The 52606-nt window shown below is 48.9% G+C and carries 74 protein-coding genes and 1 pseudogene (1 of these 75 only partly in view); 5 read left to right on the forward strand and 70 right to left on the reverse strand.

Annotated elements, in window-relative coordinates:
• Positions 1-48: 48 nt before the first annotated feature.
• The 7 genes from ACSTTG_RS05650 to ACSTTG_RS05680 form a co-directional block, all read right to left on the reverse strand.
• Positions 49-795: a nuclear transport factor 2 family protein gene (locus tag ACSTTG_RS05650; RefSeq protein ID WP_438458172.1), complete on the reverse strand. Its 747-nt coding sequence runs from the start codon at positions 793-795 to the stop codon at positions 49-51.
• A 286-nt stretch (positions 796-1081) separates the two neighbouring features.
• On the reverse strand, positions 1082-1549 hold the full coding sequence (locus ACSTTG_RS05655; protein ID WP_438474051.1) for an ASCH domain-containing protein: 468 nt from the start codon (positions 1547-1549) through the stop codon (positions 1082-1084).
• Between the two features lie 311 nt (positions 1550-1860).
• Positions 1861-2292: a GNAT family N-acetyltransferase gene (locus tag ACSTTG_RS05660; RefSeq protein WP_438458170.1), complete on the reverse strand. Its 432-nt coding sequence runs from the start codon at positions 2290-2292 to the stop codon at positions 1861-1863.
• A gap of 147 nt (positions 2293-2439) precedes the next feature.
• Positions 2440-2910 (reverse strand): GNAT family N-acetyltransferase, encoded by a 471-nt coding sequence (locus ACSTTG_RS05665; RefSeq protein ID WP_438474052.1) that lies wholly within the window; start codon positions 2908-2910, stop codon positions 2440-2442.
• Positions 2888-3295 (reverse strand): GFA family protein, encoded by a 408-nt coding sequence (locus tag ACSTTG_RS05670; RefSeq protein WP_438458168.1) that lies wholly within the window; start codon positions 3293-3295, stop codon positions 2888-2890. Before ACSTTG_RS05670 ends, ACSTTG_RS05665 begins: the two co-directional genes overlap by 23 nt.
• Positions 3296-3545: 250 nt before the next feature.
• Complete coding sequence (locus ACSTTG_RS05675; protein ID WP_438458167.1) at positions 3546-4052, reverse strand: hypothetical protein; 507 nt, start codon at positions 4050-4052, stop codon at positions 3546-3548.
• A gap of 33 nt (positions 4053-4085) precedes the next feature.
• Positions 4086-4307 carry a hypothetical protein gene (locus ACSTTG_RS05680; RefSeq protein ID WP_438474053.1) on the reverse strand — a complete coding sequence of 74 codons (222 nt, stop codon included), beginning with the start codon at positions 4305-4307 and terminating at the stop codon, positions 4086-4088.
• A 380-nt stretch (positions 4308-4687) separates the two neighbouring features.
• Here ACSTTG_RS05680 and ACSTTG_RS05685 point away from each other — a divergent pair, with 380 nt between their 5' ends.
• The 3 genes from ACSTTG_RS05685 to ACSTTG_RS05695 all read left to right on the forward strand — a co-directional run bounded on the left by ACSTTG_RS05685 (position 4688) and on the right by ACSTTG_RS05695 (position 7764).
• Positions 4688-6097 (forward strand): alkyl sulfatase dimerization domain-containing protein, encoded by a 1410-nt coding sequence (locus ACSTTG_RS05685; RefSeq protein ID WP_438458165.1) that lies wholly within the window; start codon positions 4688-4690, stop codon positions 6095-6097.
• Between the two features lie 162 nt (positions 6098-6259).
• Positions 6260-6763: a hypothetical protein gene (locus ACSTTG_RS05690; protein ID WP_438474054.1), complete on the forward strand. Its 504-nt coding sequence runs from the start codon at positions 6260-6262 to the stop codon at positions 6761-6763.
• A gap of 56 nt (positions 6764-6819) precedes the next feature.
• On the forward strand, positions 6820-7764 hold the full coding sequence (locus tag ACSTTG_RS05695) for a LysR family transcriptional regulator (RefSeq protein ID WP_438474055.1): 945 nt from the start codon (positions 6820-6822) through the stop codon (positions 7762-7764).
• Between the two features lie 79 nt (positions 7765-7843).
• Here the strand turns inward: ACSTTG_RS05695 and ACSTTG_RS05700 are convergent, their stop codons facing one another.
• Positions 7844-8875, reverse strand: coding sequence for an HlyD family secretion protein (locus ACSTTG_RS05700; protein WP_438458162.1), 1032 nt, complete (start codon positions 8873-8875; stop codon positions 7844-7846).
• Positions 8872-9183 (reverse strand): Mg2+ and Co2+ transporter, encoded by a 312-nt coding sequence (locus tag ACSTTG_RS05705; RefSeq protein ID WP_438458161.1) that lies wholly within the window; start codon positions 9181-9183, stop codon positions 8872-8874. Before ACSTTG_RS05705 ends, ACSTTG_RS05700 begins: the two co-directional genes overlap by 4 nt.
• 602 nt (positions 9184-9785) lie before the next feature.
• On the opposite strand from ACSTTG_RS05705, the pseudogene ACSTTG_RS05710 reads away from it, so the two are divergent.
• A pseudogene (locus tag ACSTTG_RS05710) lies at positions 9786-10622 on the forward strand (uracil-xanthine permease family protein); the annotation flags it as partial.
• A 65-nt stretch (positions 10623-10687) separates the two neighbouring features.
• Complete coding sequence (locus ACSTTG_RS05715) at positions 10688-10945, forward strand: hypothetical protein (protein WP_438474056.1); 258 nt, start codon at positions 10688-10690, stop codon at positions 10943-10945.
• 154 nt (positions 10946-11099) lie between these two features.
• Here the strand turns inward: ACSTTG_RS05715 and ACSTTG_RS05720 are convergent, their stop codons facing one another.
• The 61 genes from ACSTTG_RS05720 to ACSTTG_RS06020 form a co-directional block, all read right to left on the reverse strand.
• On the reverse strand, positions 11100-12155 hold the full coding sequence (locus ACSTTG_RS05720; RefSeq protein ID WP_438474058.1) for a hypothetical protein: 1056 nt from the start codon (positions 12153-12155) through the stop codon (positions 11100-11102).
• Positions 12156-12324: 169 nt separating this feature from the next.
• Positions 12325-13044 carry a hypothetical protein gene (locus ACSTTG_RS05725; RefSeq protein WP_438474059.1) on the reverse strand — a complete coding sequence of 240 codons (720 nt, stop codon included), beginning with the start codon at positions 13042-13044 and terminating at the stop codon, positions 12325-12327.
• 105 nt (positions 13045-13149) lie between these two features.
• The gene (locus ACSTTG_RS05730; protein WP_438474060.1) at positions 13150-13632 is read right to left on the reverse strand and encodes a hypothetical protein; all 483 of its coding nucleotides are present in this window, start codon (positions 13630-13632) and stop codon (positions 13150-13152) included.
• Between the two features lie 20 nt (positions 13633-13652).
• A complete protein-coding gene (locus ACSTTG_RS05735; protein WP_438474061.1) occupies positions 13653-13973 on the reverse strand; it encodes a hypothetical protein in 321 nt (106 codons plus the stop codon).
• A gap of 221 nt (positions 13974-14194) precedes the next feature.
• Positions 14195-14494 carry a hypothetical protein gene (locus ACSTTG_RS05740; RefSeq protein ID WP_438474062.1) on the reverse strand — a complete coding sequence of 100 codons (300 nt, stop codon included), beginning with the start codon at positions 14492-14494 and terminating at the stop codon, positions 14195-14197.
• Positions 14494-14754 (reverse strand): hypothetical protein, encoded by a 261-nt coding sequence (locus tag ACSTTG_RS05745; RefSeq protein WP_438474063.1) that lies wholly within the window; start codon positions 14752-14754, stop codon positions 14494-14496. The genes ACSTTG_RS05740 and ACSTTG_RS05745 overlap by 1 nt, the downstream gene beginning before the upstream one ends.
• Entirely contained in the window at positions 14754-15134 is a 381-nt protein-coding gene (locus ACSTTG_RS05750) for a hypothetical protein (protein ID WP_438474064.1), read from the reverse strand. Before ACSTTG_RS05750 ends, ACSTTG_RS05745 begins: the two co-directional genes overlap by 1 nt.
• Before the next feature lie 58 nt (positions 15135-15192).
• Positions 15193-15528 carry a hypothetical protein gene (locus tag ACSTTG_RS05755; protein ID WP_438474065.1) on the reverse strand — a complete coding sequence of 112 codons (336 nt, stop codon included), beginning with the start codon at positions 15526-15528 and terminating at the stop codon, positions 15193-15195.
• A gap of 53 nt (positions 15529-15581) precedes the next feature.
• Positions 15582-15734 carry a hypothetical protein gene (locus ACSTTG_RS05760; protein WP_438474066.1) on the reverse strand — a complete coding sequence of 51 codons (153 nt, stop codon included), beginning with the start codon at positions 15732-15734 and terminating at the stop codon, positions 15582-15584.
• Positions 15735-15864: 130 nt separating this feature from the next.
• Positions 15865-16824 (reverse strand): hypothetical protein, encoded by a 960-nt coding sequence (locus tag ACSTTG_RS05765; protein WP_438474067.1) that lies wholly within the window; start codon positions 16822-16824, stop codon positions 15865-15867.
• Between the two features lie 393 nt (positions 16825-17217).
• The gene (locus ACSTTG_RS05770) at positions 17218-17727 is read right to left on the reverse strand and encodes a hypothetical protein (protein ID WP_438474068.1); all 510 of its coding nucleotides are present in this window, start codon (positions 17725-17727) and stop codon (positions 17218-17220) included.
• A 58-nt stretch (positions 17728-17785) separates the two neighbouring features.
• The gene (locus ACSTTG_RS05775; protein WP_438474069.1) at positions 17786-18331 is read right to left on the reverse strand and encodes a hypothetical protein; all 546 of its coding nucleotides are present in this window, start codon (positions 18329-18331) and stop codon (positions 17786-17788) included.
• A gap of 12 nt (positions 18332-18343) precedes the next feature.
• Complete coding sequence (locus ACSTTG_RS05780) at positions 18344-18817, reverse strand: hypothetical protein (RefSeq protein WP_438474070.1); 474 nt, start codon at positions 18815-18817, stop codon at positions 18344-18346.
• 102 nt (positions 18818-18919) lie between these two features.
• Entirely contained in the window at positions 18920-19297 is a 378-nt protein-coding gene (locus tag ACSTTG_RS05785) for a hypothetical protein (RefSeq protein WP_438474071.1), read from the reverse strand.
• The gene (locus tag ACSTTG_RS05790; protein WP_438474072.1) at positions 19294-19881 is read right to left on the reverse strand and encodes a hypothetical protein; all 588 of its coding nucleotides are present in this window, start codon (positions 19879-19881) and stop codon (positions 19294-19296) included. Before ACSTTG_RS05790 ends, ACSTTG_RS05785 begins: the two co-directional genes overlap by 4 nt.
• A gap of 9 nt (positions 19882-19890) precedes the next feature.
• Positions 19891-20466 (reverse strand): hypothetical protein, encoded by a 576-nt coding sequence (locus ACSTTG_RS05795; protein ID WP_438474073.1) that lies wholly within the window; start codon positions 20464-20466, stop codon positions 19891-19893.
• A 46-nt stretch (positions 20467-20512) separates the two neighbouring features.
• Positions 20513-21094 (reverse strand): hypothetical protein, encoded by a 582-nt coding sequence (locus tag ACSTTG_RS05800; protein WP_438474074.1) that lies wholly within the window; start codon positions 21092-21094, stop codon positions 20513-20515.
• A 60-nt stretch (positions 21095-21154) separates the two neighbouring features.
• Positions 21155-21592, reverse strand: coding sequence for a hypothetical protein (locus ACSTTG_RS05805; protein ID WP_438474075.1), 438 nt, complete (start codon positions 21590-21592; stop codon positions 21155-21157).
• A 62-nt stretch (positions 21593-21654) separates the two neighbouring features.
• Complete coding sequence (locus ACSTTG_RS05810; protein ID WP_438474076.1) at positions 21655-21906, reverse strand: hypothetical protein; 252 nt, start codon at positions 21904-21906, stop codon at positions 21655-21657.
• 50 nt (positions 21907-21956) lie between these two features.
• On the reverse strand, positions 21957-22289 hold the full coding sequence (locus ACSTTG_RS05815) for a hypothetical protein (RefSeq protein ID WP_438474077.1): 333 nt from the start codon (positions 22287-22289) through the stop codon (positions 21957-21959).
• Positions 22290-22389: 100 nt separating this feature from the next.
• Positions 22390-23043 carry a YbjQ family protein gene (locus ACSTTG_RS05820; protein ID WP_438474078.1) on the reverse strand — a complete coding sequence of 218 codons (654 nt, stop codon included), beginning with the start codon at positions 23041-23043 and terminating at the stop codon, positions 22390-22392.
• 125 nt (positions 23044-23168) lie between these two features.
• On the reverse strand, positions 23169-23597 hold the full coding sequence (locus tag ACSTTG_RS05825; RefSeq protein ID WP_438474079.1) for a hypothetical protein: 429 nt from the start codon (positions 23595-23597) through the stop codon (positions 23169-23171).
• Positions 23598-23613: 16 nt separating this feature from the next.
• Complete coding sequence (locus tag ACSTTG_RS05830; protein WP_438474080.1) at positions 23614-23868, reverse strand: hypothetical protein; 255 nt, start codon at positions 23866-23868, stop codon at positions 23614-23616.
• 31 nt (positions 23869-23899) lie between these two features.
• Positions 23900-24286: a hypothetical protein gene (locus ACSTTG_RS05835; protein WP_438474081.1), complete on the reverse strand. Its 387-nt coding sequence runs from the start codon at positions 24284-24286 to the stop codon at positions 23900-23902.
• A 106-nt stretch (positions 24287-24392) separates the two neighbouring features.
• Positions 24393-24701: a hypothetical protein gene (locus ACSTTG_RS05840; protein ID WP_438474082.1), complete on the reverse strand. Its 309-nt coding sequence runs from the start codon at positions 24699-24701 to the stop codon at positions 24393-24395.
• A gap of 15 nt (positions 24702-24716) precedes the next feature.
• Positions 24717-25058, reverse strand: coding sequence for a hypothetical protein (locus ACSTTG_RS05845; protein WP_438474083.1), 342 nt, complete (start codon positions 25056-25058; stop codon positions 24717-24719).
• A 104-nt stretch (positions 25059-25162) separates the two neighbouring features.
• Entirely contained in the window at positions 25163-25666 is a 504-nt protein-coding gene (locus ACSTTG_RS05850) for a hypothetical protein (protein ID WP_438474084.1), read from the reverse strand.
• 105 nt (positions 25667-25771) lie between these two features.
• The gene (locus tag ACSTTG_RS05855; protein WP_438474086.1) at positions 25772-26491 is read right to left on the reverse strand and encodes a hypothetical protein; all 720 of its coding nucleotides are present in this window, start codon (positions 26489-26491) and stop codon (positions 25772-25774) included.
• A 27-nt stretch (positions 26492-26518) separates the two neighbouring features.
• Complete coding sequence (locus tag ACSTTG_RS05860) at positions 26519-27073, reverse strand: DnaJ domain-containing protein (protein ID WP_438474087.1); 555 nt, start codon at positions 27071-27073, stop codon at positions 26519-26521.
• Positions 27074-27184: 111 nt separating this feature from the next.
• Entirely contained in the window at positions 27185-27616 is a 432-nt protein-coding gene (locus ACSTTG_RS05865; RefSeq protein WP_438474088.1) for a hypothetical protein, read from the reverse strand.
• A 105-nt stretch (positions 27617-27721) separates the two neighbouring features.
• Entirely contained in the window at positions 27722-28084 is a 363-nt protein-coding gene (locus tag ACSTTG_RS05870; RefSeq protein WP_438474089.1) for a hypothetical protein, read from the reverse strand.
• Between the two features lie 5 nt (positions 28085-28089).
• On the reverse strand, positions 28090-28488 hold the full coding sequence (locus ACSTTG_RS05875) for a hypothetical protein (protein ID WP_438474090.1): 399 nt from the start codon (positions 28486-28488) through the stop codon (positions 28090-28092).
• Between the two features lie 358 nt (positions 28489-28846).
• Positions 28847-29230 carry a hypothetical protein gene (locus ACSTTG_RS05880; RefSeq protein ID WP_438474091.1) on the reverse strand — a complete coding sequence of 128 codons (384 nt, stop codon included), beginning with the start codon at positions 29228-29230 and terminating at the stop codon, positions 28847-28849.
• A 135-nt stretch (positions 29231-29365) separates the two neighbouring features.
• On the reverse strand, positions 29366-29542 hold the full coding sequence (locus tag ACSTTG_RS05885; protein ID WP_438474092.1) for a hypothetical protein: 177 nt from the start codon (positions 29540-29542) through the stop codon (positions 29366-29368).
• A gap of 111 nt (positions 29543-29653) precedes the next feature.
• Positions 29654-29899 (reverse strand): hypothetical protein, encoded by a 246-nt coding sequence (locus ACSTTG_RS05890; protein WP_438474093.1) that lies wholly within the window; start codon positions 29897-29899, stop codon positions 29654-29656.
• A 141-nt stretch (positions 29900-30040) separates the two neighbouring features.
• Positions 30041-30229, reverse strand: coding sequence for a hypothetical protein (locus tag ACSTTG_RS05895; protein WP_438474094.1), 189 nt, complete (start codon positions 30227-30229; stop codon positions 30041-30043).
• A gap of 44 nt (positions 30230-30273) precedes the next feature.
• Positions 30274-30471: a hypothetical protein gene (locus tag ACSTTG_RS05900; protein ID WP_438474095.1), complete on the reverse strand. Its 198-nt coding sequence runs from the start codon at positions 30469-30471 to the stop codon at positions 30274-30276.
• Between the two features lie 1321 nt (positions 30472-31792).
• Positions 31793-32056 (reverse strand): hypothetical protein, encoded by a 264-nt coding sequence (locus ACSTTG_RS05905; protein WP_438474096.1) that lies wholly within the window; start codon positions 32054-32056, stop codon positions 31793-31795.
• 119 nt (positions 32057-32175) lie between these two features.
• Positions 32176-32988: a hypothetical protein gene (locus ACSTTG_RS05910; RefSeq protein ID WP_438474097.1), complete on the reverse strand. Its 813-nt coding sequence runs from the start codon at positions 32986-32988 to the stop codon at positions 32176-32178.
• A 52-nt stretch (positions 32989-33040) separates the two neighbouring features.
• Complete coding sequence (locus ACSTTG_RS05915; protein ID WP_438474098.1) at positions 33041-33601, reverse strand: hypothetical protein; 561 nt, start codon at positions 33599-33601, stop codon at positions 33041-33043.
• A gap of 9 nt (positions 33602-33610) precedes the next feature.
• Positions 33611-36298 (reverse strand): hypothetical protein, encoded by a 2688-nt coding sequence (locus ACSTTG_RS05920; RefSeq protein WP_438474099.1) that lies wholly within the window; start codon positions 36296-36298, stop codon positions 33611-33613.
• Between the two features lie 989 nt (positions 36299-37287).
• Positions 37288-37836 carry a hypothetical protein gene (locus tag ACSTTG_RS05925; protein ID WP_438474100.1) on the reverse strand — a complete coding sequence of 183 codons (549 nt, stop codon included), beginning with the start codon at positions 37834-37836 and terminating at the stop codon, positions 37288-37290.
• Positions 37837-37889: 53 nt separating this feature from the next.
• Positions 37890-39236 carry a hypothetical protein gene (locus ACSTTG_RS05930; protein ID WP_438474102.1) on the reverse strand — a complete coding sequence of 449 codons (1347 nt, stop codon included), beginning with the start codon at positions 39234-39236 and terminating at the stop codon, positions 37890-37892.
• Positions 39233-39928, reverse strand: a complete 696-nt coding sequence (locus ACSTTG_RS05935) for a hypothetical protein (protein ID WP_438474103.1) — start codon at positions 39926-39928, stop codon at positions 39233-39235. The genes ACSTTG_RS05930 and ACSTTG_RS05935 overlap by 4 nt, the downstream gene beginning before the upstream one ends.
• A gap of 143 nt (positions 39929-40071) precedes the next feature.
• The gene (locus tag ACSTTG_RS05940) at positions 40072-40602 is read right to left on the reverse strand and encodes a hypothetical protein (protein WP_438474104.1); all 531 of its coding nucleotides are present in this window, start codon (positions 40600-40602) and stop codon (positions 40072-40074) included.
• A gap of 189 nt (positions 40603-40791) precedes the next feature.
• Positions 40792-41160 (reverse strand): hypothetical protein, encoded by a 369-nt coding sequence (locus ACSTTG_RS05945; RefSeq protein WP_438474105.1) that lies wholly within the window; start codon positions 41158-41160, stop codon positions 40792-40794.
• Between the two features lie 15 nt (positions 41161-41175).
• A complete protein-coding gene (locus ACSTTG_RS05950; RefSeq protein WP_438474106.1) occupies positions 41176-41466 on the reverse strand; it encodes a hypothetical protein in 291 nt (96 codons plus the stop codon).
• Positions 41467-41959: 493 nt separating this feature from the next.
• Entirely contained in the window at positions 41960-42508 is a 549-nt protein-coding gene (locus tag ACSTTG_RS05955) for a hypothetical protein (RefSeq protein WP_438474107.1), read from the reverse strand.
• A gap of 10 nt (positions 42509-42518) precedes the next feature.
• Positions 42519-42806 carry a hypothetical protein gene (locus ACSTTG_RS05960; protein ID WP_438474108.1) on the reverse strand — a complete coding sequence of 96 codons (288 nt, stop codon included), beginning with the start codon at positions 42804-42806 and terminating at the stop codon, positions 42519-42521.
• Positions 42807-42823: 17 nt separating this feature from the next.
• Positions 42824-43186 (reverse strand): hypothetical protein, encoded by a 363-nt coding sequence (locus ACSTTG_RS05965; RefSeq protein WP_438474109.1) that lies wholly within the window; start codon positions 43184-43186, stop codon positions 42824-42826.
• 309 nt (positions 43187-43495) lie between these two features.
• Positions 43496-44596: a hypothetical protein gene (locus ACSTTG_RS05970; RefSeq protein ID WP_438474110.1), complete on the reverse strand. Its 1101-nt coding sequence runs from the start codon at positions 44594-44596 to the stop codon at positions 43496-43498.
• Between the two features lie 261 nt (positions 44597-44857).
• Positions 44858-45670 (reverse strand): hypothetical protein, encoded by an 813-nt coding sequence (locus ACSTTG_RS05975; protein ID WP_438474111.1) that lies wholly within the window; start codon positions 45668-45670, stop codon positions 44858-44860.
• A 251-nt stretch (positions 45671-45921) separates the two neighbouring features.
• Entirely contained in the window at positions 45922-46857 is a 936-nt protein-coding gene (locus ACSTTG_RS05980) for a DNA-directed RNA polymerase (protein WP_438474474.1), read from the reverse strand.
• 28 nt (positions 46858-46885) lie between these two features.
• Positions 46886-47515: a GIY-YIG nuclease family protein gene (locus tag ACSTTG_RS05985; protein WP_438474113.1), complete on the reverse strand. Its 630-nt coding sequence runs from the start codon at positions 47513-47515 to the stop codon at positions 46886-46888.
• A gap of 325 nt (positions 47516-47840) precedes the next feature.
• Positions 47841-49274, reverse strand: a complete 1434-nt coding sequence (locus ACSTTG_RS05990; RefSeq protein ID WP_438474114.1) for a DNA-directed RNA polymerase — start codon at positions 49272-49274, stop codon at positions 47841-47843.
• 128 nt (positions 49275-49402) lie between these two features.
• On the reverse strand, positions 49403-50146 hold the full coding sequence (locus ACSTTG_RS05995; protein ID WP_438474115.1) for a hypothetical protein: 744 nt from the start codon (positions 50144-50146) through the stop codon (positions 49403-49405).
• Between the two features lie 55 nt (positions 50147-50201).
• A complete protein-coding gene (locus ACSTTG_RS06000; protein WP_438474116.1) occupies positions 50202-50567 on the reverse strand; it encodes a hypothetical protein in 366 nt (121 codons plus the stop codon).
• A 102-nt stretch (positions 50568-50669) separates the two neighbouring features.
• On the reverse strand, positions 50670-51176 hold the full coding sequence (locus ACSTTG_RS06005) for a hypothetical protein (RefSeq protein ID WP_438474117.1): 507 nt from the start codon (positions 51174-51176) through the stop codon (positions 50670-50672).
• A 332-nt stretch (positions 51177-51508) separates the two neighbouring features.
• Positions 51509-51994 carry a hypothetical protein gene (locus tag ACSTTG_RS06010; protein ID WP_438474118.1) on the reverse strand — a complete coding sequence of 162 codons (486 nt, stop codon included), beginning with the start codon at positions 51992-51994 and terminating at the stop codon, positions 51509-51511.
• 56 nt (positions 51995-52050) lie between these two features.
• Positions 52051-52560, reverse strand: coding sequence for a hypothetical protein (locus tag ACSTTG_RS06015; RefSeq protein ID WP_438474119.1), 510 nt, complete (start codon positions 52558-52560; stop codon positions 52051-52053).
• A gap of 35 nt (positions 52561-52595) precedes the next feature.
• Positions 52596-52606 carry the final stretch of a hypothetical protein gene (locus ACSTTG_RS06020; protein ID WP_438474120.1) on the reverse strand. Its footprint extends 349 nt past the window's final position, so the window shows 11 of its 360 coding nt (coding positions 350-360); its start codon lies beyond the right edge, outside the window — the gene reads right to left on this strand; it ends in the stop codon at positions 52596-52598.

Below are 52606 nucleotides of genomic sequence, written 5' to 3' on the forward strand. Positions count from 1 at the left end.
GCCAAATTTATTCAGCCACTACACTATTTCCTTATGGAATACCCTAATTTAAAACTTACCGCCATTTAGCCATTCAACTTTTGCCGGAACGGGCTCCTGATTAACCCAGACTTCAACAATTTTCCCTTCTTCAAGCCTGAAAATATCAAATCGTGCAATTTCTTGTTCTTGGTAGATGACGCGACTGTATGCGACAACGGTATTGCCCTGGCCGATAATTCTCACGATCTGATCATAGGCGCCCTGATAGTTTTCAATAGGCTCAATCTCTGAAGCCGCATGCATCACCAAAGCGCTACTATCTACAAATGACGTGAACTTCTCTCTCTGACCAAGAATCATGACATCACATATAAAGTTACGCACGATCTCCTTGTTATCCTCGGTGGCTTCAGGATTGGTAATTTCTGTAGATCCGTTTATTTGATCGACGTCTGAATTTTGGTTAGTTTCAAATGCGGCAATAACATCCCAGTGTTCGATAATCTTATCATCACTGTCCGTGTCAAATAGATCCGTTGTTACCCATTTAGCTTCACCATCGTTAATATCCTGAAAAGCCTGAACAAAGACATATTGCCCATCTACAACAGAACGGACGATACGAATGTCTCTAACCTTACAGCGCTCTATAAAGGGTTCAAAAAACTCGACGAAGCCGTCGATACCATTTCGAACACCAGTGCTATGTTGGGTATATCGTCTACCCGTATATTTAGTCACTGCCTGACGAACATGCCCATCACGTATACCTTCCAGATACAGTTTAGTTGCGTTTTCCAGTTTCTGACTCATGGGTATCTCCGGTTAAGGTCACAAATATTGTCACTAAAATATATATGCAAAGCGAAACGCCTGCATAAAACAGTAAGCATAACCCTGACATTTTGCGTTGAAGCTTTAGGTGATTAGCTATCCCTAACCTCTAAAATCAGTAAGGATGCTTTACTAAATAATGCTCGACATTGATCTGTAGATTATCCCTGGAGTTTACTTACTCAAATACTAGGTGGTATTCAAGCGCGTAGTCGTATGACTAATGATGCATCTTCCCTCTGCGATTGAACTCCTGTCGCTGTTTTTAATCAGGGTATACCTTCACAAAACGCTCGAGAACTAACTCAGAATCACCAGAGAAACTAACACCAATTTCTTGGGCATATTTCTCAAAGAAGTTAGTATGTGCAGAGCGCCACCACTCATAGCTACCATCCCCTTCTCCCTCCAAGGCAGCAAAATCACTGGTAACTTCATCGAATCGACAAACCGACACATCGATTAGTTTTACAATGCAAACGGGGTCTTGTGACCAATTTAGAATTACGGTGAGTTGGCCTACTTGTGGTAAAGGTTCATTCTCAACATCGTAGCCTGCCTTGAGAGAACAAGTTGCCTGCTTTTTTCCCTCATTAATTAAGCGTGCACACTCGTTAGCATTGTATTCATCTGCGCAAAAGTGCTCCGTCACAACCTGTGGCATCTGCGCGCGTTCTTCTTCACTTAAAGTGTCAAGATAGTGGTCCAAAAATCTCTGTTGCTCTATGTTCATTTGCTTCCCTACAACTTGGCATGTTTTAACTTACAACCGAATGATTGAGCCCAAATCGGAGGTAAGTTGTTCAAAGAAGTAATGGGATTAAAGTCAGAGCATTAGCTATGTCAAACCAAATCAGATAGTTAGGCAAAATATAACACGGGGGTTGCACCAATACCAATCCGACAGCTTTGACGCGGAAACGCCATTGAATACTCATCATCACATTGATTATCAGCCCTAGGCATAGACTGCATACGGAAACACCCAAAGTTATTAGCTTTGGGCGTTTCTTCTAACAAACTGGGTGACGACAAAACCGAGCTTTACAGTGTCATATGCAGAATTGGAAAAGGTTTCCCCATATCATCAAGTGGTGAGCGTGAAACGACTTTGAACCCCATGTGCTCATAAAAACCTATGGCTTGAGGATTTTGCTCGTTAACATCGACTTTGGTCGCGCCTAGCTGCTCTATCGCGTATTGCAGCAGCGCTTTGCCTACGCCGTGCCCTCTTGCTTCGTTTGAGATAAACAGCATTTCAATTTTTTCATCGTGGATGCCCACGAAACCAACAATTGAACCACTTTCATTTTTCACACATCTTAACGTAACAGCAGGAAAAGCCTGCTCAATGATGATCGGTTTAAAGAACTCAATATCCTCTTCTGTAATGAAGTCATGAGTCGCTCGGACGGAGTTTTCCCACACATCGAGCATTTCTGCGTAATGGTCAGGAAGCACATTTTCTACAATCATAGTGTTTTCTCTGAAGTTGACTGAAACTCATGTGCAGCCGCGCGGTGCGATCTTAACCTAGGTTAAGATGGTGCTCAAGGAGTACTCACAGTGTCCTTGACCATTCAAGCTTGAGTCCAATCGAGACTGGACGCGGCACATCTAAGTTCAAGTTGATTGCAGTGACATATGCATGAGAGCGACTGGCTCACCACATGGCTTACACCTCGATTCAATCTGATAAGGAACAAAACCCAGTTTGTTATAAAGCAGTATAGCGCGCGTGTTGAAATTAAATACCGATAACTTTGGTGTCGCTTGGTAATCATTGATGCAGAGGCTGGATAGATATTTTACCAATGCGCTGCCTACACCTTTTCCTGCATGCTCTCCACTGACGATAATATTACCAATGAACGCGCTATGTGAGGGGCGAACATTGTATAAGTTTCCAAACCCAACCACCGCGTCGTCAATTATGCAAACAGTCAGGTTAGAGCGCACCTTGGCAACTTGCCTAATTTGCGCCACGTCCCAAGGGAAAGTGGCGGATGGGCTTATCGTGTAGAGCTCTTCGGCAGTAGTAACCAGCTTTGCTACCTGTTCAAAATGGCACTCACTCGCAGCTTGAATTTTCACTCTCCACCTCATGCTCTATGTTCAACCAGTCATGTTTTCGTCCTTGGTAGAGCGATAACTTCGGCCTAGGGAAAGTCTGGTCTGCAAATAGTCCTACGGGAATCGTGATAAAGTTTGGCAACCCATCAAGCTCTAGGCTGACTACACTGCCACAGTTCATGCAAAAGCTTTGGGTGACGTTACCACCACTATCGCCACTGCGAGTGTATGACTTAGCATCACCTTTTATCTCAACGTCAGCCTTATCAAAACGGGCTTGCACACCAAATGCACTGCCAGTTCTTCTTTGACACTCTTCACAATGACACACACTTACCCGCACGGGCTCAGCTTTGGTGACGACTATGAGCTGACCGCACGAACATTTTGCGCTGCGATATGACATTCTCGTATTCCATCCAATCCATTGGGCGTATTCAAGCCAAGTCTATACATGGCTTTGCGATTGGGTTTAGATTAAAAAAATACTCACTAACTGTCATCAGAAATATTTTATCGCGGGTTTGAAGTAAAAATGCACCACGATCGAAGTGGTGCATTATTATATTTAAAGTATTAGCTAGGTGATGTGTTGCTTGCACACGCAAGGTCGGTGATAAAACGACCCTTACAGTCGCGCTAGCAAAGGCGAGCTATTATTCATTGGAGCCAGTATCAATAACAAAAAACGGCAAATCGAAGTCAGTTTCTTCGTTGTTAAGTACCGCTTCTTTGACTGTTCTTGTCGCCTGATTAGCCAGCTCATGATTGATGTTGAACGGCATGTCACTATTGTTGTTGCGCTCATCCCAGTCATAACAAAGCCCGTTGTAAACGCGTCCACACATGTTGTTGAAAAAGTATTGTAATAGTGCCTTCTCTTCCTTTGGATAGCCCGCACTTCTGACCATTTCAAGACGCAGCGCTTTGACTAAATTTTGTTGGCGTCGGTCAAGGTGATGCCATGCACTGATCAAATCAAACTCGCTTGGAATCATCATATAATCACCGCTCACAAACGCTTTAACGATATTCTCTGATCGGGAGCCACTGCCACGAAGAAATGCGCCCATGTGGGCTCTGGTCCAGCTATCATTAAAATCCACCGATGCGTTGTGAACCTTTGGGTCACGCTCTATCCATGTATTGAACACAATTTCCATCGTCATTCCCTAATTATTGTTCCTTAATTATTGTTATTGATGTCGATGCAGCTTTTCACGAATTGCCTCTACGATAAATGTCGAAAAGTCGCCCGTGATCTTGCCTTGTGCTCGCAGTGTTGCGTGCTGCTCAAAAAACAAGACGGGGACTTTCTTGAGGTTTTTTTGGCGAAACGAAGGCGCCTGCGCCTGTGGCTCCGCCCTGCCGAGGTCATCCTGATTACTGCTGCTCGATTCATCCATCTGGGCTGTCATTCTACTTTCCCTGTACTTGGTTTATATCCGTATAAATACCTGCGGGGTATCTTAAGAATCCCTCACCTCTTACGCAAGTGATTTCATTATCACTTAGCAAAAGTTGAGATCAACGCTAAAGAGTTCGATATTGCCTTGTTGGTACAATGTTATTGTCACAATGCTCCTCAACTAGAAGAGACTGTGAAAAACGTCAAAGTTTTACACCCAGAAACATATCCAGTTATTAAATATCTCCTATACAGTTCTGTCATTGAGTCTCGTTCTTGATGTGACTAGCATGAAATCAATTCGTCGTTGCAGCACTTTTCACCAGGTACTGGTGAGTATGCAGCGGTTATCACCATAATTATGCTAAATCTGAAGGAATTACGCTTAGTATGTTAAAACTATCTACTATCGCCGTTGCCGTGCTTTCTGTCTCTCTGCCGGTTGCCGCTTCATTTAACACGTCCCTATCTGTCGATGAAAAAACGGTTATCAGTGAAACCGGCGCAGTCATTGCCGAGAGCCTAAACGCTAAAGATGCCCAATACTCGGACGGTGCTTATGAAGTTGCGCCAGGCGTATGGTCAGTAACGGGCCTTGGCATGGACAATGTCAGCGTGGTGGAAACTGACAATGGCATCGTGGTTTTTGACGGCGGCCTAACCCAAGATTATGCGCGTAAAGCGATGTCTCTGCTACCAAAGCACGTTGCTGAAAAGCCAGTAAAAGGCTTTATCTATACTCACTGGCACTACATCATTGGTGCTGGCGTGTGGAACGTCAATGAAGACACCATTGTTGTCGCGCACAAAAATCATGAGTCAGAAATCACCAATTCTCTAGATCCTAACCATCCAATGGCAAAGGTGCGTCTGATCCGAAATCAAATCCAGCTTGGTGCTTACCTGCCAAAAGAAGGTCAAGACTCGCCGGCCAAGACAGGTTACGCGGTAGCAAACCTTGACGATATCAATACTTACATGCCACCAACTATGCTTGTGGGTGACGAAGAAACCAGTATCGTGATTGATGGTGTTGAGTTTATCACTCACGCTGCGCACTCAGACACGCTTGATGGGCTGGCGACCTACATTCCATCGAAGAAAGCCAGTGTCGATAACGTCTACTGGGCCCATGGTCTGTTTAACGCCTCAACCTTGCGCGGCGATCGCTGGCGTAATCTCGAGAATATGGAAATAGCAACCAACTGGCTGCTATCAAAAGACATCGAGCACAGCCTGAAAGTTCACGGCAAACCAGTTAGTGGTAAGGTGTTTAGAGCTCAGCTAACCGATCAAATCGACTCACTCAAAGCACTAGTTGCTGATACTGAGAAAGCCATTGGTCAGGGCCTAGCACCGGATGAGCTTCAATATCATGTAACACTGCCAGACTCACTTGCCAACTCACCTCACCTTGAAGAGAACTACGGTGAATACTCTTACCACGTGCGCCGCTACTACGGTGAGATTATGCACTGGTTTGGTAATGACTCTATCGAACTGCACCCACTGCCGCGTAATCTAGAGGCAGAGAAGATGGTTGCGGCAATGGGTGGCACTGAATCAGTGATCAAACTTGCCAAAGCTGCACAAGCTGACAACGATCACCAGTGGGCAGCGCAACTAGCCACCTACGCGATTCGCTCTGGCGACGAGTCAGCCAAGCAAGTGAAAGCGGACTCGTTGCGTGCAATGGCGCAAAAAGCCACTGCTGCAAACACGCGTAACTGGATGCTGACACACGCATTGGTACTCGAGGGTGAGATCGAGCTTCCACTCGTGCTGACCGGTGAGTACTAACCTGCTATTAAAATCCGTTACTTGATTAAACTGCAAAGCCGTGCGTTGCGCGGCTTTGTTGCTGTTGTTTGTCGCTACCAGCATTTGGCGTCTGTAAACACGCGGCTCCCCCTTAATTCGTAAGGGTCCCATTAACATCTGTAGTCGCTGATCGAATTAAATATGTTGAAGTACTCTCAAATTATATTACCGGCATTAGTCGCTTTGACCCTGAGCTCCGCGTCAATGGGCTGTGGATTTCATCTCAGTGGCGAAGATGGCGAACCCCTTCATCCTGGGTCAACGTATGTGATCTGGCGGACGATAACTGCGGAGAAAACTAAGCTGATTGAGCCAGTACCATCACTAGAGGGTGAAGCAGGATTTCGCCGGGCCTCTTGGTGGCTGACTCTCCTCGCCCGTCAACTCGAAGAGCTTGGCGTAGAGCAAACTGATATTTTGATCGCCGATGTGCCACTATGGAGCCGCTACGAGGCTTCGGGCTCGAGACTGATTCAGATTGACACTGGAGCACCGTCAGTGCCGTCATCCCCATTAGTTTTGACTACACTATCTGGACTTAACGCATTAATAACAGGACAAATTGACCTGATATCTGCACTTGAACAAGGCTTTGTGCAAGTACGCAACGATCCTGACGGAGCGTTATTGCCATTTATTCATTAGTGGATATTGGTTAACTTCCCCCTTGTGGGTCAATTACTTTCATTTAGGGTTTAAGCATGGATCTGCAACAATATGATCTAAACCTTCTAAAAACACTCTCTGTGCTACTTCAAGAGCAGAGTGTGTCAAAAGCCGCTGAGCGCCTTGGTACTAGCCAGCCTAGTGTAAGTCGTGCACTAAAAAAAATGCGTGACGAGTTTGAAGATCCCTTGTTCGCTCGCCACGCCACAGGCTTGACACTCACCCCACGCGGCGAAGAGCTCTCCCAGTCACTCCCGCATGTGATGAGTCAGATAGAGCAACTGTTTCAACGCCAGTCTTTTGAGCCGAGTTCTTGGAATGGCAGCTTTAAGCTCGCGGTAAACAACTCGTTAATCGATACCTTTGGTCACAAGATATGCTCGGCCATTCATACTCATAGCCCGGATGTTGAGTTTGAGCTGCATGTCTATGACAGCTCGACCCCATCTAAGATAGACCGAGGCGAAATTGACGCCGCGATTCACTACTTTCCTCTCGATATCTCTAAGACGTTTAGGCAAGTGATCATCGGTGAGGTGTCTTTTGGCTGTCTGTGTCGAGCTGGGCATCGTTATGCCGGACAATCTGTCCCAGTACAAACCTTAATGGAGGAGGATGTAGGTGGTTTGATTGTTGAAAACATCAATACTCACAAGATGACTGTCTCCGATTTTGTTGAGCCAGAGCAAGGCTTTAAGCCAAAGATGCGCAGCCGTCATCTTCAACCGTTGCTCAAAATGGCGCTCGAGTCTGATCTGATCATCGTCGCACCGCTGTGTGTCTATGACGAACTTGACCCAACACAGTTCGCCACCATCACAGTCGAGGAAATTCCCGCCGATTTTCCACATTTAACTCGGCAGTTGGCATTTATTCATAGCAATGCAGTCAGTCACTCGCAAAAATTCAACTGGCTAACTCATATTATGGACGACATATTCCCACCTAAGTTGGTTCGCAGTAACCGAGGTAGGAAATAAAAAACTAGATGGTTATAAAAAGGGGAGCTGACTGAGTCAGCTCCCCTAAAAACTTATTGGCTAATATTAATGTGCGTTCTTATAGTGCCTTGAGATAAGACTTAGCCGCAGTTAAGCGTAGCGTTGCTCCGCCAATAATATCGATAAAACCAAGGATCGGATGGGGCTTAGTCGCACTGATCCACGCTGAGCCTGTCGCGCCAATGGGCACGATTTCCATCGTTGCTTCATCCATCTCAAGCAGGACCGTACGGCCAATTGGTAAAGCTCCTCGCGCAATGTGTTGCGATACCGCCTGCTCTACGGGCAAGAGACTGCCCTGCGCTTCACCTGTCGCTCTGACAACGCTGTGGACGCGAGCACGAAATATCTGTCCCGGAAACGCATCTAGGTAGAATTCGCTAAATTGACCGACTTGAATGTTGGCATAAGTCTGATCTGGAACACGCATCTCAATAAATTTCTTGCCAGTATCCCACAGGTGCAAAGCACCTACTCGAGAACCATCGGCAATATAGACATGGGTCACCATGCCATCAAAGGGAGCGATAACCGTTAGACGCGAAAGATCAAATTCCAGACTCGCCTTTTGCGCTATTAATCCATTTTGCTTAGCCTCTAGCACACGCAGTTCAGCCTCAATCAGCTCAACCAAATCTTGTGATTCTTCCAACTCTTTCGCACTGACATGCTCGCTCATGCCAAGGTTGCGCTCTAAGTTCCGGGTCGCTTGAGCGCGTTTAACTAATTGCGCCTCAATCGTTCTCTCAAGCTCTACCATACCGGCATCGACCTGACGCAATGCCGCGGTGATTTTGTCATCCACCAAGGTATAGAGAACCTCGCCTTTGCTCACCTCGCTGTTGTGCTCAACAAACACCTGGTCAATTTGCTGACCTAGTGCAGGTGATAACACCGCGTGGGGTGCTTTGACCGTGGTCGAGTTGGTCATATCCAATGGCGAATAGAAACGATGACCAAAAAACAGCGCAAGCAGCAACAATAAGCCGATCGTCGTGGTTGCAAAGTAGTTTCTTGGGGTGCGCTTGAGGACATTAAATTTAAATAACAGCCAAACAATTAAGATATAGGGAAGCATTACCTCTTTCATGCGCTAGCTCCTTTAAACCATTGTTGAACTTTTTCCCAATCGGTAACAATAGCCAGCACCGCAAGCACCCATAACGGTTTGTAAAACAAGCCTAAGATACACATCCAAAACACCAGCTTTGCTTGTGCAAGCCCCTTCTCTTTTGCCAAATGCTTCGGAATCGAATGGATATACCAGAGCTTATTTAAGATCCACACCGCAAGAGCGATGGTGACGATCACAACAAACCACATAAACGCGACAGACTCTAGTAACCCATAGATGGAAGGTAGTTGGTCATAAACCAACTCGGTGGGGTGTATTTTCATGAACGCTCCTCAACTTGGCGCTTGGAAAAAGTACGAACAAATTTTGACCAGATCCTATCGTTACCCTTGTGACGCATACAGCGAGTTAGCTTATCTCTGGTATCAACCATGCTTATACCAACAACGGTTTTTCCCTGTAGAAAAATTATTGGCAATAAAAGCAGTGACTTCCGTTAGATTTACACGGGATTTGTAGATCATTGTCGACAGGAAAGATGAGGCGGAATTTTAGCGATTAAAAAAAACCATGGCGCACTGACTGTGCATTTAAGGTAAGTAGATTCACTAAATTACAAAATTATGATCTGAAGCACATGTTTTTCGTTTCGAGAAACGTTTTGTCTCTCGCAAACATTTTGTCTCGCAAGAACTTTACAGCCGAGCCGACTTTGAACGTACGACTACCCAAAAAGCTGCCCTATCGTACCAACAACAAAACGCGCGCTATCCTCAGCGTGATAGCACTAAGATTAGTTTGCGTTATGTCACATTTACTACTGATAAACTACCAATAAAAACAATAAGTTGATCCGGGCAAGCTTAGCTACATCACTCTCATGCTAGGCTTTCGCCGTTTATTTTGACCTATAGGGATATTAATCATGTTGAATGCTCTGCAAGGCGCGCAAATGCTATTTGTCGCCTTTGGCGCGCTAGTTCTGGTGCCTCTGTTAACCGGGCTCGATCCAAGTGTGGCACTGTTCGGTGCCGGTGTCGGTACACTGCTGTTTCAAGCGATTACTCGTCGTAGTGTGCCTATCTTCCTTGCCTCCTCTTTCGCCTTTATTGCACCCATCATGTTCGGCGTACAAACCTGGGGCATTCCTGCCACTATGGGTGGTCTAATGGCGGCGGGTTTGGTTTACGTTGCCTTGGGTGGCCTGATTAAACTGCGCGGCGTTGCAATAGTGCACCGGATCCTTCCCCCTGTTGTTGTTGGGCCGGTGATCATGGTGATTGGTCTTGGGCTAGCGCCTGTGGCTGTCAATATGGCACTTGGCAAAACCGGTGATGGTGCGGTGCAATTAGTTGACGCTAATGCCGCCCTATGGATTTCTGCCTTATCACTGATCACCACCATTGCTATCAGTGTCTTTGCCAAGGGTCTACTTAAGCTTTTGCCTATCTTTGGTGGTATCGCAGTGGGCTATGCGCTTAGCCTCGGTTTTGGTATTGTCGACTTTACCCCGGTGGCACAAGCCTCTTGGCTGGCACTGCCTAATTTCACCACCCCTGAATTTAACATCAACGCCATTCTGTTCATGATCCCAGTTGCGATTGCGCCTGCGGTCGAGCACGTGGGTGATATGTTGGCGATCTCAAACGTCACTGGCAAAGACTACCTTAAAAAGCCAGGCCTTCACCGCACTATTACCGGTGACGGTGTCGCAACGATTGCTGCTTCTATGGTGGGTGCGCCACCGAACACCACAGTATCCGCACAATAAAGCAACCATTTATAAACACGCCTAAGTTAATGTTTCTCTAAGGAAAGGGGGAACATATGCGACTACTTACCGACATCGAAGCAAAGCAAACACTGATAGACATATCCCACGGCGAACTGACCGAATCGGTCGTTGATGAACTGCTGTTTTTCTATGAGTACCACGGGCGTGATAATGGGCGGGTGTTGGTCATCCTACAGAATGCCATTGCGGGGCTGCTGCCTGTGGTGGGTCGGGTGTTCACGTTCGAACGTGGGGAGGTTGTGGGGTTGGTCCGTGAGGAGTTGGCCGGATGGAAAAAGGCGACTAGATAGCCGCCTTTTGTCTTCTCTTCCTGAGATACAACACAAATCCGATCTGTATTAGCTTGATGCTTAACCATATCATTGCGTCACCTCACAGAGAAGACTAGGACATGGTTATTGAAATCACAAGCAAAAAAAGGCGACCCATAGGCCGCCCAAGGTATTAGCATCCCCAGAGACCGTCACCGATTGGTTCGCCCTTAGAGAATTTTTCCAATGCCGTATCGTACCATCCCGCTAAACAGTCCTCTTTTGGAATGATGGACATAGCATTGTTGAAAATGCTGTATACTTCGGATGTGGTAAGCTTTCGACCTTCCTCAATGGATGACACCATAACATCCTCGAACGCCTTGAATGATGCCGCGTGTATCCATCTCAGTGTGTTGGTTCCCATGTACTCATCCAATTTCGATATCATGGTTCGCGTGGTTGGCTGTTTGCCAATTTTGGCTTTCCATTTAGATCTAATTGTTTTCGCCTTGAAACCGACACAACGCAGATTTAGCCTGTTGGCAAGCTCTATCTTGAGTTGTGTGTGATGCTCCATGTTCTTAAATGACACGTAAGTGTTAATAAGACCGTTTAGCATCGACCAAACAGATCGGCACATTTCCAAATCATCCACCCCTGACGCTTTAAGAGCGTTGACGTCTGCCATTGTAATCGATTCTACCCCATCATCGATCATGAGATAAAATTGATTTCTGGCTGCTCGTAGCTCTTCTAAAACTCGCATCGTGATAGTGTTGATTGCAACCCCGTCCGGTATACAACGAAACGCCACGGCGGTTATAAGCTCTTCGGGTATCACATATGCCGTGATTGGCTTTGTTTTTCCCTTGAACTTTTCCACCTCGTAAATGTGTTGCAGGTCTTTACCCTTTAGCACATTACACACTGGCATCGCGGGCGGGAATTCTTGACCTTCGGAGAAAGCGTTAAATTTAACGCTTTCTTTTTCGCTCTCAAAATCCGCCAAATGTCCGGTAAAGTTTAAGGGGGTAGGCTCAAACCCAGTATGCCTTTTAACATCAAAATAACTTATAGCAGTGAATGTTCTTAAGTTCTTTTTGATGTTTTCGTGCACGTCGTTAAACTCGCCGCCGTCATAATGCATTTTCACGCGGGCAAGATCATACGTTGTCGTGTAAATGATATTGCCCTCTTTGCTACGAATTAAACTGCCATAGCCCACAGATTGAAACTCATGAATCAATGTTTTCTTCTCCTATGATTTCATGATGATTCCGTTCATAACATCGACCGGACTAACGTCCAGTATATCCGGCCCCCTATAGAACCGCCCATAGGGGCGACCCGTTTCAATACCGATATACTACACCCGACCGCCCATACAGTCAAGCTTTACCGTAAAAGTTATTCTATTAGGCCGCACAATCGGCCTTCTCATCGTCATACAGATCCGACTCAAGCACCACGCGATCTTCGCCAAAATTCCACGTGTTAACCTGTGACTCGCTGATATAAGTCTTAGCCATAAACACCGCCTGTTCGCCCTGCATCACAAGCTCGCCTAGAGCCATGTCGCCGTCGTGAAGCAAAAGCGACGCATTGGTGTTGACGTTGGTTCCCTTCAGTACTTGATGGTTACTCATTAGAGCGCCAGCGCTGGCACCGATGAACTCGTTAATGGCCTTGGTCGCCCCGTTAATGTCGCTCGCCAAGTTACGCTCGATCACACGTTGGAAACAGTGCGGGTTGCGTAGCGGGTCCATGAAGCTAAGCGGGTAACGATCGAAAGTGATTTCTTGGGCCGTAAAGTCAATCGCTAGGGTCCAAGTGTCCACATTGCCGTTTACTGGGTTTAGCTTGGCGAATACGTGGATAAACACCGCCATGTTATCAGGGTCTTTCACTGTAACACCACAGTTATGAGCTACTTTGCTATGAATGGATACGAATTCATCTACCATCTTCAGGCGCTTTTTAACTGGCATCTTGCGAAAGTTGTTCGGCATCTTGTTCACCATTTTCTGTACGGTCGCTTTGTCTGCCGCTGACAGCTCGCGCCCTTCGTATTTCTTTAGTGGTTTGACAACTCGCTTAGCTAAACCAATCCAACCAGTTTTACCCATGTATACCATAATCTTATCTCTCTGTACTAGGTCGGGAACCGCCCCGCCTTCAATACCTATAAGATACAAAAAACCCCTCGCGATTGCAAGGGGTTTTACGGAAAAAATTACTATTTATTTTTGGATAGTGTCGCACTTCTGGCGAAACTCTGTGTATGCTTTGCCGAAACCGTCTAGTGAGTAGGTTAGCGCGTTTAGGTCTTTGTATTCGCCCTTTAGCTTGACCCGAACAGACATACCGTCTTTGAACTGCGGAACCGCTTGGTCCCCCAAGTACGCCGCCGCGTGAGTCTTATTGATACCGCTATCTGTCCAGATTACATCCGCACGAAACATCACATTGTCATCGACGCGAACCAACATATCGTTAGCGCCTTGAACACCCATAAACTTGGATTGCTGGACGCGTAGAAAGTCGCCGTTTGTCTGGCATGTTAGTGACAGGTATCCGTGATCATTTCCCGCGATATTTCGAGTAGAAATGTGATAGCTCGTGACCTTGTCGGTCATGTCATCGGTGTTATTTCCAAGTGTCCAAGCCGCGCTTGCGCTTGTTGCTGTGGCGAATAGTGCTAGTGCTAGTAATGTCTTTTTCATGGTGTGTTCTCCTCTCTAAGTTAGTAACGGCAATCAACGTCGACGATGTTCGACGCGGGGCCAATGTTATGTGTTTCGAATGCGTCAAGCTTGGTCACTTGACGCCCGTTACGGATCACTATTTCCGCCCCTTCTACGTTGGCGTGTGCCGTAACGACATACTCACCTAGGTGGTTAATGTCCATATCAACGTGACAGTATGGCGCAATGTCGGTTTTAACTACCGCAACCGCTTGGCGGTCGTCCTGTCTTGCTGCGTGCGCCTGTGGTGTTACTGCCGCCACCGCAAAGAAGGCGATAGCCGCGATTGTTGCCGATTTTACTAATGTACGCTCTTTCATATCTTAATACCTTATACCGTAAAGTTGCCTAGATACCCATCGCCAAAACGCTGTATGATACGATCAGGCTTAGTGCGATAGAGTGGCGTAATGTGTTTAGTGCTAGTGCTTTCATGGTGTGTAACCTCAATTCATTGGCGGGGCACCGCGCCCCGTTTCGTTGAGGTAGATATTACGACACCCTTTAAAGGATAGCAAGTATTTTTTCGAATAAATTTATCTTAAACGATCCAAGCTTGTGCGCGAGCGCTGACGAACACGCCACCGCCAAAGAAGTTGCGGCGCACGTCCATTGTAACGCCTGTGATGGCGTTATATCCACGAATGCGGGCGCTCTCTCGCAGTGAGTCTACTGCGTCTATCTGGAGCTGTTTAGCGTCGATTTTGTAGGTCTCATCGCCCAGCCAAGCGCGGATAGTTCCCATGATGGTAGGAAGGTGACCAAGGTCAGCGCGAACCACTTCGCCCGCTACCGCCTCGGGTGTTTCTCTTAGGATGTCGTCAGTTAGTACAATAGCCATTATTCGTAAAACCTCTCTTTTGGTTGTTCGCCCTCTTTGAGCGTGTCAGTGCATCGGTGAAGGTCGGCGAATCGGTCGTCTGACCATATCAAGTGCGCCATGTCCTCACCGAACTGATCCAGTGTGTAAGCCTCTGGTAGCTGAAACGTGAACGCGTTGCCGTTCCGTACAACGTCGGTGTCGTTGACGCCCATCTCTTCTAAGAGCATCAGGGCGCGGCCATTGTCGCCGCTAAACTCTGTCCAGAATGTTGCCTTCATTACAATGCGCCATCTAGGTTAGGCAAGCCGTTCACGGTACACTCGCGCGTGTGCTTCAATCGGGTCTCTTTCTGTTCGCCGATGTAGCGGTGTGTGACCTTCATTAGTCGCTTCACGCCTTCGTCGTCAATCTCGACCCATAGAGCGCGGTCAGCGGTGTACCAGTGCAATACTGTGGCAACATGCGCGCCTTTGATCTCTTCCCCAGTTGCGATCATCTCTCGGTCGTCAAACGAAAGTTGGAAGTCTCCACAGTCGGCCTTAACGTCAAGCACGTATGGTGTAGGTTCTGGCTGCACAGCCTCTTGGATGTATGGGGCCGCGAACACGCCGCCGATAAATGATACTGTCGCCGCCGCGATGATAGGTAGTGCTTTCATGGTATGTACCTCAAGTTGGTTAATGTTTAGTTGGTGGGCGTCCATGCCCGTTGGTGGCTTACTTGCTTAGCTCTTCGATAATGTGACTAGATACCGCTCGAATCACTCCGCTCTCTGACGGCAAATCGGAAAAATTAACCGAACCCGTGTCACCGTTCATAAAATCGACAACCACAAACAAACCGTTGTCTTGAACTGGCATCACGACTTTTGCTACATCGACGCCGTCACTCTTTAGAGTTTGTGCCATCACCGCGCCTACTGCGCCCGTCTCTAGTTGATTGATGCTGTTACCAAGTACAGTAGACGCAAAGTTATCTACCGCTACTAGATGTGGCAGTGCTTTAGTCACACGTGCCACGATTTCTTTTAAAATTTTACGCTGATTTTCCATTGGGAAACCTCAATTGTTAGTTAGTGATTGGCGGGCTGCCCCGCCGTGTGTTGTTAGCCGATCTGTTTGGTCAGTGCCTTGAGTCCGGCGTCCGTCAGGTAGTGGCTTTCCATGCTTGCTAGGTCCGCGTTTAGCGCCTTGTATGTGTTTCCGTCCGAGCCTTTGAATGTTCCATTCGCTTGCTTAGTTAGTTTCACTGTTTTCATGTTGCCACCTTATACCGTAAAAGTTATTGGTTATGGGTCTACTCTCCCTGACCACGTGATAAATAGTAACCGCATTCGTTTTTCATTGCAAGTATTTATTTCGTAAAAATACCTATTTACCTCGAAAGAGTTAGGCGGCTTTGTTTTGCATCAGGTCAGATACAAAGCTCAATAGCTCGTCAGTGTTGAACAGACCAAAGTCGCCTTGGGGATGGACGCCTACGACCAAGCACCCGCTAACCTCTTCATATCGTGCTAACTGTTCGTCAATGTGCTCTTGTGTCCAGTCCTTGCCCACCTTCACCTCAATGATGAGATCAAGCTCATCGACTAGCAGGTCAAATCTTATGTAACCCCCGCCATGCCCGATCTGATACTCTGCATCAACAAACAAGCCTAGTTGTGTAAGAGCGTGATACAAGGCGAATTGGTAGTAAGCCTCTGTGTGCTCATCATATCCCTTTGCCGCCAGAAACTCGACCGCGTTTAGCTCTAGTGCTATTTCGTGTAGCGTTTGTGCTTGTTTGGTTCGCTCTATTTCTCTGCGTTTTCTGCTATATGCTGCATTCTTGTTACGGTTTCGCGCCAATTTTTCCCTATTTTTCTCTCTATATTCCCTACCGTATTTAGCAAATTTTTCCTTGTTTTTCTGGTAGTATTCGCGCTTTCTTGTGGCGATAGATTCCTTGTTCGCTCCCCGCCTTTTATGGTAGTTTCTGCGCGCTTTCTCTGCGATAACTTCCTTGTTTTTGACGGCATATTCCCTTTGATAACCGGCCAATTTTTCCCTATTTTTCTCTCTATATTCCCGCTGATATTCCGCGATAACTTCCTTGTTTTTGTCGTAGTGTTCTTTCTTAAGATCCTTGATATGTCCCTTATTTTTCTCTCTATATTCCCGCTGATATTCTGTCACAGAAACCGCGTTTTCTTCTCGATGTTTTTTGTTGCTTTTAGACTTACACACCAAGCATTTATGATCTGTTGCGTATCTCTCATCAGTTCCGCAATTCTTACACGGCTTGCCAGTGCTAAAAGTCTTATCCCCGCGCGCTTTGGCGGCTGCTGCCATTTCTTTGATAGTTGTCATAAATCCCCCAAGTTCTGCGCGGGAACATCCCGCCGTTCAATACGTGTAATATAAAATTACTCACACAACTTTGCAAGTAATTTTACGGTAATTTTAACGAAAGAAGCCCCGACCATAAGATCGAGGCTATTCCGTGGTGCCAAATACTACCCGACTAGAAACCCGTTCGAACACACAACGGGTGAGGATCATCGGCGCAGCGTAACTCGCGACCATCGACCACCCAAACCCTGAGCCAGTGCGCCACTTCACTGTGACATTATCCACCTAAAAGGTTTGGTTGGTCGTTTTACCTGCGTTGTTTTTCCATAGGAGGTCAGCGAGGAAAAAGTCAACCCGCTTGACTACCACCGACGCATGACGCAGACCTACACGGGTCGGTGACGTTATTGTTTAAATAAATTCGTCTTCTCGTTCGACTTCTAGCGGCGATGCCATCATAGCCAAAGCAGCGCGACCAAATGCCGTTTCTAACGTTGGGTAAGCATGTGCTTGCCCTATCCCGTCGGCGCTACTTAACTTATCCAAAAGCCTGTTCAGCGCCGCCTTTGAAAACTTACTTGTAGCCTCGTCGCCGTACGCATTGCCAAAGAACAAAGCCAAAATGTTGCGCGTACCTCGATCCGTTTCTGCCGCCTTCACAAAGCTGTCAATGAACGATTCGCGAGTGCCGAAGTTCAACCGTTCCAGCAAGTAAGGGAACGCGCGACCAGTGAGACAAAGGCGACCGATTGAGTCGATAGTAGGTATCGAGTTTTGGATCGTGCTGATCGTCTTTCCGGTCTTCTCGCGTATCATCTGGTATGTCACATTGTGCAAACCATGTTCTAAAACCAGTTCAAAAACGTCCTGAAACAGTTCCTCTTTGCGTCGCTGCATCTCGGCTGCTGATACTCTAGCCATAATGATAAACCTCTCAAATAATATCAATAGGATAAGTTTACCATAAGCTAGCCGGATATCAAGAGGCGTTCATCCAGTCCTCTTCCTGAGACTCGCGCACCTCACCGCTTAGTGGGTTGGCTAGCATGGCGACCATTGCTTTGCCGTAGGCCGTTTCTAGGGTCTCTACAGCCTTGGTCTTGCCTACGCCCTTCACCTGTGCCAAGCGGGTAAGCATAGCCACGCGGATGTCGTTAGAGTAATGGCGGTCGGCGATACCGTAAATGTTATTGGCGAACATCAATAAACAGCCCCGACCAACTGCGTCAGTCTTCGCCATCTCAACGAATGAACCGATAAACGCCTCACCGCTGTCAAAGCTCAAACGATCCATTACATACGGTAGTGCGTATCCTTCCTGCTCATCGGTGCCGCTTAGTAACTGGCCCATTGCCCGTTTACTGCTCCCTATCGCGCCCTGTACGGTCGAAAGCGGTTTATCTATGCTATCCCCTATAGTTTTGAATTTCGCCTCGTGTAGACCCCTTACAGCCACGATTTCGAATGCGTTCTCGCGGATGTGTTGGCGGTTTAGTTCCGCCTGTTCTGCTGATACTCGTCCCATGGTGTTTGCTCCCTATTTGCTCATTAGCAGGTTGTGCGATTTGACGATAGTCGCGCGGATGTGACCAACAATGATCATGATAAGCGCTACCACTTCAGCCAGTGTCGCGAACCCAAAGCATACGTTGACAAAACCGCCGTCGGGTCTGTAGCTGTCTAGTTCATTGATACCAACGAATGCGGCGAAGATGCCTAGCACTAGTAGAATGTAACCGTAGATGTGACCTTGTGGTGCGGTCATGTGTCCGCGCGGTAAGCCGTTAGCCTGTTTGGCTGGCTGTGGCTGTACTTGGCTTAGGTCTACGTGTGTCGGTGCTGCTCCGCCACTGGCAAAACGTTCTAGCGCTTGTGCGCCGTTCTCCGCCAGTACTTCGCCTACAATCTCATAACCTTGGCTAACAAAGTGTTTGATGCGCTGAAGGTCTTCTTTTTTCGATACGTAGTTGTCGCGACCTGCTTTAGTCAGAATTACGTGTGCTTTGCTCATGGTGTTTTCTCTCTATTGGTTAATGGCTTGGGGCCTCTCCCCTGCCGACAAAATGAATTATAAGGATTCCTTTCCCTATTGCAAGTACTTTTTCGAATAAATTTACGCTTTATTTCGATAAGCTCTGACGCGCTTGTTTCTCTGCGCCTCTAGCTTGTCGCGGTTACGGTATCGATAACGCTTCAGGCACGCTACACACTGGCCAGATGAAACCATGCGCTCGCCGACGTGACCGTGGACACACGGCATCCCGTTGTTGTATCGGCTCAAGCCTTCAGCTCTTGCTTTCTCACGTGCTTGGGTGTTGCGCTCCCGCGCTGATAGGCGATGTTCCACCTTATCCGCCGTTCTGGTTCGGCGGCACTCTAAGCACGTATCGCCCTTCACATATCGATCCGAACGGTGCCCGCGTATACACGGCTTGCCTGTGTTATAGGTCAGCAAGCCTTTGGCCTTGGCCTCTTCTTTGCTGATGATCACGATAGCCCCTCTTGGTTGGTCGCCGCGCGGTACATGTCCTCTGATAGAGAAGACCCAACAACACCCACGAGGTCTTCGTGTTTCATGATGTGGGTGACCATCTCACGGTTAAGCTTGAACCACACAGACACAAACTTTCGCAATACCTCGCGGGTGTGCTTCCCGTCTACGATGTCGAGACCGTCATTTACATCAATCCCCTTGTCACCTATCACCTTTAACAACTCGCCGATGAGGGACGCGGGCGCAAGCTCTGGATTGTTATTCATGTGCTCGGGTACGCCGTTCTTTTGGCAGTGGGCGATGACTCCCGCCAACACACGGCCCGCCGATATTGAAGCGGTTCCCGCCAAGAAATACACACCTTCTTTGATAACACTCTCGACGTTGTACGGCTCCGCTGTTATCTCATGCTGGAATATGTAGTGTATGCGCTGGTCTGGCTCCGCTTCATTGTTCATTGGTACTACTGAACACTTGTGAAGCTTGAGGCCGTTCCCGCCTTCGATGGTATCAACGATCTCAACACGACCACCGACACGCACCCCGAAATATTCTATTAGCGATACAAATTGCTCTTTCATAGCTACCCCCTAGAAGTTCCACCCGATAGATCCCACAACCTCTTGGTTAACGGTGCGGTACATCACACCCAAGGTCAGACCGTTGTTGAAATGCGCGTTGTAGTTAGCCACCCCGCCCCAATCGGCACTCGTACCGTGGTCAAGGTAGAACTTGCCACCATCGCCTAGCAAGCCGTCGGCGTCCTTCCAGTTGGTGTATTCCTGCATCATGGCAACCTCGCCACCGATACCAAACGAATGATCCACTAGCTTGCCGCCGATGGTGTAGCTTGTACCAACGTACATATTCATCACGCTGCGCTCACCCTCGCCCGTTTTATAGACGTCTTCCCACTTGGTCCAATAGCTTTCCCCGTTCTCGCCCTTGCGTGGGTCGTCGAACGAAAAGCCAAAGCCTAGGAACACACCAAAGCTGTCTTCGCGCTTAGTGCCAACCTCAACGTTAAAGGTGTTCTCGGAGCCAAAGCCGAGAGTGATATATGAATCCGCGGGAGTTGTTGCCGCCTCGGCTGGCTTGATACATAGGGCCATCAAAATGATCACCGCTAGAAATGCGTAGGCGTATGATTGTTTCTCTTTTGACATGTGTATTACCTCTCTCAAGTTGGTGGGCGTCCATGCCCGTGTCGAATTAGTAGCCGATCAGCGCTTGTGCTGTGGTAGCTGCGTAGTTGTGGCGCAGGTTGTTTCGTGCCGTCTCTACATCAAACCCTGCCGAGTCCAGCAAGTAGCGTTTTTTGGTCTCGGCGTATACTGGGTTATCTGCGTTGGCTAGGTCCACGCGCGCCATGAATGCGTTCGACTCTTCGTCAGTCAGCATGTCTTTGGATGCTTCGAACACGATCAGTGCTGTGTGGAAGTCGAGCCCCGCAACGTCCATTTGCTCTAGGTCGCCACTGATGCATAGCAGCTTCACGATTGAGTCGAGTGACGTCTCGGTGTCCACTAGAATCTGATACATCATCTCTGTGCCCTTCTCCGCCACTGCGTTACCGATGGCCCAATCTACGCCTTTCTCCATTGCGAGTGCGTACACTTCGCGAATGCTGTTCATCTCGTTGATACCTTCAGCCACGCGAAGGTTTGCCGTGTTCATTGGCTCAAGAATGGTTGTTGAAAGCTCCGGCGTCATGTCATCGCTCATGATGATGCGCTCTAGAGCCTCTTTGATAAGTTCCGCGTTTGCCGCGACTGCGTTTGTATTTGCGTTCATGGTGTAAGTACCTCTCTGTTAGTTGGTTGAATGAATGGTGCCATCCTTGCCGTTAATGTGTTACTTGATCCAAGGCTTAGCTTTCGTGAAGTAAAGGACGAATGCCCCGAACATACCGAACAGACCCCAGATAACGAAAATCATGCTAGTGCCGATAGCGCCACCAATGACCACACCTGCGTTTGCTGCGCTTTCGTATGCTTGGCCAGCGTTGTCGTTGATCATCGCGCCCGCCATGGTTGTATACTTGAACCACCAAAACGCCATGATCGCGTGGAACGCAATGTAAACGCCTTTGTTGATCTGCGAGATGATGCCGCGCTTAGGCTTGTTCGAACCGATAAACATTTGCTTGGCCTCGTCCTCGCTTGATGCGGTCACCACGCTTTTACGTTTGTAACGGTTGTCCATCAGGTTGGCGATCTGCTCTAGGTTTTCGCCCGTGTCTTCTACTGCGATTACTGTTTGTGCTTTGGTGAAAATGATAAAGTTTTTCATGGTATGTACCTCTCTCAAGTTGGTTGAATGAATGGTGCCATCCGTGGCGCGGTGGTGGTCTGTTACAACACTTTGGCTACAATGTCGTGCTTACACTCGATGAACTGGATCTTTGACCCGTCAAACGCAAACACTAGCGTGTCGCCGTTTTTCTCTTCGATTGATCGTGTTGCTCCGAACATCGACACTTTGATAGCTTTCATTGCGACCGCCACTGACGAGGGTTTACCCTCCGCCGTATCAAATAAACGTTTCGCTAACTCCGCCAATGATTCGGTGCGTTTTTCTTCTAGACTGTGAACTTTTACTTCCATAGTGATATGTACCTCTCAAGTTAGTTTACGGTAAAAGTACCGCGTTATGGTTAAAAAAGTTGGTTCTGGTATGGGTCAAACTTCTTGACCCATGATCGTGAACCGTTGTTGTTTAGGTTTAGCGCCTCGCACAAGCGACGATACCAGACTGGGGAGATTCCTCCGTCAAAGTCCCAATCGTCTCGACCGTCTGTCATGGTAATGTGACCGGACAATGTAGGGAATCTCGCGCCTAGTTTCTCGCGCTTGATTTGTTGCGATACCTGCGCAGAGTGAGTAAAGCTGAACTGTTTGCAGTAAGCGACAAGGTCGTCAAACTCGTGGCGTTGCTTGTTGCCTTCGTTTGCCATCATTTGGATGTATTCGTCGTATGCGCTAGTCATTGCTTCATCTCTCTAGTTGGTGGTTAAGGGCTCATCCCCTAACCGATGAGCACATTGTAGTGGAGTCCGTTCCACATTGCAATAACTTTATTCGTAAAAGTTACTTTATTTTTACTGCTGTAGCCGTTACGGTGATAGCAGTCATGTTAGTTGCCGCATTGGTGCCGCTCATGGTTTCTACATCGAATACCACACCGATAAGCGCATCACACCCAAGGTCGTACGCTCGGACCTTCAGCTCGTCAAGCGCCTCTTGCTTGCTCTTCTCTAGACCTTTCATGAGTGTTTGGCTTTTACCGCCCACCAAATCGCGAACACTTGCCAGCGCATCACGGAATATGTTAACACCTTCGACCGTTGACACAGTGACAACACCGCCGATCTTCTCGACTTCGATCCCCATAGGCAACCCAGTGTTAAGGGTCATCATGTTTTTGATCTGGTCTTTGCGTGCTTGCTCCGCGTCGGCCTTTGCTTTGCGTTCCGCTTCGATTTCGCCTTGGCGTGGGTCTACGTAATCCCACATGTTCAGTGCGTTGGTGATTCCCTCACGTTTGAAAAAGTTCTTCAGTGCGGTCTCTGCGTCGCCGACAAACATTCCACCCTCTCGGGTAACCTCAACAAAGCCTTGCGCGATCTTGATGCCCACATCGTCGTGGTTGCCGTGCTCTACCGAGCGCTCGCCTTTGGTGTAGTCGTACTGATCAACCGCACCGTAAAAATTGTCTTTCTGTAGAATAACGAAAACTGCCATTGTGATATCTCTCTCTAAGTAAGTGGTTAAGGGCTCATCCCCTAACCGATGAGCACATTGTAGTGGAGTCCGTTCCACATTGCAATAACTTTATTCGTAAATTTGCCTAATATTATCCGAAAGGGTTAGAGAATTTCTTTCTCGGCAAATAGCTGTTTCAGATGTGGCAATGGTGACTTGTAGCTCACGCCGTCGATGGTGACGTATCCGTTTGCCTTCATTCGATCTTCAATGAAATTAACGCACTTGTAGCTGATGCCGACGCCCTTCACATCGCACAACTTTTCATCTACTGAGATGGTTTCTTTCCCCTTCAGGTAATCGTCGCTAATTCCCACGGTAATGTGTTCATCTTCCAATGATATTTTGAAACCATAGATGGACAGTGGCTTGCTTATACAGCCGTAAAAACCTGTGTCCTCGTCATACACCTTGCAGGTCATTTGCTGTGTTGACCACGGTAGGCCGTTTCGTAGGTTATCAGCCTGTGGTGTCTGTGATACCGCTGCCCCAATAGCAACGACGCCGATAATTGCAGTAAGTAGTTTTTTCATGGTGTTAATACCTCTCTTAGTTGGTTGAGCGCCACTGGTAAAGGCGTGCGCGTTGGTTTGGTAAGTTAAAAATTATAGAGCGGTCCTTGCTGTTATCTTCCATCATGAAACGGTCACTGTTCACGCCGACAAACCCAAGTTCGAACCCTTCCGCCTGTAGGCGCTCACATGTTTGGTTCAGGTCGTCTTGACTGGTCACCGCGAACTCAATCACGGTTAGCTGCTCGCGTGACAATGTGCCTTGTGTGCGGCGAATGCTTGAAAACATCATGGTGCTATCTCCCATTGGTTTACGGAAAAGTTTATTTTCCCAGAAAAGTTTCTACTTGGTTGTAATGCTCAAGGCGTACATTGTGAATGTTGCGCGCCTTGTTTTCACATCGTTCGATACGCTTGACCTCCGCGCTTGCGATGAACAGCTTGTGTAGCGTAGGATCAAGCTTAAAGATCAGTTTGGTAGAGCTGCGCTGAACGTCCGAATGGAGTGACGCGGTGCCAAGGTTGCGCAGTATGTAAGCGTCAACCGCCTCTTCTTCGACTAGAGCGCTATCAGCTCGCCATTCTTCCACACAAGCCGCTGCGGTTTCGTTCACTTGGTGATATTGTGCAATCTGATCTTCGCTTGGGTCAGCACAGCCAGTAAGAACAAGTGTTGAAGCGATAGCAGTAAGAGTAAGTAGCTTTTTCATGGTATGTCTCTCTAAGTAAGTGGTTAAGGGCTCATCCCCTAACCGATGAACACAGTATAGTGGAGTCATTTCCCTATTGCAAGTAATTTTTCCATAAAAATAACTATTATTTTTTGCCGTAAATCTCGGCGCGTAGTGCGTCGCTCGCTTGGGTGAACTCGTCGCCCGCTTCGGTGGTCGCTAGCTTAGTGAGTATGCGGATCTGTTCCGCTGTCGTTCGCCCTTCCGGTACGCGTAGAACGAACTCGGTAAACTTAACCGCCGTTAGACTGCCGTCGATCTCGGTGCCTATGTATACCTCGTAGGTCTCTGGGTCGGTCTCGCTCGCCTTGGCGAAAATCTCGATACGTGTCGAATTGCCGTCGTGAAACTCTACCGCCTGAAAAACTGGAAATTGAACCTTAGAAACTTGCATGTGAAAACCTCTCAATTAATGGACGACGCGCTCGCCGTCCTCAGCCATAACCACTTTACCGCCTTCGACAAGCTCACCACCCAATACCTCGGCCACGGCTAGCGCCATCTCGACCACTTCGGGGGAATCGGGATCGGCATACTCAACCATAGGAAAGCCCGCACCTTTCAAGGCGTCATAGATAGCGCCCGCTCGCTCGTCCTCGTCCTCTTCCCAACAAACCACGGCTAGCTCTCCGTCTTCCACGTCAATACTGATCGTAGAGCCGTCAATCAACACTTCGCTAGTATCTAGGCGCGGAGTAGCATCAGCACCAAGGAAGTTAGCAACACGTAGTACAAGATCCGAATAAGACATAAACACCTCTCTATAGAAGACGGGAACCGCCCCGCCCTTCGATAACCAGTATATTACGGGAGTCCGTTCAGATAGTCAATACTTTTTCCGTAAAAATTATTTTATTAAGCCGCCTTCAATAGGTCGGTTACACGGTGGCAGTTCTTAGCAACCCAACCCGCGTATTTCTTCCAAGCACCGCCGCGAACGTTCCACGTTAGTTCGTCGCTGTTATGGTCGATTAGCTCTTGCTCGATCATCTTGGCGGCGTTACGTGGGCGACCGCCCATCATGGTGTACGGGTCGGCTACAATGAACAGCTCAACTTTTGACCCTGCCGCCAGTGCGTCTTGCACTTGGTTAAACTTATGGTGGTCGAAGTAGTCGACACCGTTCACGGTCTTGATCATGCGGTCCTGCATGTTGTACATGTATTCGCCCGCGTAGCGTGGTTGGCCGTCAACAACGATGATGTAGCAGTTGCGCTCTGCTTGGCGTACAACGTCGGTCACTAGCTCAAGTGCTGCTGTCCACTCGCCGTCCTGCTTGCGTCGCTTATACTCACATGGTGCTGCCGTGAAGAAGTCAGCAACTTTTACAAACTCAAAACCGTCGAACAACATAATCATTTCTCTCTATCTAGTGGTTGGGGCCTCTCCCCTCCCGACACAAAGAAGTATACAAAAACCCCTCGCTAATAGCAAGGGGTTTTACGGAAAAAATTACTATTATTTTTAAGCGTAAACGGCCAGCACCGCCAAAGTACCAATGACGCCCACGGCCAACGCAACCCAATTCATCATGGCGGCGGTCGATACTAGCGACCCCTCGAACTCCTCACGGCTGCGACCCTTCAGTGGGTGGATCTGGTAGTAGCCAACCTTGCGCCCTTCCTTCACGCCCCTGTGGCTGTGTGGTAGGCGGTATTGAATGTAATTCTTGTTGTCGTGCGCCAGCTTCAGACCGCGCCCAGTGCGTGATGCGCTGCTCATCATTGAACGCTTAGCCATGCCATACGCGCCAGCCTCGGCGTGAAAGTATTCGATGCGCTCAACGTTCCCGCTCTGGCGATACACCACCAGCGCGTAACCCGTGTCGGTGATGTCTACCTTGTGGGTACTGTTCTTGAGTAGCTTGGCGCTGCGCTCTGCGTGGTAGCGGTCGCGCGCCTCTTTGGTCTGCTGCTGCTCTTCGGCGGTCTTAACAAATCCGGCCACGTCCTTTAGGCGCTGCCCAGCACCATCGATATAAGCTTGGCCAGTAGCTTGGCAAAAGTCCGCCTGCACATCTTCCCATAGCTTAACCATCATGTGGCGCTTATGGATAGCTCCGCTGATCTTGTTCTTGGCGAACTCGGTTCCCATATCCTCAAGGCGTTGGATCGCCCCGTCCACTAGCGCTAGGTTTTCACTGTGTAGCGCTTGGAAGTCGTTCAGGTCTAGTTGCTTGTTCATGGTCATGTCTCTCTGTTAGTGGGCGACCTAGGCCGCCAGTTTCAGACACATGTCGTGTATTTGCTTTAGTGCCTTGAACTTCTCCGCGTCGCCGCCCTTGTCTGGGTGGTGGATGTTGGCTAGCTTTCTGTAAGCTCGCTTAACCTCGCGCTTGGTCGCCGTTGGCTCTAGGCCGAGGCTAGAAAATAGGTCGTCGTTTGCTGCGTCTAGTCTCGCCATTTCGTCATAAGCTTGCTGTTTCGCGCGCTCCGCGTCTTCGCGGTGTTGACGTGTCCAGTCGTAGAAGCTTTCGCGCTCTTGCTGCTTGCGCTTCTCCGCTTCTCTGTCCATGTGGGCTGAATGCTCGTCCCACGCTTCAAGCTCGACCATTCCCATGTTAGTGCTGAATGATTGATCCATCAGCTCTGCGTTATCTTCTAGGCCGTAGCTGACGAACTCCGCGTGCGTCTCTTTAGCTACTGCCCACGCGATTCTCATCGACTCAGCGAAGTAGTCCGCTTTCTTGCCGCCCCAAATCTCTGCGCCGATAGTCGCAAGGTTCCAAGCCGCTTTGGTGATAGATAGTGTCTTAAGTAAGTTCATGTTGTGTACCTCTCTGTGTTGGTTAGTGGCTTGGGGCGTCTCCCCTGCCGATGTGTGTATATTATCACCATCGACGGGGATAGCAAGTATTTTTTCCGTATTTTTTATTATTTATTTCACCAGAGTGCTTTTCACTAGCTCACCCTTGTATTTCACATCGCCGTGCTTGTCTACGTGGATGTTGTTGTAAGCGTTCTTGGTCGGTTCGATGTCGTCGTGTGCGTATAGCTTCATTGATACCACAGCGCCCGCCTTGTCGAACACTACCACCAATAGGTGATCATAACGGCCTGTCTTGTTGCCCATGCTGATAGTCTCGCCCTTGCCCGTTAGTGTCTTGCTCTTCACCTCAACACGGCCAAACTCTGGCGATAGCACATCGTATCCGGTTGTGCGCGCTGCTGCCTTCTCGCCGTTCAGCTCAACCGCCGCTAGCTCTTCAGCAAGTTCACCACGTAGAGCTGACATAGCACCTTCACCCGCGCCCGCTGCTTTAAGGATTTCGATTGCTTGGATAAGTGCTTGTGCTTTAGTGTTCAACATGGCTGTGTCTCTCTTGGTTTCGGTTAGGACCCTTTGCCCTAACCACAAAACCTATTATAAGGATCTATCCGCGGATAGCAAGCACTTTTACCGTAATTTTTATTATTATTTTCGCACGGTCATTTTGACCTTCAGCTGATAGCCCGCCCCGCCCCATGGTTGCGGCTCAAATGTGAATTGGTAGCCTTCGATCTCAATGGTGAACACTCCCACGCATTCAACCAGTTGATCTACTGCCCATTGTTCCGCCCAATCCGTATCAATCCATATCGGCCAGTGATAGCCCTCGGTGATCATCATGCGCGCTCGGTGCTCGCCGTCCCATGTATCCCAAAACCTTAGATCGCTTGAGGCTTGCGTGAATGCCTTCAGTGCATCACCGCCCGTGCGTTTCACTTTTGATACATGCGCTCTAAATGCTTTGTTAGCTTGGCGGCACAGCACCGCCGCGTCTTCATGTGCTCTCATGGTGTTTACTCCTCATCCTCAAATGTCCAACATGTCGGACAGATACCCGTCATGATACCTTCATCAGTGTCAAGCACTCTGCTACAGCGTATACAGCGATCCGGCTCTTCATAGTCGCGCCAGTCGACCACGCTCATGATCTTAATTTCTGGCTGATAGCGTACTCTCACTAGGTCGTCACCGTCGCTATCCTCCGCTGTCCAAATGAGCGTTAAGCCGTTGCGCTTGGATAGGTAGACCTTTTCGGGCTTGCTAAAGTCAAAGCCTAGACCCGTGATGATGTTCTCCGCGCTGCGAGACTCGATACCGTCCCAAATGTGGCGCGGGGTTGGTGCGCTGTCGCTGCTCACATGGTCAGGACCAAAGTCGCGCGCGTGCTTTCCGGTTGGTGTGAATGTTGTCATGCTGATGTCTCTCTATCTAGTGGTTGATGTTGGTTGAGCGCGGGGCTAGTTCCTTCATTCGCCCCTGTATGGCTGCTTCCTGCGCCTACTTGCTCTGTTGTGTTGCCTTTGTTGCCATCCCCACTCATTGCCCGTTTTATTCTCTTTCGAGTTGGCCGCCTTATTGTGGTTCATCTCAAGGGTTGGTTTGCTAGCTTCGGTATGGTGTATCCTGTATCCGCTTCGGTGGTGTTCCGGCTTCGTTTCTGTCCAGCTGGTCCCGCTTGCTCCGTTTCCCCTCTTGATGCGTCCATTATAGCAAGATGGCCGAAACCGTCAAGCATTTTTTTCGTAAAAATACCTATTATTTTCACTTTTTTTAGTTGTTGCCGTTGAAGAATAGGTGGCCCGTGATAGCTTCAGCACATAGACCAGCTTGTGACCAAGCGCGAATCCCTACAGTGCTGTGCATGTGGCCGTAACCGTTGTCATACTCTTGACAGCTTACAGAAGCTTCGAAACCCATCACGCCGCGAGTGTAGTACCAGTTGGTGATTACCGCGCCGAACATACTTGCGCATCTAATAGCTTGTTGCTTAGTCATCTTAACCAATTCGAAACCGAAATTTTCCATTTCTAGAGCCTTGCCGAACTGCTCAACGCCCATGTAGTCTTCGATCATCACTTCGCCAGTCTTGCGGCTGATCTCTGCGTAATAAACTGTGTTGTCTTCGACTTTGTTGATTTTAACTAGTATTTTCATGGCTTCGGTTCTCTTGGTTAGTTGCTTTGGGTTCATCCCTTAGCTGATGTAATCATTATAGCGATCTGGTCGAAGATAGCAAGCACTTTTTCCGTATTTTTTATTATTTATTTCGCGTTGCCCCACCGTGGTGGTTTAGTCTTCTTGGTTCACAACTTCGATGTTCATCACTGTGTTACCTAGTAGGCCGTGAGTGTCAATGATTGCGTTAAGCTGGCTCTGCTTCTTCTCTTTGTTACCGCCGATTCTGTATGTCTCAGTGATGCGAGTTAGGTCAGCTTTGATGATGCGAATTTCGTATGTGTTAATCATGTCGTGTCTCACTTTTGGTCTTTGGTGGTTCGGGGCTCATCCCCTAACCGATGAATACATTGTACATTATTCATCGGGGATAGCAAGCACTTTTTCCGTATTTTTTATTATTTATTTTCTCTTCAATGTTGGTAGTGGTTTGATGGTGTTGCCCACCTTGTGGATCTGGTAGGTGTTTTCCCAGTCTCGGTTATTGGAATATGTGCGCTCAATCTCCCAACCCATCGCAGGGCTGCATAGGTGAAGGATCAGTTTGCGACCCTGTTCGCATTCGCGTTTACCTGATAGATACACCGTATCATTGTTGGCAGTCCAGATCTTGCGCATTACTTCGATTTGGGTTTTGTTAAGGTTCATGTCGTGTCTCACTTTTAAGTTTTGGTGGCTTGGGGCTCATCCCCTAACCGATGAACACATTGTATCAAACTGGCCGAAGATAGCAAGCGCTTTTTCCGTATTTTTTACTATTTATTTCACTAGAGTGGTTATCGTTTTGGGCTAATCTTCTAGCAGTTCAGGAAAAAGCGCCGCTAGTGTAACGATGGCATTTTCAGTCGCGTGTTCGATTGATGGACATTCGATGTTTTCCTCAACCATCGCCAGAATCCAACCCCCTGTCGGCATTGTCACAAATGCATCTTTTGCCGCTTTTGTGATTGCTGTTTCAAGTACGTCATAGTTTAGCATCGATTAACCCCTGTCTGTTGGTTGGGGCTTTCGCCCCGTTGATATTAGTTTGAGAAATGAGCGCGTAGTTCGATTTGTTCGCGGCGCTCTGCGATGTATAAATCACGTAGTCTTTTAAGGCTTGCGATTTCTTTTTCGCTGTTTGGTTCGTCAGCTAGCCACGCAATGTCGCCCGTGATTTCTGCGATCTTCATTCCTAGCTCTTCGATTACGATGTCGTGTGATTCTGCTACGTGGTTCATGTTGTCGCCTTAAGTGTTCGGGTTAGTGTCGTTTAATGTGTGTTTCTTGCCTAGGTCTTTATAATAGGCGATCCGCCCCTATATAGCAAGCACTTTTTCGATAAATTTTACTATTATTTTCCTATTCACTTTTATGCATGGCCAATCACCGAAAAACGCCCTGTAAGCCATTCTAAGGCGATCTCACTTTTGCGAGTATCGCTAAAACGCCCTGTAAGCCATTCTAAGCGGTTTTAGTCTTCACCCATGCCATTGTATTGCTGATCGTTTTATTCACCAATACGCACTTTCGCCGCATAAGTATTCACGTAAAGTTGGCACGCTGTTTGCTATGGTTTTCCGTATAGTTGACGGGTTGTGGTGGTGGGCCTAGGCGGTGCGCGCCATGACTTGTTTCTCATCCTTGATACACCCTACCACCCTATGGCATATGGTATCACCTATGAGATTGCCCTATCTCATTATCAATACACCATGGTGGGCTAACCCATCATCACCCATTGTCTTATCCATAGGACATAGCCCCATCTCATTGGCGAGACAAAACAAAGATGACATCTCATCCCACATCGCTAACACATCATTTCATCGATTCTCTTCTATGAGATTCCCTATACTCAACACTGAGACAATACACATACACCCTATACAATGTAGCATAGGTGATGCACATACATTCTCATCTATAAGAAAGCACACACCCCACTGACTAGTTTCACATTTGACACAGAAATACCCATACCCCAACTGACTAGTTCTATGGTGGGTAGCCTATACCCTACAGCCCTAGCCTATCCCCTAGGCTATAGCATGGTGGGCTACCCCACATACATAGAGCACATACTATGCATTGTATTAGCATATCTATTCATATCATTAGTAAGACAATGAATGAATCAATGATGAGAATGCCATGGTGGTGAGTATGTATTCAATGATAGTGAATGAAATATATCATATATGCATTGGTGGCGCTTAAGTATTCGTTGGTGGGGTATGGGGGGGTATCTGGGAAATGAGGCGATTAGCTGATGAACCCCGCCGAACAGAATTTTATGCAAAGATCGATTGGTAACGGAGACGTCACGTAACTATCGCCAAAATCCACCAGCTTTCACCCCATTTTATTCTCTTTGGTAATCAATGACTTAAAATAAATGGGGGTATAGCACTTTTTACGTAACGATCGGCCCCAAAAAATCCTCTCTGTAAGCCACGTAACGGCGTCAGAAAAAAAAGGCGATACAAACACCTTAGTAGATGTCTGTATCGCCGTTATAGTGCGTTCTGGGGCGTCTCTGGCCATGTTATAGCCCTTGGGCTAGCCTTCTAGCTGTTGATATGTGTCATATACCGCCATCAGTCCGATCACTTCAAACGTTAGTTGTTTTTGTCTGCTCGGATCGGTCGTCTCGTCTAAAGAAACTAGACGATCATTCATTTCTAGAATCAAGCTAGCCTCTAGCTCGTCATAGTAAACACCAAAGTCGCAGTTTTCGATTTCGGCTGTCTTTACCGCATCCCGCACCGCGTCTACTGCTTTGGTGAAAAGTTGTTTTTGTATTTCGCTTAAATAAACGTTCATGTTCTTTCTCTTATAGAAAAGGCGCTATTCAGCGCCCGTGTGTTTGTGTATGGATCGCCTAGAGCGAACCTTATCTAAGTTGTTGAATTGCCTCGAAACGGGATTTTCCGTATCGGTGCTTAAAACCTAGCCAATTCATCGGCTAGCTGTGCTATCTTCTTCTGCCCGAACGTGTAAGCCTCTCGCCCATGGACGTTGATAACTCGCTGTAGTAGCGTGGCCGCCATGTCCTTGTTGTACCCTATCTTGACTAGGTACTCAGTGAGGCGCTTTTTCTGTACTCGTTGGTTACTGGTCAATGGGGTGCTGTCTTCCTCCATGATATCAATAGCGCGGTCGCCGTTTGACTTGATGTTCAGTTCTAGCCACCGGAAGTCACCCGACATTGGGCGGGCGTGCCCCACATGCTCTGCGATATGGTCATAGATAATCACCGCCGCCTCGATAGCACGATCGGGGGATAGTGACGCAAGGCCATGACCTAAGATGTCATTTAGCACTGACTCGACTTTATACGCCACGTCTTCGCCCATCTCGTCTGCGATGTCTAGCAGGTCGTCAACTCGCCCTTCCAAGTCGTTAAGCTCACCGGAGTTGGTCACGGCTAAAAGCTCGTTGTAGTCGAGCGGGCCATAACCAATGTCATTATCCTGTAGTGACTTGTTTAGCTGCTTCAGGTACATCACGATGCTGTCGACTGGTAGCGTGTTCATGCCTGCGCATTCATCATGCGAGAACGCACGCCAGAAAATGAAGTTGTAGATCTTCGACTTCATCTGGTCGACTCGGTCGCTGATCATGTCTTCCTTATCCCACACGCGCTGCTGTTTCTCGTCGCTTTGCTTGGCTAGCGGTGTGTGGTTTCGCTTTGCTCGCTTGAGCGTGCGACGGTCTGACTCGTTTACGTATAGGTCAATGGTTTCAGTTTTCATGTTGGGTTTACCTCCTCTAATAGAAAAGGGGCATTGCTGCCCCTGACTTGTTTTATCGCCACTTGCCCTTTACTGGCTTGGACGGTGACTTGAATAGCTTGCCGCTTGCCTTGGTCACGCTGTTCTGTATCTCACGGTCGAAAATACTCACCTGTTTGTCGGCGGTGTACTTCGATGCGTCAGACATAAAGTTGCGTGCTGTGATAGGTCGCCAGTTCTTCCGACCAACCTCAAGCATGAACGGGTAACGGAAAGGCAAGTTTCCTTTTCTTCGACTGAGTGACAATCCGACGTTGAACGCAGGATCGAGCGTTGAATAAATGGCGTAGTTGGCGCGGGCACCATTGACGCGATATCCGCGGGCGGAGAACTTACCACCCGTTGATCTCAGCATGGAGCGACCGAACCCACGGCGGTGTGACACACCACCATAAGCTCGATCCTTACTGCTGACTGGCATCCCCATTTTCGCGCGGGCCATGGTTGGCTGGAAAGCCTTATAACCCGCGTTCAAGAATGCCGCCCGTTTCCAGTTGGAACCCTTTTTGTCCGCCAGTTTGTTTAGCGAGTCCATGGTAGATTTGATACCACTCGCCGACATGACTAGTTTCATTGGGTCCCCTTAGCGTCTCCGTGTAGAAGGGCGTTCTTTTTCCGCCTTCTTAACAGCGCCTGCTATCACCTTGCGTTGCTTCATCAACTGAGCAGCGAACACGTCTTCGTTAACGATGGCACCGCTCGGAAGGTTAACAGGGGCGCTAATGATGGTGTCGCCGCCCTTGACTGGCGCGTCATTCTTAACGCTGTCTTTGACTTCGCTATCCATGCGGGGTTGCATGCGCTGATCGCTATCACCGAACGCACTCCCCGACATAAATCGCTCGGGGTTGTCTAGGAAAGAGGTTAGCTTTTTGTTAGCCTCGGGTGCCACCACTCGCTCTCCGGCCTTCAAATAGAAAGACTTGTTGTCATACTCTGCCGGAACCTCATCAACACCACCGTGGAAAGCACCGGAGTTAAACGTTACTGCCGCAACTTTGGCTACTTCAGAAACTGCTTTAACCTGTGCCGCAATACCCGCCGCGATCTTCATCGTGTTGGTGCCCGTAGAGCTTGCGTAACCGTCTTGGTATGCCGTCGCCGCGTTCAACGTAGCAAGGGCAATCGCCGCACCTTGTTGAACAGCAAACAACGCCTTGACACCATCGCCCGACTCTTCGTTAGCTTCAATGCCCATTCCAGCGATGTCACCCAGCACCTGTTTCTCAAGCTCCACGCGACCACTCGAATAAGCCTTGTCCAAGTTCTCTTTAGCCTTCAAGAACTCCTCGTGTGTGATTAGCTCGCGCGTGTAAAGCTCGTTGAGGTGGGCCAGCTCTTGGTCAAATCGTGCTTGATCCTTCTCTGCTTGGCTCATGCCGTACTGTTCGTAGGTTGCCGCCAGTGCGTCAAGATGCTGACTCAGCAAAGCTTGTTCCGCATCGTCTTCGCTCTTGCGTAGCTCGGCTCGCTGTAGCTCGTGCTTTTTCTCAAGCTCGGTTAGCTGCTGCTGATAGTTGTCGGCGTCTTGGTACTTAACTCGGTATGATTCAAGCTCTGCCGCTTGGGTTGCCGCCAAACGTTCGCGGTCATTCTCGATCTGAGAAATGGCTAGGGCTTGGTTTTGTGATATCAGTTGTTGCAGTGAGTTGTCAGCATCGCTATTAAGCTTCGCCGCTTCAGATAGGCCGTAAAGCTCACTAGCGAGTTTTTCAACTGCTGCTCGCTGCTCGTCGGTCGCGTCGGTGCCTAGTCGAGACACAGCGTTATGGACCGCCAACGCCTCGCCTGACATGCCCACGGCATCGATCTGCGCTTGCAGGTTTTTGACCATGCTATCGTAACCATTGCCAAGCTCGTTAACTGCGGACAGTTCTTTCTCGCGCTGACCCGCTAACAGATAGTTAGACTCTGTTAGGTCATGGCGTGCGTTGATCTCGCCTAAGATCTTGTCTTGCATCTCTTGCGAGTGCTCCGCACCAACGCCAGTAAGATAGTTGAATATGTCTTGCTGGCGGTTAGCTTCGATCATGGCTAGTGTGTTGTCTTCCACCTTCTCGGTGTAGCCGAGCACTTGATAGGTTGTGGTGTCTGCTGTTTCACCAACGCCCGCGATGATGCGTTCAAGCTCTTTCTTGTACTTGGCCGCGCTTTCCGACGTGCGTTGCGCCTCGCGAATCTGGGTCGATAGTTCTAGCAACTTGGGCGCTGATGATCCCGCTTTGGTTCCCATCGTTACGATGTCTTCTGCTAGCGCGTCAATATCACCATCGAGGTTGAATTGCTTGTACGAGTCGAACAGTTCCTTAGCCTGATCTTTGCTGACGCCAAGAGTCTTGCCTAGCTTGGTCATCTGCTTTTCGGTCTCTGCCGCGTATCTTTCCGCGCTCACCTGTCCGTCGTTGGTGGCGTAGTTGATAGCCGCTATCGTCTCGGTAAATACGCTGCTGTATTCTTTGATAGCTTCGCGACTTGCCGCCAATGCCTTATCCACTTCGACTTGTGACTGTGCAAGCTTGAGCTGTGCGTATTTGGCATCAGTCTCTAGTAGCTCTAGCATGTCGGCGTTAAGCCCTTTGATAGAACCGCGCGACACGTCAAACGACCCGCTTAGGATGTCAATCGACTCTTTGAGTGAGTCAGATGCCGTCTTAGTGGATTCGATATTGACGATCAGTGGAGCAACCGCCGCACCAATACCGACAAACACACCTGCGAGCGCCCCTACTGGGCCAAGTGCGCCAAGTAGCTGTGGACCTTGCTGTGACAGGATTCTCATCGCGTCGGTGCCTAGCTCCGCCTGTACCGCTACATCCTGTAGTTGATAGGAAACGTTCTGGATCTTCTGACCGCTTGAGCCAGAAAACAGACCATTTTTACCCAGTGCCGCGTTACCTGCTCGACCGATACTTTTAGCCGCTCGGTCGTAGATTCGTTCGATGTCTGTAACGATGGCTTTTTCTGCGTTAGCGTTCGCCTTCTTTTCCCGCAATTGTTGCTGTGCGAGCTTCAGAGAGGCGCGGGCGATCTTCTCTTGCTCTTTGTTGCCGCTCTCAATGGCAGACGTCAACGCCGCTTGTGCGGTCGCCACCGCGCCTTGAGACTTAACGATCTGGTCGTTGTATGAGTCAATGTTCTGTGCGGCGGATTTATAGGACTTTTCGATCTCGTCGAATGAGCGGCCCATATCCTGTGCCACTTTGGATACTGCTTGACGTAGCTCTGTATCTTCTGCGGCAAGCGATATGAGGACCCCGTTATTAGTAGCCATATTTATGGCCTCCTTACATGTAAGTTTTTACTTTGCGCCCGTCGGCGCGTGAATGGTGTTTCCCAAGACCAAAAAAAGCGCCCGCCCTGCAAACCTCTTAGTGGGTTCTTGCGATGGCGGGCGCTATCAGTCTGTTGAATGTTGGGCATGTGCCCTAAAGTCGTTTTTTGCGCTGCTCAGCCTTGCGGTCGTTGAACCACTGCCCGCGCCTACGCTTTTGTAGTCGTCTCATAATGTCCTCTCGATTTCTGGTAGGTGGCGAATATACACCCACCACCGACCATTATCAAATATTTTTACGGAAAAGTTTATTAGCAATCGCCCGAGCAAAACGGACAGCCGCACCATGGGCACCCTATTTCCTGATCTAGTACTCGCACGGTGTAAACTATCATGCGCGCCCCTTGCGTTTGGTTCTTTTCCTCATGTGGCAAACTGGGCACACTCTATGACGGATAAGTATCTTCGGTAGTGCCCGCGCGTGATGCCCCTTAGAGCACACCAGATTTACTTGTGTGTTGCGGCCTCGATATTCGTAGTCATTGGCAAGTTTGCATCCTGCGTCGATGATGGCTTGCACTAGTTTAAGCTCGTCGATTGTCTGTGTTTCTTTTGATAAGTGCATGGTGTATGTTCCTCCTCACAAAATGGATATAAAAACGACGACCAATAGGCCGCCGCGCGTGTGTCGCTTATTTGAAATACACCATACGGATGTACTTTAAATAAGCCCCACCCTTTCGGGTGGGTACTTAGACTCATGAAACTTAATTAACTAAAGGTTAATCACATAGTGATTTTCGCCCACGCCTCACGGCGGTAGCCCTACGCCTCACGGCGTTGGTGTTTTAGCAAGCATGAGCACCACCCGCCAAGGTTTCGCTAGTTGCCAATGCCATCACCTAACAGGTTAATGGTTATGGTTCGCTTGAGGTGGAACCGTTGACCTATCCATGGCCCGCCACTAATGGCGAACAACAATGAATTACTTAGAACCCCATTTGGGACTCAAGGCGTTGGTTTTCGATGATGCTATGATCTACAGTCACATCATTACCGAGGTCGATACCGCATCGAACGGCTTCGGCTACTAGCTGCTTATCGCGCTTAAACATCGTAGGATTGTCGTTCAACATGCGATATAGTTCACTCTTACGGGCGCGAGCTTTGCGTAGCTTGTCGCGCTCTTGTTGTTGCTCGCGTGCCGCGTCTTTCTTTCTGCGCGCCTCGCCAGAAACAGCCAAGCGGTATTTATTGCGGTCGAAGTTGATAAACTCGATCACTCGCTCGCCACCATCGACACGGCGAGATGTTGCGACCACATGACCTTTGTATTGAATCTCTGTGTATTCGGTCTTGATGTGAATAGGCTTTGCGCCTAGGCGTGTTACGTCCGGCTTATACTCTTCTGTTTTCGAGTATCCGGTGACCGTGAAAACTGAGTTATCATCATTCAACAGGTCGTCGAATAGTCGCTCGTCACTAGTCTTCTGACCACTGACGCGCTTTAAAAATCGTGTAAATAAGTTGTTACTCATTGTTCTGTTATCCTCTTAAAAAGGTGGGGCGGATAGCCACCCCACGTGCGTTATTAAGCTACTTCGTACATACCCATACGGATAGCAGTGTTATCAGCTAGTAGCATTTTCTTGTGCTTGTGGTAACGGATCTGCACCGCACCATCTTTACGGAATGGGTCGGCTGTTAGCCAGTCTTTGCCGTCGCTAAAGTTGATAGCTTTCGCTAGGTCGCCGATGAAGAATAGCGGGTGTGTACCGCTTGTGATCTCTTCGCCTTGGCTGTCGCTAAGCTTGCCGTCAAGCTCTAGTTGAACCATGTCTTCCATCAGCACAACTTCACAGTCATCAAGCAACTGCACCATCTCTTCGCCTTTGGCGACTGTGCGGATCACAAGTGGTGCCGCGTCTGTCATGCTGCCGCTGTTTGATAGGTGGCGGATCGCGTCCATGGTAGCAGGGCTACAGTAGAACTTTTTGCCGCTTGATAGCTTGACTAGGCGGTTTACTTCGCGGATGTGCGTGCGCATAGCTTCACTATCTGTGTATTGTGACGCAGACACTGCGCGCAATGACTCTACATCACGCTCATGGTCGTTCTTGACCGCTTCGGTCGGGTATACTCGGCCACCTGCTCGGGATTCGCCGATTCCACGCCACACGTTATCTGAGCCGTCACCATACATCAGCATGTTGACATACCATGACGCGATCTCTTGCATGATTGACTCTAGTAGGTCATCTAGTAGCGCCGCGCCACCAGCCGCCGTTGCGGTGTCGGTGATCACTTCGCGAGTAACGTCAACTTTCGCATAAGCCGTGCCAGTGTCCGCCACTTTCTCGGCGTATTCCGGCGTATCGGTTTCGTCGAACTCGTCACCATCAATGTTCTCTTCCCACTTCGCGATCTGTGCTGGGGTTAGGCGGTGTAGTTGACGGCGCTCAATGATTGCATTGTCAAATGTTGGGATGTCCGCGATACCTTCGTTAAGGTTCACCGCGTAGCTGATAGCGCCAGTTAGGAACTCGTCAAGAGATAGACCAAAGCCGTTAGTGCTGCCCAAGCCCGCTTTGACTTTGAGCGAGTCAAACGCCGCCTTGGTGGTCAGTGATGCTTTGTCACTGCCCTTGACCATCATGTCGATGTTGTTGCCAAGCTCGCTTACTTCGATAGAGTCAAAGCTGTTCTTATACTGCCAAAGACCATCTTTCTGCTCACCTACGATGATCAGACCTTTAGTGTCGATACCGACCGCGCTTTTAGTTTCTTCGCCCGCGCCTTTACGTAGTTGGTTTTCGGTAGCTTGGCCGATTAGTCGACCTAGTTCAGCCTTTACGTCTTCGACGATAGCTGCTGCGTTCTTAACGCCTTGCTGTTCGAGATAGCCAAGTACCATCTCATTAGTGTTATATTCGATCATTGTTGATCTCCTTCTTCGTTAGTTTTTGGGTCGTCAATAACGACCATGCCAAGCTCGACCGGATCGACCTTGACTAATACGGTTGGGTTTAGGTTTGTTTGAACGCTAGGGAATTGAATGTTGCTCATCAAGAAACCCCAATTCTTTTGGCTACCGATACGTGATGTCTTTGACTGTGTTTCGGGGAATACATCGCAATAACGGATCGGTGCGCCGTTGTAGTTACTGCCAGCGTGATAGAGCAGGCGGTAACGCGCACAATGTGCTGGTGTTAGCTTTCCAGTGAATGAAAGCAGTTCTATCATTTCAGCGACACAATCACTTGCCGTGATGCGTTCTACTGCGTCAATGCGTGCTTTCTCTGCCTTGGCCTTTGCTGCTGCGTCGGCTTTGGCCTTCGCTTTCTCTGCTTTGGCTTTGGCCTTCTCGCGCTTGACCTTAGCCGCAGCGTCAGCTTTAGCTTTAGCCTTTGCTCGCTTAGCAGCTTCTACTTTGCGCTTGGCGTGCTCATCGCGGCGCTCGGCTAGTGGGGTCTCTTTCTGGCCTGCTACGGCTTCGATACCACTACCGCCCGCTTTCGCGTAGTGCTTAGGTAACGGGTTTTCGTCAATGCCGCTTTTGATCACGGGCATACCCGGCACAGCTTGAAAGCCGCCATCACCTGCTACGCTTTTAGGTTTTTGTTTTGGCATAATGCCTCCGATAGTTTGAATAAATGTCTTTGCAAAAACATTGGCTGTTAGGGTCAGCCGGTCCCCACACCGCCCCGCGTGGCACACTTAGGGTTATGATGTGGGCTTAACTAAAGGCACTTGTAAAATGCCCTTGATTAAGCTCAGAGAGTTGAAATGATGATGTCCGCTACTTCTTCAGTGCGTTTCAGAATACCGTGGAGGTTGTTATCAACGGCCATGGTGTATTGTGATAGCTCAATAGAGTCGAAGCTGACTGCTCTCACCGAGTTCGCCCTTTCCATCCCCATGTAGTATTGACAGAGTTCGTTGGGGTCATTGAGTCCAGTGACGTCCAATATCTTGCCCTCGACCATCACACCGCTATGTACCGTGTTGCCTTTGTGGTCGTTAAGTGCGACCATCTTGGAGGCGTTAAGCTTGTTGGCAATGACTTGGGTGAGTATGTGGCAGAAGCCGTGCAGGTATAGAACTGACTCAGAGAATGGCACGCCTAGACTAGCGTATCGCCCCATCGCCACAACCTTTGGATGCTTCAACATTGCTGGGTCAGCATGTTGCATGATGGTGTATTGCTCGGGACTTCGTTTACCCTCAGACAATACGGCCATCTCTTCTTTGAGAGGTAACCACGTGCGGGTGAACATTTTCACTTGAGCACTACGGGTTAGCACTTTTGGCCTCAATGGTATGGCCTCCTTATGTTGGTTATTTTTTAAGTTCCGCAACTTGTGCTTCAAGCTCAGCGATGCGGGCGCGTAGTTCTACGATGGTCTTGGCGCTACCTTCTTTCACCCTCGTGACCTTTCTTTCTTCGCGAACAATCTGCGTAGTTCGTTTTGGTGTCGGTCCGCTCATAATGCTTATTTGCCTTTTACAATCTCTTGAGCCATATGTGCGACTAACTCGGGATCGTGCTCATATGTGCCTCGCGATTGCGCTAATAGTATTTCTACCGCGCGCGAGAAACTTTCGGTGTTGAGCGTGTGCCCCAAATGGAGAATGATTGAATTGTAAAGTTCACGTTTTGCCGAACCGCTCTCTTGGGTTTCTTGATATGCGGCGGCGAATCTGCCCAACTCTTCGTATAACTTAGATTCTTTAGTAGCCGTGAGTTTTTTGTCACGTTCTTTGGACACTAGTTTGAGTTTGAGTTGTTCGTTTTCAGCTTGAAGTTGTTCGGCTTTCGCCGCTAGAGCCTTAAGCTCTTTTAGTGTTTGTTTCTTAGCCATTATGTTGGCTCCTTATTAGTTGGTTGTTGGGGTTGCTATGAATTGAACGTCATCAATAAACTCATATCGATCGGCGTCAATGTCATAAGATGCGGCAAACACCCCCATTGGGGTTGTCAAGTGCACTAGACGTGGCCCACCCATTTGCTTAGATGTGACGTTTTCGATCTCGCCGTTCATGGCCAGTAGCACGAAATGGTGCTCTAGCAGACCTTTTGGGTCTTTGCCTTTACGGTTTGCCTTAGCGCCCATCATGCGAAAATCTCTCGCCTGTTTTCGCGAAAGCAGTTCTGTTAAGTTGATCATGTGTTGTCTCCGTGAATGACGTTGAATAAAAGGACGGCACCGCCGCCGCGTTAGCGGGCGAGGATTTGGCGAGTGCCGTCAAAGAGTGCCCGTTTTCGATCTGGTCGGGCTGCCGGAAAGTGAGCTTGTGCTCATCTTGATCGTGAGGTCATAGCGTAGCCTTGGCGGGTTCTACGATATGATGTTGAATAAATAGACCCGTACGCCTACCGTGGGTCTAGACGGCTATAGGAAGGGATGAGAGGCCCCTCTAGGCTTGGACGCGAATAGTTGCCCTGATGCGCGTCACATCGTATCGTCGCCGAAGACATGGGCATTGTGTCGACTGACAGTTTTCAAAACAGTCGACGCAATTCAAATAAACAGGCGATGTTGTCCACCGGATCACCCAACCGGATAGGAAACGGGCTGTCTATACCCGAAGGACACAAGGCGGGGTGCCTTGTCACCGAGACAATGAGGGGTCTCGGCGTTTGGCTCTAAACCAAATTAGTTAATCTTTGTTTGGTTTCGCAAACAAGCTTCGCTCATTTAGGTTGATCATGTGATGCGAAAGCGTCCAATTGCCATCCCAATCACTGCGGCACAGCTCGACATTAGCCCCACGAAATGCGCTAGATACAAGAAACGGCACGCCGTCAACGTACTTGACCGTTACTAGTTCGAACTCGCCCTTCATGGACATGTCGATCAACGCCTTTGCTAGCCCATTTGTATGGCGGTTGCGGATCTTGTTGAAGGACTTTCGGTCTAGCTCATCGCCACCGCTGCGCGCTTCTGCCACGTCTGCTAGCATCTCTTTGCGCGCCGCCACTGCCATGTCCTTGGCCACTGGACCGAAAAACTTAAATAGTTTGGTCGAGCCGTAGAATGGTTTGATAATCTCGGGCTCGGGCTTGGGTTCTACCTTCTTCGGTGCTGGCTTTGGCGTTACCTTCTTCGGTTTCTTAGGCTTGCTGCTCTTAACCTTGATGGTTTCTGGCTTTGCTGATGCTAGCGCCAAAGCCATGGCGCTGTTTTCATTTCCGTCAGTGTGATACATGTGCTCACCCTTACAGATACGTGTCGTTAAGGGCAATCTTGCTCACGTAGCGACCACCGATCTTTTTGCGCGTGACGTAGATAGACGCCATCGCCCCGCCAACGTTAAACTGATGCGTTGACAGGTTGCCCGACTCTTGTAGTTGGATGTACAGCCCGCGCACTTTGGTTTGTAGTGGCGCACATGCTCGCGCTACGGCTGGCCCGTAGGTTTGTTCTGTTTCTTTGATGAAATCAGACCATAGGGCGTCGCACTCATCGCCGAGTGCATTTACTAGGTTGCTGTATACTTCGCTCATTGGTTGTTACTCCTCTTTTAGTTGTTAAGACCTAACATGAAACGGTCAAGGTCGCTTTGGGCGTTCTCATCGCCAAGCACGATATCAAGAACCGACTTTAAGACGCGCTCTACCTGCTCGGGTGTGTTACGTTCGTCTATCTCGATGAACGTCACCACTTCAGGGCTATCATGGATACCCACGCCCACATCTAGGCCGTACAAAATACATAGGCCGCCAATGTGACGTGCTGTCGCTTCTGCACCGTTCGACATGAAGCCGCCCCACACACTAAAGTCAATGCGGTTGCGGTCTGCGATAGTCTCGGCGTATTCGATACCGATACCTTTATTTTCTAGGCGGGGTTTTAGTTCTGCCGCCAGTTGTTCGTATTTGTTCACTGATTTATCTCCTCTTAGAATCACGGCAAAACGCCGCCCAACGGTATAACTAGAAAAATCTTAGGTATACCATCTAGGGGCGACTTAATAAGATGAGATGTAAGTTATTGAAATATAAGCTATACGACGAAACGCCTTTTAGCCTAGAACGATGAGTAACCCGCCAGAAAGCTAAAACGCTCTATTTGGCGCTGTATGGCTCTGTGCGGGGCGTTAGCGTTTAACTGGTACCATTTATCATGTGATGGTGCTTTCGTTGAATGTAGGCACGTTTACGGGCTTATTTTCCGTATGTATGTCTAGTTGGTACTATACAAATATCGGGGTATTCTTAAATTCGCTTAAGCCTTCCCCTATGCTCATCACCCTTTCAAACTCGTTGGTGGCGTTTAAGTTACCTACTCGGGTAAACTCGTTCCAGAAATTGATGCAAAAACGGTTATACTCCAATGCGGTCATTTTTTCGGTAAAGATTATTTGATCATTAGCAACCGTTCCGTTTTTCTTTAACCTGATCATTTCTTGATCATCTGGGTCGACAAACAACGTCACCTTACAGTCATTGGAATGCGCGCCGTCAGTCATAACTAGGTTTTTGACCTCATACGCCCACACATATTCAAACTGACCGATCATAGTGTTGTTTTCGATCATTTCCCTTGCCGCTATCTTAACGCTGTCGGGCAACATCTTGGCGATGGTCTTTCGGGTGGCTTTTTTCCTACTCCCGTGAAGAGATTTAAACTCTATTTGTTCTTGCTCTTTTTGTGCGTCACGTTTCGCCTTTCTTTCTTGTCTAGCGAACATGTTTTGTTCTTTTCGGTTGGCGTCATGAATTGCCACGCTAACACTTAAGTGATGATCTAGGGTTTCAGAAAAACCTTGAAACGAACTCTGTAGTTTGTGTAATGGTGCGCCTGCGCCGTTGTTTATGATAGATGAATGGTATTGCTCAACATACGCCCTCACGATCTCGTGTTGGAATTTGCTTTTATCAGCGTATGAGTTGATCGTCACGGTGTTGTTATCGTTAACCAACTTGGCGTTGAATAGGCACACTCGGATCAAAACTTTGGCGTATTCGCTGCGGCTCCTAAAGTCGCCTATGTCTTCCATGGGTTCCCTGCCAGTGGAAACCCTGTAGTTGTTCTGTGTCGTGAATGCGGTTCGCTCTAGGCCCTCTAATGTATGTATAGATTCGTTAAACTGAACGGTAAACCCGCCTTGATACACTTCATCTAGGGCAGTGATATATTCCCTGATAAGATCCGGTATTGGTCTATGCGATGTTACCGATTCTATTACTATGTTTACTAGGGTCGCTACGGTGATTCTTTTGTCATACAAATCACTGTTAATGTATTGCTGTTCTAGGTCTGACAGTAGACCTTTATCAATGTTGATATTCAATGTTGTTATCTCCTCTTGGTTGTTTCAAAAATTGATCCGTGTCGGCTCCGCCTCCCGACACGTTGTCAAACTCGCTCCGCTCGCCTCGCTCCGCTCGACGCCTTCGGCGATAGTTTCATTTTCCAGTTATTCATGTGTGTTTTTTGGGAACGACCCGAAGACGAGCGGAGCGAGTCGAAGGGGCGTGAGCACGGAGCGAATGCGATACATGAAAACCGTTTTCATAATCTCTTAAGTTAAATATTATGAAAACGATCCGTGTTATCCATAGTGAACGGCGCGAGACTGTGCCAGCTCTTTACGTCCTTTCTTGACGGGTATTTTCTTACCCTTACCTTTGCCGACTATTCCGGTTTTAAACTCGGCATTGATCGGGGTCTCGTGCTGCTTCACATCAAAGGCGATCATCGCATCACCAAAGAACACCGCGAGCGTACCGTCAAACTTTCCGGCTCCGGTCTGTATCCAGTAACCACAAGTATCAGGGATCGGAGTCTTCCCGCCTTTTTTGATGAGCTTCAGCACCGAGCTAAACATTTTGCCATTGACTTGTTTAGCTTCTTTGTCGGTTGGTCGGTCTCTGCGCTTCGTCGTCACCCCTTCCCCGTTGATAGCCTCGGTGAAGTGGGCAAGGATCATCATGCGCTTTTTAACTTGGTCTATGTCGTCAAGTTGCGCAGTCTTGTGTGCGAACTGTCGAGCGTTGCATGTATCCGCGTTCAGGTTGGCCAGAACGTCCAGATCAAGCAATTCGATAGCGGTGCCTGCCTCTATCCCCGCAATGGTCGCCTTTGGCTTAAACTCAATGTGAAAACGGTGCGGCGTCTTGGTATTGGTTGGGTTGTCGTATACGGTGCATTCTGCGTCGAATGCCCGAGCATCGATAGCCTTCTCATTGATGTGTAATAACTTCATTGGTTCTATTTCCCCTGTCTCTTTGTCCGGTTCGTTGAATAGGTTCCCCCGCGTTGTAAAGTCGATATATGCCGAATGCAGCAAGCCCGTGATCACGTATTCTCGCGTGTGCGTGCTCTTCATCCAGTTATCGCGTACTGGCGTATCGTTTTCTCGCATTCTTTTGTCCCCTCGCGGTGGAAAGCCCTTTGCGGGCCTCGACATCGACACCTGTCGGTATGGCATCGCACTTGTTCAGCGCGGTTAGTTTCAATATCTGCTCGATCTCGTCGTGGCTATAACCATCATTGGCTAGTCGCCGTTTGAGTGAGCGCCTTTGCTTACTGTTCACAGTTTTTTACTCCTCTTGTTAACGCCCCTCCGTGGGCTGAAAATGCTATCCATTTACCACTTAGGGGCGACTTAATGGATCAGGCGAAAAAGAAGTCTGACCCAACCACCTCTCGGCTATCTAGATCCCCAAGCGTAAAGAACTCTGAATACTGCGGCACTAACCCGAAGTGCTCGCCCGCCTCTTCCATTTGCTCGCACCACTCATCGTAAAGCCGTTGTGGGTGGTTCACGCTGTACATGTCCGCCCATACTTCCTTCGCTGACTGTAGGATGTATGGTGCGTCGTCAGCATGGCCGCCAAAGCTATCGTGACACATGGCAAAGCTACGCACGCCGTATTCATCCGCCGCCCTGTTAACCGTCAGCGATAAGTGAGACCCATCAAAGCTGTGTATCAGGTTAGGGCTTGCTGACTGGCGAGACTTGCGCCCGTTAATGTCGTTCGTTGGCTCGTTAAAGTTAAGCCTCACAGTGTCGCCACGGCGTAGCGTTGCCTGTACCCGCTTGGTTTTGAACTTGGGTTCTCGCTGAACACACTTAAACCCGTTGGGTGTGGTCCAGTGAAACGGGCGGTTAACCGAGCTAAAAGCATCAGACACCGCTTGAACCCATTTCATAAACGATGTCGCGCCCTGTAGGTGGTTGCCCATCACATCCCAAAGCTGTTCGCCCATCCAGTTGGCAGATCCGAAACCATCGGCAAAACGGTCATCGCCTTTCTTATCAAAGATAAAGTCTCTGATACCTTCCTTGATACCGTATAAGGTCGCGCCATACGCCAAGGTCATCACCGGAGTTTTGGCAAGCTTGCGTTCCATCAGCCCCGACTTGATCCACTCGGTTGCTATCGCGTCGTCCATGCTTTCTAGCAGTTGGATAGAATGGTCAAGCACGTATTGATATACGTCGCCGCGTTCCTCGGTTCGTATCAGCCCGACGTGAGGCGCTACCCTGTGATCGCGCGTCAGTGCCGTTAGATGCTGTACGCCGTTGCATAACCAAATGTTTGGGATAGGTCGCTACCCTATCCCCTGTAAAGAGTCATCTCGTGGTTTTCCTAATACGCCCTAACTTCATGTTTTGCGTCTTAGGGTCTTCTGGGTAAAGAAGGTAGTTTCTTATTCCGTCATTGAAAGCTTTCTTACCCCTGTTGTTTGTGTTGCCAGTCGCCGCCGCTCTTTTCCTAGCTCGCGCCTCTGGCGTTCTTTGTGACGCCGCACTTTTGGCTTTCGCCTCTTCGGTCAAAAGCCTGTTTACCCCTCCGGCGCTCTTCATGAACTCGGAATGATCAGGGCGTTTCTTTCCGATAGCGTTAACGCGCAAGTTTTCCATGTGCGCCGCCTCCGCCGCCGTCATCGGCCTAGCTTTTTTCTTTTCCGCCGCTTTCGCGTAGTGCTCGGGCTTGATGTGCTCCCAACCACCTTGGCCACCAAACCACCTATTTAGCGTGTCTGGTCGCTTGACGTACTCATGAGTGACTATCGTCGCCTCGTATTTCAAAGCCTCTTCTCTGGTCCCGAACTCCGCCAGTATTTCCACTGAGTAACCCGTATCCAAATGAGGCTTTTTAAAGTCGTCCTTTTCGTGTTTCTTCAGTCGTCCGGCTAGGTCTTTCGACTGCCCAACGTATTCAAAACCGTCATTGGTGACTATCTTGTAAACTACAAACATTTTTCTTACCTCCCATGCGTTGGGAGACGACTCTTACAGCTCACGGTTTCCCGTGAGAGCGGACTATATCTTGACGCCGTAGCGCCCCCACCACTTCCATTTAACAGGGCATTACGTGGTTATTACCCACCACCCCGACCCGCTTGGGCTGTACTCTACTCGGTTCACCTTTTGGGTGCCTTTCGATAGTCTCTACACCTTCAGTTAACTGCTGACTTATTCAGTAGTTAAAAGCTTGGCACGGTATTGCCCACGCCCGTAACGTTTGGGTGTCCACCGTTTTCAATGGGTTATTTTTTTTATACTCGAAACAAGCCTATGTATGTTAACCATCGAGTTGAACGTATGTGCTTATTGGTGCCTCGCCGTTGCTATCCAACCAACGCACGTAGTCATACGCCGCCGCCAGCCCCTGATAAGGCTTATCCCATCCATGCCATAGCTGACACTTGTAAGGGTTTTTCACCACATCGCGGATCAAGCTCTCGTTGGCTATCACCCACGCCTCGCGCTCGTTTAGCTTCAGCTTGTCGTGGCCGACCAAGTTAGCTAGGTTGATACGCATCCACCGCACGCCCTCAGCCGTTCTAACCTTCATCGGCTTGAGTTGTATCAACGCTTTCTGTCTATCCTCGCCCTGTGGCGTTATGCGAGCCCCTACGGGGTAAGCACGTGACCGCGCATCCATGTTGTGCGGGAAGTAGATCGACTCGAACCGAGAAAACGCCTTTGCTTGGTCCATCGCCCCGCTCGTGTTGATGTTCTTCGAGATGATCGCCTTTTCCATTCGGTCGCGGTGATCACGCTTGCCGTGCCATTTCGCCCTGTCCTGCCTCTGGTCGTCTGTTAGCTCGTCAACGCCATCATGGGGCATCGGAACATCAAACGGCTCTGGTAGGGGCTCTAACGGGCTGCTCATGCGCATTACAGAAAGAACGTCGGTGTTTATCTGCCATGGTGTCTTTTGTATCAGGTTGATAGACTTTCTCGACGCCTCGCTAGCCACCGACCCGCGCTTTTTGATGAGCGTCATTTCTAGGTCATCCGACAAGTAACCGCCGCGATCATCTTCGCCGTATGGCTTGGGCTCCACCACCATGGGGAACGACACAGCGATCAACTTCGCCATCTCTTCCGTCGCCTCTCGGATCAAGTCTTGCCACTCTTCGCCGATGGTGACGATCCATGACTTGTTTTTACTGCTCTTGTTCTCGTAGGCTAGCTCTAGCTCGAACTGGTCACCGCTCATACAAAGCAACTCTATAAGCACCGCCGCAAGTCGTGTCGCCTCCGTGTCGCCTAGCTGCTTAATGGCTGGGTCGTTAAGTGTCAGTAGCCCCGCCAACTCCGCCGACGTTCCCGCCAGTACACACGATCCTTTGTTTATGAGTCGGTTAAACAGCGTTCGGATAGTCAAGAACGCTAGCAGATCCGGCTTGGCGGTGATGCGCAGTAACATAGGCTTACGCCCTTTGGTGTATCGCGCCCTCTCCTCGCCTATGGCGGCCTTTAGCACCTCACCGAACGACTCGACCATGGTCTTTACCGCGATGCTGCTGACGTCCCGTGTGGACGCGTCAGAGTTGTTTTTCTGCTGTTTCCAGAAACCTTCCTCGCCAAGCTCGAACATTTCGCGTTCTAGCTGTTCCTGCTGCTCTAGCTTGCTTTGCTTGTTGCCCGCATCCAGTAAAAACGCGTCATATCCCTGCGTTTTCTGCTGTCGCTCAAGCTCCAGTTGGGTGTGTTCGTTATGGTTCATGTTCGTGTTACCTCCTCTTGTTTCGTTGTTATGGGGTAAGTTTACGGTAAACATTATTTTTGGTCAAGCACAAAAACCCCGAATGATCGAAATCAAACGGGGTTGGTGCCATCCATGGCGGGGTTTGGTTACTGTGCCGCGCGCTCTTTGGTCTCTCGGACAATCTGGCGCATTTCTGCGTTTTCTAGCTCAAGCTCGGCGATCTCCACGTCCTTCTCTGCTAGGCGCGCCGCCATGGTAGCAAGCTCAAGCTGACGTTTAAGCTCTGCTGCCACTTCTACCGCCTCGGCGTATGCCTCTTGGGCGTATTCGACCTTGCGGGTCGCGTCTATTATCGGCTGATATTCTTCTACGCCTGCAACCATCTTACCGTCGATGAACATTGCTTGCATTGTGGTGGTTGGCTCTTCGATGATCTCGGGGCTTTCCTGCTCGCTCAAGTATTCCTCAAACGCCGCCACCTCTTCAGGGCTTGCCGTGGTCACGTCCGCGAACGGGTCGAACTCTGGATCGGCGCTATACTCGATCCCTGCCTCTGATAAGAAACCTAGGGCGGCGATAATCTTATCAACTTTCTTGCGGTTGATGCGTTTAGCTTCGCCATACCAAACGCGGTAAGTTTCGCCAGTCAGCCCGAGCAATACATCAGCCGCGCCGCTGATTACTTTTTCTGTGTTGGGCTCGCCCATATCGTCCGAAAGTAGTCGTAGCGCCTCGGGGTTAGTCACGTAGGCTACGTAGTTTCTCGGTAGGCTATCAAGGAAAGCCTTGAATGATGGCAGTAGTTGACCTTGGTCGTAGTTGCCTTGCGTCCACTCCGTAACTGCCGAAAATACCGCGCGGTGATCAAGTTCTTTGAATGTGTCTTTCATGGTTGCGTCTCCTCTCTATTGGTTGATGGTTGGCGGGTTTCCCCGCCGTTTGTTGTTATCGTGCGTTTTCTAGCAGTTGGTACGTTTTCCACGCTTGGAAAAGCTCGACCGTTACTGGGTTGTAGTCTTCCACGTATGGCGTGCTTTTCACCATGTCCAGAAACTTAAACGCCTCGAACGCATCATCTTCGTTAGCTAGCCCCAAGACGGCGCGGGTGGTTGTTCCGTCTTGGTTGTGTACGATTGCTATGATGCTGAACACTTCCAAGCCGTTAACGTCCGATGCATTCATCTCTACGGCGTCGACTGGAAACGAAACGGTAAGCAACCCTTTCTCCTCGGTGAACTTGGTGAAATTGATCTCTTGGTGAGTCAACTCGCTTTCGCTGATCTGCGTTCCGCAACTTAGTTTGATTTGCATGGTTCTATGTCTCCTCTATTGGTTGATGGTTTGCGGGCCGCCCCGCACTTTTTTCGTAAAGCTACCTAGTAAATAATGACCGCCGTCCGTGGCGGTTGTTGGTTATACAAATATTTCTAGGGTTTCTACCAGTACATCCATTTCATGTTTGCCTGTCGCCTTCGAAAGAGTTTCTAGTGCGTTCTCGTCAGTGGTGAAATGACCGTTAAACGCTTTTACCTTCAATGGGAAACCAGTTTGACTGTTCCATGATGCCAATGAAATAAAGTCATCGGTCATCTGCTCAAAGCCGCTTTCGTCCCCGCCTTCCACATTCATGTATGCTACGGTCGTGGTGATCGTGGATGTGGTACTTTTCACGTTACCTGTGACGGTGGTATATCTATCTCTCGCAACCGCAAGACGGACCGTGTATTTTGCGCCCGTGCTGTCCACGAAACAGATCTTCGGGCTAGTGTCAAATTCGAAATCGGTGAACGTGTATTTGCGTCCGTCCACAACGTAAACGGCTTTTACATCGTTTTCGTCTCCCGTTTCGTCGAACACATCATGTGCTGCGCGAACCACTTGCGCAAAAATACCCTCTAGGGTTGGTGTAATGTTGATCATGTTATTTCTCCTCTATTGGTTTTGCCTTCGCCCGACATTGGGCGCGGGTGGCTTAGCCCGCATCTTTTCCGTAAAGTTACCTAGCTATTTTCGTAGGTAACCTCGGCCAGTGAGATAATAATACAACACCTCGCCCGACCGCGTCAATAACTTTATTCGTAAATCTACCTAATATACTTCTTTTGGGGTATACAAACGCCCGCCTCCCTGAATAGGTTGGCGGGCTGTCAGAGCCTTCAAAAATGGCGCTCACCAAAACTGGACGGTAAGCGCTAAGCGTGTAGAGAGATACACACGAACCATTTTTGAAAGCCCTGATTTGGGGCTGTTTGTTACTTAAGACATTCCACGCTCCACGTGGTTGTCATAGCACCAACATCGGTTGGTGATGCGACCGCGCCGGACTTACCCGCCACGCCATCGAACCCAAGGAAGATATAGCCGTCAACGTCGCCGTCAACGATCTTAAGATCCTTTGACCATCCGCTCGTTAGAACGTCGATGTCATCGGGGTAGACGTACTCTTTAGCCGCTGTCACGTGTACGCGGTAGTGACCGTGCTGTGATGCGCTTAGAGTGCCATCCCACTGCGTTGACATCTCGGTGAAACGTGCAGTGTTAGCAAAGTTGCTCACCACTTCCACTTTACCCGCGTTCATCCATGACCAACGCGATTCCTCTTGCAATACGCCGTCAGCAACCTTTGACACTTCGCAGGTTTCTTCCTCCGGCACGTATTGGTGTACCATGTCACTAGCTTGCGCGGTTGCTGCTGTTAGTGCTGACGCGGCGACTAGTAAAGCAATACTCTTTTTCATGCTTAGCCTTTCCGTGTTAGATGGTGGGCCGCCCGTTTGGCGACCCTGTGGGGGTGTTAGTCGCAGGTCACTTCCCATGTGATAGTAACCGAGCTGTCGCCCGCGATGTCGCCCCCGACGTGTTCTCTGAATTGGTCTGAGTAGAATCCGACGCCGACATAATAGACATTCTCGCCGCTATCCACATCAGTAAACGAATAAACGTTTTCCGACATACTGGGAGAAAAGTTGCTGTCTACTGTCACGCCCGACATATTTGAATATTCGCCAATACCGCCACCAAAATAGCTCACGTTGTTGATAAGATTTCCGTCAACTTGAAAAGATGACATTGTGAATGTTAATAGGCCAGTATTGGTATCTATGTTTACAGATGCTGGCTGTGATGTGCCGCTATCATTCTGCTCAAATCCATTTTCTAGCGAGTTATACAATACACCGTCTTGACTGCCGTTACTCGCATTGCAAAAACCGTCTACGCTGTGCGAGTAGTTGGTCGTTACTGCTGCTTGTGCGCCAAATGATGCCGCTGCCGCTACTACTACCGCAATGATTGATTTTTTCATCGTGTTACTCTCTTTGTCATTAAGTTAAAAAGTTATTACCATTCGC

The sequence above is a fragment of the Vibrio glycogenivorans genome (assembly GCF_051660965.1).
GTDB lineage: Bacteria > Pseudomonadota > Gammaproteobacteria > Enterobacterales > Vibrionaceae > Vibrio.

What these genes read in the sequence shown, in the direction of transcription:
- ACSTTG_RS05840 (WP_438474082.1), bottom strand. Translation starts at nt 24,701, where the DNA reads ATGCAAGTTTCTAAGGTTCAATTTCCAGTTTTTCAGGCGGTAGAGTTT.
- ACSTTG_RS05925 (WP_438474100.1), bottom strand. Translation starts at nt 37,836, where the DNA reads ATGAGTAACAACTTATTTACACGATTTTTAAAGCGCGTCAGTGGTCAG.
- ACSTTG_RS05950 (WP_438474106.1), bottom strand. Translation starts at nt 41,466, where the DNA reads ATGATCAACTTAACAGAACTGCTTTCGCGAAAACAGGCGAGAGATTTT.
- ACSTTG_RS05870 (WP_438474089.1), bottom strand. Translation starts at nt 28,084, where the DNA reads ATGAGAGCACATGAAGACGCGGCGGTGCTGTGCCGCCAAGCTAACAAA.
- ACSTTG_RS05655 (WP_438474051.1), bottom strand. Translation starts at nt 1,549, where the DNA reads ATGAACATAGAGCAACAGAGATTTTTGGACCACTATCTTGACACTTTA.
- ACSTTG_RS05830 (WP_438474080.1), bottom strand. Translation starts at nt 23,868, where the DNA reads ATGATGTTTTCAAGCATTCGCCGCACACAAGGCACATTGTCACGCGAG.
- ACSTTG_RS05700 (WP_438458162.1), bottom strand. Translation starts at nt 8,875, where the DNA reads ATGAAAGAGGTAATGCTTCCCTATATCTTAATTGTTTGGCTGTTATTT.
- ACSTTG_RS05650 (WP_438458172.1), bottom strand. Translation starts at nt 795, where the DNA reads ATGAGTCAGAAACTGGAAAACGCAACTAAACTGTATCTGGAAGGTATA.
- ACSTTG_RS05715 (WP_438474056.1), top strand. Translation starts at nt 10,688, where the DNA reads ATGCGACTACTTACCGACATCGAAGCAAAGCAAACACTGATAGACATA.
- ACSTTG_RS05705 (WP_438458161.1), bottom strand. Translation starts at nt 9,183, where the DNA reads ATGAAAATACACCCCACCGAGTTGGTTTATGACCAACTACCTTCCATC.
- ACSTTG_RS05685 (WP_438458165.1), top strand. Translation starts at nt 4,688, where the DNA reads ATGTTAAAACTATCTACTATCGCCGTTGCCGTGCTTTCTGTCTCTCTG.
- ACSTTG_RS05745 (WP_438474063.1), bottom strand. Translation starts at nt 14,754, where the DNA reads ATGAAGGCAACATTCTGGACAGAGTTTAGCGGCGACAATGGCCGCGCC.
- ACSTTG_RS05910 (WP_438474097.1), bottom strand. Translation starts at nt 32,988, where the DNA reads ATGAAAACTGAAACCATTGACCTATACGTAAACGAGTCAGACCGTCGC.
- ACSTTG_RS05740 (WP_438474062.1), bottom strand. Translation starts at nt 14,494, where the DNA reads ATGGCTATTGTACTAACTGACGACATCCTAAGAGAAACACCCGAGGCG.
- ACSTTG_RS05990 (WP_438474114.1), bottom strand. Translation starts at nt 49,274, where the DNA reads ATGAACCATAACGAACACACCCAACTGGAGCTTGAGCGACAGCAGAAA.
- ACSTTG_RS05860 (WP_438474087.1), bottom strand. Translation starts at nt 27,073, where the DNA reads ATGAACTTACTTAAGACACTATCTATCACCAAAGCGGCTTGGAACCTT.
- ACSTTG_RS05750 (WP_438474064.1), bottom strand. Translation starts at nt 15,134, where the DNA reads ATGAAAGCACTACCTATCATCGCGGCGGCGACAGTATCATTTATCGGC.
- ACSTTG_RS05800 (WP_438474074.1), bottom strand. Translation starts at nt 21,094, where the DNA reads ATGAACGCAAATACAAACGCAGTCGCGGCAAACGCGGAACTTATCAAA.
- ACSTTG_RS05825 (WP_438474079.1), bottom strand. Translation starts at nt 23,597, where the DNA reads ATGAAAAAACTACTTACTGCAATTATCGGCGTCGTTGCTATTGGGGCA.
- ACSTTG_RS06005 (WP_438474117.1), bottom strand. Translation starts at nt 51,176, where the DNA reads ATGATCAACATTACACCAACCCTAGAGGGTATTTTTGCGCAAGTGGTT.
- ACSTTG_RS05890 (WP_438474093.1), bottom strand. Translation starts at nt 29,899, where the DNA reads ATGAACCTTAACAAAACCCAAATCGAAGTAATGCGCAAGATCTGGACT.
- ACSTTG_RS05780 (WP_438474070.1), bottom strand. Translation starts at nt 18,817, where the DNA reads ATGAGCAAAGCACACGTAATTCTGACTAAAGCAGGTCGCGACAACTAC.
- ACSTTG_RS05815 (WP_438474077.1), bottom strand. Translation starts at nt 22,289, where the DNA reads ATGACTAGCGCATACGACGAATACATCCAAATGATGGCAAACGAAGGC.
- ACSTTG_RS05820 (WP_438474078.1), bottom strand. Translation starts at nt 23,043, where the DNA reads ATGGCAGTTTTCGTTATTCTACAGAAAGACAATTTTTACGGTGCGGTT.
- ACSTTG_RS05875 (WP_438474090.1), bottom strand. Translation starts at nt 28,488, where the DNA reads ATGACAACATTCACACCAACCGGAAAGCACGCGCGCGACTTTGGTCCT.
- ACSTTG_RS05775 (WP_438474069.1), bottom strand. Translation starts at nt 18,331, where the DNA reads ATGGGACGAGTATCAGCAGAACAGGCGGAACTAAACCGCCAACACATC.
- ACSTTG_RS05810 (WP_438474076.1), bottom strand. Translation starts at nt 21,906, where the DNA reads ATGGAAGTAAAAGTTCACAGTCTAGAAGAAAAACGCACCGAATCATTG.
- ACSTTG_RS05945 (WP_438474105.1), bottom strand. Translation starts at nt 41,160, where the DNA reads ATGGCTAAGAAACAAACACTAAAAGAGCTTAAGGCTCTAGCGGCGAAA.
- ACSTTG_RS05695 (WP_438474055.1), top strand. Translation starts at nt 6,820, where the DNA reads ATGGATCTGCAACAATATGATCTAAACCTTCTAAAAACACTCTCTGTG.
- ACSTTG_RS05835 (WP_438474081.1), bottom strand. Translation starts at nt 24,286, where the DNA reads ATGAAAAAGCTACTTACTCTTACTGCTATCGCTTCAACACTTGTTCTT.
- ACSTTG_RS05935 (WP_438474103.1), bottom strand. Translation starts at nt 39,928, where the DNA reads ATGCCAAAACAAAAACCTAAAAGCGTAGCAGGTGATGGCGGCTTTCAA.
- ACSTTG_RS05985 (WP_438474113.1), bottom strand. Translation starts at nt 47,515, where the DNA reads ATGTTTGTAGTTTACAAGATAGTCACCAATGACGGTTTTGAATACGTT.
- ACSTTG_RS05930 (WP_438474102.1), bottom strand. Translation starts at nt 39,236, where the DNA reads ATGATCGAATATAACACTAATGAGATGGTACTTGGCTATCTCGAACAG.
- ACSTTG_RS05760 (WP_438474066.1), bottom strand. Translation starts at nt 15,734, where the DNA reads ATGAAAACAGTGAAACTAACTAAGCAAGCGAATGGAACATTCAAAGGC.
- ACSTTG_RS06010 (WP_438474118.1), bottom strand. Translation starts at nt 51,994, where the DNA reads ATGAAAAAGAGTATTGCTTTACTAGTCGCCGCGTCAGCACTAACAGCA.
- ACSTTG_RS05955 (WP_438474107.1), bottom strand. Translation starts at nt 42,508, where the DNA reads ATGTATCACACTGACGGAAATGAAAACAGCGCCATGGCTTTGGCGCTA.
- ACSTTG_RS05895 (WP_438474094.1), bottom strand. Translation starts at nt 30,229, where the DNA reads ATGCTAAACTATGACGTACTTGAAACAGCAATCACAAAAGCGGCAAAA.
- ACSTTG_RS05865 (WP_438474088.1), bottom strand. Translation starts at nt 27,616, where the DNA reads ATGTTGAACACTAAAGCACAAGCACTTATCCAAGCAATCGAAATCCTT.
- ACSTTG_RS05795 (WP_438474073.1), bottom strand. Translation starts at nt 20,466, where the DNA reads ATGTCAAAAGAGAAACAATCATACGCCTACGCATTTCTAGCGGTGATC.
- ACSTTG_RS05725 (WP_438474059.1), bottom strand. Translation starts at nt 13,044, where the DNA reads ATGGTATACATGGGTAAAACTGGTTGGATTGGTTTAGCTAAGCGAGTT.
- ACSTTG_RS05805 (WP_438474075.1), bottom strand. Translation starts at nt 21,592, where the DNA reads ATGAAAAACTTTATCATTTTCACCAAAGCACAAACAGTAATCGCAGTA.
- ACSTTG_RS05765 (WP_438474067.1), bottom strand. Translation starts at nt 16,824, where the DNA reads ATGACAACTATCAAAGAAATGGCAGCAGCCGCCAAAGCGCGCGGGGAT.
- ACSTTG_RS05905 (WP_438474096.1), bottom strand. Translation starts at nt 32,056, where the DNA reads ATGAACGTTTATTTAAGCGAAATACAAAAACAACTTTTCACCAAAGCA.
- ACSTTG_RS05995 (WP_438474115.1), bottom strand. Translation starts at nt 50,146, where the DNA reads ATGAAAGACACATTCAAAGAACTTGATCACCGCGCGGTATTTTCGGCA.
- ACSTTG_RS05755 (WP_438474065.1), bottom strand. Translation starts at nt 15,528, where the DNA reads ATGGAAAATCAGCGTAAAATTTTAAAAGAAATCGTGGCACGTGTGACT.
- ACSTTG_RS05960 (WP_438474108.1), bottom strand. Translation starts at nt 42,806, where the DNA reads ATGAGCGAAGTATACAGCAACCTAGTAAATGCACTCGGCGATGAGTGC.
- ACSTTG_RS05790 (WP_438474072.1), bottom strand. Translation starts at nt 19,881, where the DNA reads ATGAAAGAGCAATTTGTATCGCTAATAGAATATTTCGGGGTGCGTGTC.
- ACSTTG_RS05850 (WP_438474084.1), bottom strand. Translation starts at nt 25,666, where the DNA reads ATGATTATGTTGTTCGACGGTTTTGAGTTTGTAAAAGTTGCTGACTTC.
- ACSTTG_RS05855 (WP_438474086.1), bottom strand. Translation starts at nt 26,491, where the DNA reads ATGAACAAGCAACTAGACCTGAACGACTTCCAAGCGCTACACAGTGAA.
- ACSTTG_RS05900 (WP_438474095.1), bottom strand. Translation starts at nt 30,471, where the DNA reads ATGAACCACGTAGCAGAATCACACGACATCGTAATCGAAGAGCTAGGA.
- ACSTTG_RS05845 (WP_438474083.1), bottom strand. Translation starts at nt 25,058, where the DNA reads ATGTCTTATTCGGATCTTGTACTACGTGTTGCTAACTTCCTTGGTGCT.
- ACSTTG_RS05680 (WP_438474053.1), bottom strand. Translation starts at nt 4,307, where the DNA reads ATGACAGCCCAGATGGATGAATCGAGCAGCAGTAATCAGGATGACCTC.
- ACSTTG_RS05690 (WP_438474054.1), top strand. Translation starts at nt 6,260, where the DNA reads ATGTTGAAGTACTCTCAAATTATATTACCGGCATTAGTCGCTTTGACC.
- ACSTTG_RS06015 (WP_438474119.1), bottom strand. Translation starts at nt 52,560, where the DNA reads ATGAAAAAATCAATCATTGCGGTAGTAGTAGCGGCAGCGGCATCATTT.
- ACSTTG_RS05735 (WP_438474061.1), bottom strand. Translation starts at nt 13,973, where the DNA reads ATGAAAGAGCGTACATTAGTAAAATCGGCAACAATCGCGGCTATCGCC.
- ACSTTG_RS05670 (WP_438458168.1), bottom strand. Translation starts at nt 3,295, where the DNA reads ATGTCATATCGCAGCGCAAAATGTTCGTGCGGTCAGCTCATAGTCGTC.
- ACSTTG_RS05660 (WP_438458170.1), bottom strand. Translation starts at nt 2,292, where the DNA reads ATGATTGTAGAAAATGTGCTTCCTGACCATTACGCAGAAATGCTCGAT.
- ACSTTG_RS05975 (WP_438474111.1), bottom strand. Translation starts at nt 45,670, where the DNA reads ATGCGAGAAAACGATACGCCAGTACGCGATAACTGGATGAAGAGCACG.
- ACSTTG_RS05920 (WP_438474099.1), bottom strand. Translation starts at nt 36,298, where the DNA reads ATGGCTACTAATAACGGGGTCCTCATATCGCTTGCCGCAGAAGATACA.
- ACSTTG_RS05730 (WP_438474060.1), bottom strand. Translation starts at nt 13,632, where the DNA reads ATGAAAAAGACATTACTAGCACTAGCACTATTCGCCACAGCAACAAGC.
- ACSTTG_RS05915 (WP_438474098.1), bottom strand. Translation starts at nt 33,601, where the DNA reads ATGAAACTAGTCATGTCGGCGAGTGGTATCAAATCTACCATGGACTCG.
- ACSTTG_RS05885 (WP_438474092.1), bottom strand. Translation starts at nt 29,542, where the DNA reads ATGATTAACACATACGAAATTCGCATCATCAAAGCTGACCTAACTCGC.
- ACSTTG_RS05880 (WP_438474091.1), bottom strand. Translation starts at nt 29,230, where the DNA reads ATGAAAATACTAGTTAAAATCAACAAAGTCGAAGACAACACAGTTTAT.
- ACSTTG_RS05675 (WP_438458167.1), bottom strand. Translation starts at nt 4,052, where the DNA reads ATGGAAATTGTGTTCAATACATGGATAGAGCGTGACCCAAAGGTTCAC.
- ACSTTG_RS06000 (WP_438474116.1), bottom strand. Translation starts at nt 50,567, where the DNA reads ATGCAAATCAAACTAAGTTGCGGAACGCAGATCAGCGAAAGCGAGTTG.
- ACSTTG_RS05770 (WP_438474068.1), bottom strand. Translation starts at nt 17,727, where the DNA reads ATGGCTAGAGTATCAGCAGCCGAGATGCAGCGACGCAAAGAGGAACTG.